At 70.6% G+C, this 57,503-nt stretch carries 53 protein-coding genes (1 of these 53 cut by a window edge); 22 read left to right on the forward strand and 31 right to left on the reverse strand.

Features of this window, described 5'->3' with window-relative positions; all coding sequences use genetic code 11:
- Position 1 precedes the first annotated feature (1 nt).
- From sufB to BM127_RS13650, 3 genes are all read right to left on the reverse strand, one after another.
- Complete coding sequence (gene sufB / locus BM127_RS13640) at positions 2-1,429, reverse strand: Fe-S cluster assembly protein SufB (RefSeq protein ID WP_091199355.1); 1,428 nt, start codon at positions 1,427-1,429, stop codon at positions 2-4.
- A complete protein-coding gene (locus BM127_RS13645) occupies positions 1,426-2,145 on the reverse strand; it encodes a helix-turn-helix transcriptional regulator (RefSeq protein ID WP_091199356.1) in 720 nt (239 codons plus the stop codon). Before BM127_RS13645 ends, sufB begins: the two co-directional genes overlap by 4 nt.
- 132 nt (positions 2,146-2,277) lie before the next feature.
- Positions 2,278-5,310 (reverse strand): S8 family serine peptidase, encoded by a 3,033-nt coding sequence (locus BM127_RS13650; protein ID WP_091199357.1) that lies wholly within the window; start codon positions 5,308-5,310, stop codon positions 2,278-2,280.
- Between the two features lie 193 nt (positions 5,311-5,503).
- Between BM127_RS13650 and BM127_RS13655 the strand changes: the two genes are divergently transcribed.
- Genes BM127_RS13655 through BM127_RS13665 form a run of 3 tightly spaced genes read left to right on the forward strand, consistent with a single transcriptional unit; the run spans position 5,504 to position 8,147 of the window.
- Positions 5,504-6,442 carry an ABC transporter ATP-binding protein gene (locus tag BM127_RS13655; RefSeq protein WP_231263385.1) on the forward strand — a complete coding sequence of 313 codons (939 nt, stop codon included), beginning with the start codon at positions 5,504-5,506 and terminating at the stop codon, positions 6,440-6,442.
- A complete protein-coding gene (locus BM127_RS13660) occupies positions 6,439-7,221 on the forward strand; it encodes an ABC transporter permease (RefSeq protein WP_101228876.1) in 783 nt (260 codons plus the stop codon). The genes BM127_RS13655 and BM127_RS13660 overlap by 4 nt, the downstream gene beginning before the upstream one ends.
- On the forward strand, positions 7,221-8,147 hold the full coding sequence (locus BM127_RS13665; protein WP_231263384.1) for a COX15/CtaA family protein: 927 nt from the start codon (positions 7,221-7,223) through the stop codon (positions 8,145-8,147). Before BM127_RS13660 ends, BM127_RS13665 begins: the two co-directional genes overlap by 1 nt.
- Positions 8,148-8,183: 36 nt before the next feature.
- Here the strand turns inward: BM127_RS13665 and BM127_RS13670 are convergent, their stop codons facing one another.
- From BM127_RS13670 to BM127_RS13685, 3 genes are all read right to left on the reverse strand, one after another.
- Positions 8,184-8,672, reverse strand: a complete 489-nt coding sequence (locus tag BM127_RS13670; RefSeq protein ID WP_139227736.1) for a class F sortase — start codon at positions 8,670-8,672, stop codon at positions 8,184-8,186.
- Positions 8,669-9,604: a hypothetical protein gene (locus tag BM127_RS22300; protein ID WP_175507404.1), complete on the reverse strand. Its 936-nt coding sequence runs from the start codon at positions 9,602-9,604 to the stop codon at positions 8,669-8,671. The genes BM127_RS13670 and BM127_RS22300 overlap by 4 nt, the downstream gene beginning before the upstream one ends.
- Positions 9,605-9,896: 292 nt before the next feature.
- The gene (locus tag BM127_RS13685) at positions 9,897-10,820 is read right to left on the reverse strand and encodes a heme o synthase (protein ID WP_175507407.1); all 924 of its coding nucleotides are present in this window, start codon (positions 10,818-10,820) and stop codon (positions 9,897-9,899) included.
- Between the two features lie 260 nt (positions 10,821-11,080).
- Here BM127_RS13685 and tkt point away from each other — a divergent pair, with 260 nt between their 5' ends.
- The 7 genes from tkt (at position 11,081) to BM127_RS13720 (ending at position 20,438) form a co-directional block, all read left to right on the forward strand.
- The gene (tkt, locus tag BM127_RS13690; RefSeq protein WP_091199363.1) at positions 11,081-13,195 is read left to right on the forward strand and encodes a transketolase; all 2,115 of its coding nucleotides are present in this window, start codon (positions 11,081-11,083) and stop codon (positions 13,193-13,195) included.
- A gap of 42 nt (positions 13,196-13,237) precedes the next feature.
- Entirely contained in the window at positions 13,238-14,353 is a 1,116-nt protein-coding gene (gene tal, locus BM127_RS13695) for a transaldolase (RefSeq protein WP_091199364.1), read from the forward strand.
- On the forward strand, positions 14,350-16,020 hold the full coding sequence (gene pgi / locus BM127_RS13700) for a glucose-6-phosphate isomerase (protein WP_091199365.1): 1,671 nt from the start codon (positions 14,350-14,352) through the stop codon (positions 16,018-16,020). Before tal ends, pgi begins: the two co-directional genes overlap by 4 nt.
- On the forward strand, positions 16,020-17,546 hold the full coding sequence (gene zwf, locus BM127_RS13705) for a glucose-6-phosphate dehydrogenase (protein ID WP_091199366.1): 1,527 nt from the start codon (positions 16,020-16,022) through the stop codon (positions 17,544-17,546). Before pgi ends, zwf begins: the two co-directional genes overlap by 1 nt.
- Before the next feature lie 73 nt (positions 17,547-17,619).
- Positions 17,620-18,531 carry a glucose-6-phosphate dehydrogenase assembly protein OpcA gene (locus BM127_RS13710; RefSeq protein ID WP_091199367.1) on the forward strand — a complete coding sequence of 304 codons (912 nt, stop codon included), beginning with the start codon at positions 17,620-17,622 and terminating at the stop codon, positions 18,529-18,531.
- Positions 18,528-19,271, forward strand: coding sequence for a 6-phosphogluconolactonase (pgl, locus tag BM127_RS13715; protein ID WP_091199368.1), 744 nt, complete (start codon positions 18,528-18,530; stop codon positions 19,269-19,271). The genes BM127_RS13710 and pgl overlap by 4 nt, the downstream gene beginning before the upstream one ends.
- A gap of 201 nt (positions 19,272-19,472) precedes the next feature.
- Positions 19,473-20,438, forward strand: coding sequence for a hypothetical protein (locus BM127_RS13720; protein WP_091199369.1), 966 nt, complete (start codon positions 19,473-19,475; stop codon positions 20,436-20,438).
- Positions 20,439-20,620: 182 nt separating this feature from the next.
- Here the strand turns inward: BM127_RS13720 and BM127_RS13725 are convergent, their stop codons facing one another.
- The 12 genes from BM127_RS13725 to uvrA all read right to left on the reverse strand — a co-directional run bounded on the left by BM127_RS13725 (position 20,621) and on the right by uvrA (position 35,431).
- Positions 20,621-20,980: an RNA polymerase-binding protein RbpA gene (locus BM127_RS13725; RefSeq protein ID WP_091199476.1), complete on the reverse strand. Its 360-nt coding sequence runs from the start codon at positions 20,978-20,980 to the stop codon at positions 20,621-20,623.
- Between the two features lie 33 nt (positions 20,981-21,013).
- Positions 21,014-21,247: a preprotein translocase subunit SecG gene (secG, locus tag BM127_RS13730; RefSeq protein WP_091199370.1), complete on the reverse strand. Its 234-nt coding sequence runs from the start codon at positions 21,245-21,247 to the stop codon at positions 21,014-21,016.
- Positions 21,248-21,290: 43 nt separating this feature from the next.
- A complete protein-coding gene (gene tpiA, locus BM127_RS13735; protein WP_091199371.1) occupies positions 21,291-22,094 on the reverse strand; it encodes a triose-phosphate isomerase in 804 nt (267 codons plus the stop codon).
- Positions 22,095-22,097: 3 nt separating this feature from the next.
- Positions 22,098-23,312 carry a phosphoglycerate kinase gene (locus tag BM127_RS13740; RefSeq protein ID WP_091199372.1) on the reverse strand — a complete coding sequence of 405 codons (1,215 nt, stop codon included), beginning with the start codon at positions 23,310-23,312 and terminating at the stop codon, positions 22,098-22,100.
- A 5-nt stretch (positions 23,313-23,317) separates the two neighbouring features.
- On the reverse strand, positions 23,318-24,313 hold the full coding sequence (gene gap / locus BM127_RS13745; RefSeq protein ID WP_091199373.1) for a type I glyceraldehyde-3-phosphate dehydrogenase: 996 nt from the start codon (positions 24,311-24,313) through the stop codon (positions 23,318-23,320).
- A gap of 287 nt (positions 24,314-24,600) precedes the next feature.
- Complete coding sequence (gene whiA / locus BM127_RS13750; RefSeq protein ID WP_091199374.1) at positions 24,601-25,587, reverse strand: DNA-binding protein WhiA; 987 nt, start codon at positions 25,585-25,587, stop codon at positions 24,601-24,603.
- A gap of 110 nt (positions 25,588-25,697) precedes the next feature.
- Positions 25,698-26,678: a gluconeogenesis factor YvcK family protein gene (locus BM127_RS13755; RefSeq protein ID WP_091199375.1), complete on the reverse strand. Its 981-nt coding sequence runs from the start codon at positions 26,676-26,678 to the stop codon at positions 25,698-25,700.
- Between the two features lies 1 nt (position 26,679).
- Positions 26,680-27,549, reverse strand: coding sequence for an RNase adapter RapZ (gene rapZ / locus BM127_RS13760; RefSeq protein WP_091199376.1), 870 nt, complete (start codon positions 27,547-27,549; stop codon positions 26,680-26,682).
- Entirely contained in the window at positions 27,550-29,544 is a 1,995-nt protein-coding gene (gene uvrC / locus BM127_RS13765; protein ID WP_091199377.1) for an excinuclease ABC subunit UvrC, read from the reverse strand.
- A 63-nt stretch (positions 29,545-29,607) separates the two neighbouring features.
- Positions 29,608-31,770, reverse strand: coding sequence for a metallopeptidase domain-containing protein (locus BM127_RS13770; protein ID WP_091199378.1), 2,163 nt, complete (start codon positions 31,768-31,770; stop codon positions 29,608-29,610).
- Between the two features lie 74 nt (positions 31,771-31,844).
- Positions 31,845-32,309: a Rieske (2Fe-2S) protein gene (locus BM127_RS13775; protein WP_091199379.1), complete on the reverse strand. Its 465-nt coding sequence runs from the start codon at positions 32,307-32,309 to the stop codon at positions 31,845-31,847.
- A gap of 50 nt (positions 32,310-32,359) precedes the next feature.
- The gene (uvrA, locus tag BM127_RS13780; protein ID WP_091199380.1) at positions 32,360-35,431 is read right to left on the reverse strand and encodes an excinuclease ABC subunit UvrA; all 3,072 of its coding nucleotides are present in this window, start codon (positions 35,429-35,431) and stop codon (positions 32,360-32,362) included.
- A gap of 161 nt (positions 35,432-35,592) precedes the next feature.
- Here uvrA and BM127_RS13785 point away from each other — a divergent pair, with 161 nt between their 5' ends.
- From BM127_RS13785 to trxA, 3 genes are read left to right on the forward strand one after another with little or no spacing between them, the layout of a single operon-like run.
- Entirely contained in the window at positions 35,593-36,297 is a 705-nt protein-coding gene (locus BM127_RS13785; RefSeq protein ID WP_157829570.1) for a maleylpyruvate isomerase family mycothiol-dependent enzyme, read from the forward strand.
- Entirely contained in the window at positions 36,291-36,989 is a 699-nt protein-coding gene (locus BM127_RS13790) for an MBL fold metallo-hydrolase (protein WP_332871332.1), read from the forward strand. Before BM127_RS13785 ends, BM127_RS13790 begins: the two co-directional genes overlap by 7 nt.
- A 45-nt stretch (positions 36,990-37,034) precedes the next feature.
- Complete coding sequence (trxA, locus tag BM127_RS23100; RefSeq protein WP_101228872.1) at positions 37,035-37,715, forward strand: thioredoxin; 681 nt, start codon at positions 37,035-37,037, stop codon at positions 37,713-37,715.
- A gap of 82 nt (positions 37,716-37,797) precedes the next feature.
- Here trxA and BM127_RS13800 read toward each other — a convergent pair whose 3' ends face one another.
- Complete coding sequence (locus BM127_RS13800; RefSeq protein ID WP_139227739.1) at positions 37,798-38,271, reverse strand: hypothetical protein; 474 nt, start codon at positions 38,269-38,271, stop codon at positions 37,798-37,800.
- 248 nt (positions 38,272-38,519) lie between these two features.
- Here BM127_RS13800 and BM127_RS13805 point away from each other — a divergent pair, with 248 nt between their 5' ends.
- Positions 38,520-39,161 carry a sulfotransferase family 2 domain-containing protein gene (locus BM127_RS13805; RefSeq protein WP_091199383.1) on the forward strand — a complete coding sequence of 214 codons (642 nt, stop codon included), beginning with the start codon at positions 38,520-38,522 and terminating at the stop codon, positions 39,159-39,161.
- Here the strand turns inward: BM127_RS13805 and BM127_RS13810 are convergent.
- Positions 39,155-39,853: a sulfotransferase family protein gene (locus BM127_RS13810; RefSeq protein ID WP_091199384.1), complete on the reverse strand. Its 699-nt coding sequence runs from the start codon at positions 39,851-39,853 to the stop codon at positions 39,155-39,157. The two genes, BM127_RS13805 and BM127_RS13810, sit on opposite strands and share 7 nt — an antisense overlap.
- Positions 39,854-39,922: 69 nt before the next feature.
- On the opposite strand from BM127_RS13810, the gene BM127_RS13815 reads away from it, so the two are divergent.
- Positions 39,923-40,567: a sulfotransferase family 2 domain-containing protein gene (locus BM127_RS13815; protein ID WP_091199385.1), complete on the forward strand. Its 645-nt coding sequence runs from the start codon at positions 39,923-39,925 to the stop codon at positions 40,565-40,567.
- A 90-nt stretch (positions 40,568-40,657) separates the two neighbouring features.
- On the opposite strand, the gene BM127_RS13820 is transcribed toward BM127_RS13815, so the two are convergent.
- A complete protein-coding gene (locus tag BM127_RS13820; RefSeq protein WP_175507405.1) occupies positions 40,658-41,611 on the reverse strand; it encodes a zinc metalloprotease in 954 nt (317 codons plus the stop codon).
- 129 nt (positions 41,612-41,740) lie between these two features.
- On the opposite strand from BM127_RS13820, the gene BM127_RS13825 reads away from it, so the two are divergent.
- The 3 genes from BM127_RS13825 to BM127_RS13835 are packed head-to-tail and all read left to right on the forward strand — an operon-like array spanning position 41,741 to position 44,512.
- Positions 41,741-42,478 (forward strand): dienelactone hydrolase family protein, encoded by a 738-nt coding sequence (locus BM127_RS13825; RefSeq protein ID WP_091199386.1) that lies wholly within the window; start codon positions 41,741-41,743, stop codon positions 42,476-42,478.
- A 54-nt stretch (positions 42,479-42,532) separates the two neighbouring features.
- On the forward strand, positions 42,533-43,846 hold the full coding sequence (locus tag BM127_RS13830; protein ID WP_091199387.1) for an alpha/beta hydrolase: 1,314 nt from the start codon (positions 42,533-42,535) through the stop codon (positions 43,844-43,846).
- Positions 43,847-44,512 carry a class I SAM-dependent methyltransferase gene (locus tag BM127_RS13835; protein ID WP_231263381.1) on the forward strand — a complete coding sequence of 222 codons (666 nt, stop codon included), beginning with the start codon at positions 43,847-43,849 and terminating at the stop codon, positions 44,510-44,512. It abuts the gene before it with no gap.
- Here the strand turns inward: BM127_RS13835 and BM127_RS13840 are convergent.
- The 7 genes from BM127_RS13840 to BM127_RS13870 form a co-directional block, all read right to left on the reverse strand.
- On the reverse strand, positions 44,471-45,610 hold the full coding sequence (locus BM127_RS13840) for a glucosidase family protein (RefSeq protein ID WP_091199388.1): 1,140 nt from the start codon (positions 45,608-45,610) through the stop codon (positions 44,471-44,473). The two genes, BM127_RS13835 and BM127_RS13840, sit on opposite strands and share 42 nt — an antisense overlap.
- The gene (locus BM127_RS13845; protein ID WP_091199389.1) at positions 45,607-46,365 is read right to left on the reverse strand and encodes a class I SAM-dependent methyltransferase; all 759 of its coding nucleotides are present in this window, start codon (positions 46,363-46,365) and stop codon (positions 45,607-45,609) included. Before BM127_RS13845 ends, BM127_RS13840 begins: the two co-directional genes overlap by 4 nt.
- A complete protein-coding gene (locus tag BM127_RS13850) occupies positions 46,352-47,629 on the reverse strand; it encodes a glycosyltransferase family 4 protein (RefSeq protein WP_091199390.1) in 1,278 nt (425 codons plus the stop codon). Before BM127_RS13850 ends, BM127_RS13845 begins: the two co-directional genes overlap by 14 nt.
- Positions 47,630-47,720: 91 nt before the next feature.
- Positions 47,721-48,134, reverse strand: coding sequence for a hypothetical protein (locus BM127_RS13855; protein WP_091199391.1), 414 nt, complete (start codon positions 48,132-48,134; stop codon positions 47,721-47,723).
- Positions 48,135-48,143: 9 nt separating this feature from the next.
- Positions 48,144-49,115, reverse strand: coding sequence for an NAD(P)/FAD-dependent oxidoreductase (locus BM127_RS13860; RefSeq protein WP_091199392.1), 972 nt, complete (start codon positions 49,113-49,115; stop codon positions 48,144-48,146).
- Between the two features lie 42 nt (positions 49,116-49,157).
- Positions 49,158-49,676 (reverse strand): hypothetical protein, encoded by a 519-nt coding sequence (locus tag BM127_RS13865; RefSeq protein ID WP_091199393.1) that lies wholly within the window; start codon positions 49,674-49,676, stop codon positions 49,158-49,160.
- A 5-nt stretch (positions 49,677-49,681) separates the two neighbouring features.
- On the reverse strand, positions 49,682-50,176 hold the full coding sequence (locus tag BM127_RS13870; RefSeq protein ID WP_175507401.1) for a hypothetical protein: 495 nt from the start codon (positions 50,174-50,176) through the stop codon (positions 49,682-49,684).
- 77 nt (positions 50,177-50,253) lie between these two features.
- On the opposite strand from BM127_RS13870, the gene BM127_RS13875 reads away from it, so the two are divergent.
- The gene (locus tag BM127_RS13875; RefSeq protein ID WP_231263380.1) at positions 50,254-50,913 is read left to right on the forward strand and encodes a potassium channel family protein; all 660 of its coding nucleotides are present in this window, start codon (positions 50,254-50,256) and stop codon (positions 50,911-50,913) included.
- Between the two features lie 39 nt (positions 50,914-50,952).
- Here the strand turns inward: BM127_RS13875 and BM127_RS13880 are convergent, their stop codons facing one another.
- Positions 50,953-51,516, reverse strand: coding sequence for a hemerythrin domain-containing protein (locus tag BM127_RS13880; protein ID WP_091199396.1), 564 nt, complete (start codon positions 51,514-51,516; stop codon positions 50,953-50,955).
- Between the two features lie 81 nt (positions 51,517-51,597).
- Here BM127_RS13880 and BM127_RS13885 point away from each other — a divergent pair, with 81 nt between their 5' ends.
- On the forward strand, positions 51,598-52,116 hold the full coding sequence (locus tag BM127_RS13885) for a DUF1707 SHOCT-like domain-containing protein (RefSeq protein ID WP_091199397.1): 519 nt from the start codon (positions 51,598-51,600) through the stop codon (positions 52,114-52,116).
- Between the two features lie 9 nt (positions 52,117-52,125).
- On the opposite strand, the gene BM127_RS13890 is transcribed toward BM127_RS13885, so the two are convergent.
- Together BM127_RS13890 and uvrB are read right to left on the reverse strand one after the other, a co-directional pair.
- Positions 52,126-53,301 (reverse strand): VOC family protein, encoded by a 1,176-nt coding sequence (locus tag BM127_RS13890; RefSeq protein ID WP_091199398.1) that lies wholly within the window; start codon positions 53,299-53,301, stop codon positions 52,126-52,128.
- A gap of 60 nt (positions 53,302-53,361) precedes the next feature.
- The gene (gene uvrB, locus BM127_RS13895) at positions 53,362-55,491 is read right to left on the reverse strand and encodes an excinuclease ABC subunit UvrB (RefSeq protein WP_091199399.1); all 2,130 of its coding nucleotides are present in this window, start codon (positions 55,489-55,491) and stop codon (positions 53,362-53,364) included.
- A gap of 181 nt (positions 55,492-55,672) precedes the next feature.
- On the opposite strand from uvrB, the gene BM127_RS13900 reads away from it, so the two are divergent.
- Positions 55,673-56,485 (forward strand): aminoglycoside phosphotransferase/kinase family protein, encoded by an 813-nt coding sequence (locus tag BM127_RS13900; protein WP_198554309.1) that lies wholly within the window; start codon positions 55,673-55,675, stop codon positions 56,483-56,485.
- 36 nt (positions 56,486-56,521) lie between these two features.
- Positions 56,522-57,503: the 5' portion of a phospholipase D-like domain-containing protein gene (locus tag BM127_RS13905; protein WP_308249290.1), read on the forward strand. The gene runs 263 nt beyond the window's last position; only the first 982 of its 1,245 coding nucleotides appear in the window; it begins with the start codon at positions 56,522-56,524; its stop codon lies beyond the right edge, outside the window.

The raw sequence follows: 57,503 nt of genomic DNA on the forward strand, positions 1-57,503 counted from the left end.
ATCAGCCGACCGCGCCCTCCATCTGCAGCTCGATGAGGCGGTTGAGCTCGAGGGCGTACTCCATCGGGAGCTCCTTGGCGATCGGCTCGACGAAGCCGCGCACGATCATCGCCATCGCCTCGTCCTGCTCCATGCCGCGCGACATGAGGTAGAAGAGCTGGTCGTCGGAGACCTTGGAGACGCTCGCCTCGTGGCCCATCGACACGTCGTCCTCGCGGATGTCGACGTACGGGTAGGTGTCGCTGCGGCTGATCTGGTCGACCAGCAGCGCGTCGCACAGCACGTTGGACTTGGAGCCGTAGGCACCCTCGTTGACCTGGATCAGGCCGCGGTAGGACGTACGACCGCCGCCGCGCGCCACCGACTTGCTCAGGATCGAGCTCGAGGTGTGCGGGGCTGCGTGCACCATCTTGGCGCCGGCGTCCTGGTGCTGGCCCTCGCCGGCGAACGCGATGGAGAGCGTCTCGCCCTTGGCGTGCTCGCCCATGAGGTAGATGGCGGGGTACTTCATCGTCACCTTGGAGCCGATGTTGCCGTCGACCCACTCCATCGTGGCGCCGGCCTCGCAGGTGGCGCGCTTGGTGACGAGGTTGTAGACGTTGTTCGACCAGTTCTGGATGGTCGTGTAGCGCACCCGGGCGCCCTTCTTGACGATGATCTCGACGACCGCGGAGTGCAGCGAGTCCGAGGAGTAGATCGGCGCGGTGCAGCCCTCGACGTAGTGCACGTAGGAGTCCTCGTCCGCGATGATCAGCGTCCGCTCGAACTGGCCCATGTTCTCGGTGTTGATCCGGAAGTAGGCCTGCAGCGGGATGTCGACGTGGACGCCCTTCGGCACGTAGATGAACGAGCCGCCGGACCACACCGAGGTGTTGAGGGCCGAGAACTTGTTGTCACCGACCGGGATGACGGTGCCGAAGTACTCCTTGAAGAGCTCCTCGTGCTCCTTCAGCGCGGTGTCGGTGTCGACGAAGATGACGCCCTGCTCCTCGAGGTCCTCGCGGATCGAGTGGTAGACGACCTCCGACTCGTACTGTGCGGCGACGCCGGAGACGAGGCGCTGCTTCTCCGCCTCGGGGATGCCGAGCTTGTCGTAGGTGTTCTTGATGTCCTCGGGCAGGTCGTCCCAGGTGGCGGCCTGCTTCTCGCTCGAGCGCACGAAGTACTTGATGTTGTCGAAGTCGATCGTGCTGAGGTCCGAGCCCCACGTGGGCATGGGCTTGCGGTGGAAGAGCTTGAGCCCCTTGAGGCGCAGGTCGAGCATCCACTGCGGCTCGCTCTTGAGCCCCGAGATGTTGCGGACGACGTCCTCGCTGAGGCCGCGCTTGGCGACGGAGCCGGCGGCGTCGGAGTCCGACCAGCCGAACTCGTAGCGGCCGATGCCCTTGAGGTCGGGGTTCCGCTCTTCGATGCTCAGGTTCTGGGTCATGACTGCTCCTTGGTGAGGTCCGTCTTGAGGTCTGTCTTCAGGTTCTGGGGAATGCAGGTGGTGCACACGCCGTCGCCGTGGGCGATGGTCGCCAGCCGCTGGACGTGAGTGCCGAGCACGGCGGCGATCGCCTCGGTCTCGGCCTCGCAGAGCTGCGGGAACTCGTGGGCGACGTGGGAGACGGGGCAGTGCTGCTGGCACAGCTGCTCCCCTGCGCTCTGGCCGTTGGCCATGGGTAGCTCGCGCACCGAGGCGGCGTACCCCTGCTGGGTGAAGACCTTCGCCAGCGCCTCCGCGGGGGTCAGCTCGGGGTCGAGCGCCACCACGGCGGCGTAGTCGCGCTCGACGAAGGCGACCCGGCGGCGGGCGAAGGCCACGACCGCCTCCTCGCCCTGCGTCTCGGCCATGAAGCGCATCGCCTGCACGGCGAGGTCGTCGTACTGCTGGTCGAAGCTGTCGCGGCCCGACTCGGTCAGCGCGAACACCTTGGCCGGTCGGCCCCGGCCGCGCGCGCCGTAGACCTTCTGCTCACGCGACTCCACCGTGCCCTCGCTGGCGAGGTGGTCGAGATGACGTCGTACGGCAGCGGGCGTGAGGTCGAGACGACCCGCCAGGTCGGCCGCGGTGGACGGCCCGTTCTCCAGGATCGTGCGCGCCACACGGTCACGCGTGGGAGCGTCCCCGTCGGGGGTCGCGGCCGTCCTGGTGAATTCCACAACGCCAGTGTGACGTTAATACCCGGGCCCGTTCAAGCAAGGGTCACCTAACTGCCTGGGCCCGGGTGCGCCCGACGGGCGTGACCCCTGGGAGGAGTCACGCCCGCCGGCGTGGTGCTGGTGGTGCTCAGGTCACGGCACGGTCACCGTGACGAACGTCGGGGCGAGCGCCCCGTCGTACTCGAACGCGCCCAGGTAGCGACCGGCACCCAGACCGGACCACACCGCCTTGAAGGTGGTGGGCTGCCCCTGCACGACCGTGACCGGGTCGGGGTCGGCCTTGAACCCGCCGAGCACCGTCGCCGGCGTGACCAGGTAGCGGTCGTAGCGGTAGGCGATCGTGCTCTCGCCGGTGGCCGTGGCGTAGCCGTCGACCTCGACGAGGTACTTGCCCGCCACCGGGTTGGTCAGCGTGACCCGCTCGTCCGCCGACCCCGTGGCCGACTGGCCGGCGAGGGCGACCGGGACGCCCGCGTCGTTGAGGCGGTAGACGTACAGGTCCAGGTCCGCCCCGTTGTTGGTGGCGTCGACGTCGAACCGGGCGAACTTGGTGCCCGCCTCGATCGTGACCGCGTCGTCGTAGACCGTGCCGACCGCCAGGTTGCCCGCGTTGGACGTCGCCAGGGCGAGCCCGCTCGGCTTGACGTCGAGCTGACCGCTGAAGCCGGCCGTGATGGCCACGTCGGCGCTACCGCCCGCACCCGAGGCCGTGACCTCGGCCGGGGCCGAGACCGACACCGGTCGCAGGGCGACCGGCAGCCGGAGCGTCGTGGGACCGGTGAGCGTGGCGAAGCCCGACGAGAACTGCCCGAGGACGGCGCTGTCGTTCTTGGTGAAGGTGAACTTCACCGTCTCGGACGCACCCTTCGCGAGCGTGATGCTCGGCTTGTCGATCACCACGTCGAACCCGGGGACGACCGCCGCGACGTCCCACGTGCCGGCCTCGAGCGCCGTGAAGGTCCGGGAGATCGCGATGCTCGCGGTCACCTGGCCCTTGGCCATCGACGGGATGTTGAGGTCCGTCGCCGCCATCGGGGCGACACCGGGCAGGGGCAGACCCTGGCCGACGATGAACCGGTCCCAGTCGGCCTTGCGGGACTCGACGACCAGGCCGGGCCGGAAGAACTTCTCCGGGTCGACGTGTCCGGCACCCTGGTTGAACGGGTTGGTGTCGGGCGTGCCGTCGGACTTCTTGAGGTCGTAGGCCGTCGTCATCATCGCCGACTTCACCGCCATCGGGCTCCAGCCGGGGTTCTCACCCAGGATGAAGGCCGCCAGGCCCGCGACGTGCGGGCTGGACATCGAGGTGCCGGAGTAGAGGTCGAAGTTGCGACCCCCACCGGACGGCGGTGCCACCGCGGCCAGCACGCTGACGCCGGGGGCCGAGATGTCCGGCTTGATGACGTCGGAGCTGTTGGCGATGGCCGGGCCGCGCGAGGAGAACCCGGCGACCTGCGGGAGCGGCGTCTCGACGCCGGTCGTGTTGGTGAGCTCGAACGAGGCGGTGGCCCCGGCCGTCGCGGCGTACGCCTTGATCGCGTCACCGGCCGCCTTGTCGACGTGGATCGTCGGCACGGAGTGGAAGTCGGCGTCGAGGCTCTGGCCCGCATCGGGGTTGGCGAGGACCATGGCGATGCCACCGGCCCGCTTGACCTCGGCGCTCTTGGCGACGCGGTCATAGGTGCCACGGGTGCAGACGACGATCTTGCCGGCGGCCTTGGCCGGGTCGAGGACGTTCGGCCCACAGCGGTCGAGAGCCGTGGCATCGGCTCCCGCGACGCCGGACGCACTGGCGTTGACGATCGTCGTGGAGGGGACCGTCTGGTCGGTGATCGACGCGCCCTTGAACTTCGCGTTCGACGGGGCGCCCAGGACCACGGTGTTCTCGTAGTTCACGTGGGTCGACGCCGCGACCGTGGTCAGCCACGGGCTGTTGTGGGCGACGGTCGAGGCGGTCGGTCCGCTGTTGCCGGCGGACGCGGCCACGAAGATGCCGGCGTCTGCGGCACCCAGGAAGGCGTACTCGACAGCGTCGACGACCGTGTCGGTCGCACCGGAGATCGAGTAGTTGATGACGTCCACGCCGTCGGCGATGGCGTCGTCGACCGCGGAGAGGGTCGAGGAGGTGTAGCAGCCACCGGTGTCGGGGTCGAGGTCGCTGAAGCAGACCTTGTAGGCCGCGATCTTGGCCGCCGGCGCCATCCCGCTGACGTTGCCGAACGTGCGGCCCTCCACCGAGGCGGGGACGCCGTAGTTGCCGGCGGCGGTGCTGGCGGTGTGGGAGCCGTGTCCGTCACCGTCGCGGGTCGAGATGAACTCGGCGCCGAACCGCTCCTGCGGCGGCACGCTGTCGAGGAAGGCGTCGGCGTAGTAGCGCGCGCCGACGATCTTGCTGTTGCAGTCGTCCACGTTCCACTTCTCACCCGGCTGGCAGACGCCGCGGAAGGTGCCGCCGTCGGCCTTCTTCATGTAGATCGTGTTGCCCTTGCGGTAGAGGCCGAACGGCCCCGTCGGGTTCCGGTCGATCTTCGAGCCCGCGAAGGAGGCGGACTCGGGCCAGATGCCGGAGTCGAGGATGCCGACGACGGTGCCCTCACCGGCGGTGGCGACGCCACCCTTGTCCGCCCACACGCCGGGCGTGTTGTTGGGTCCGACCAGGCCGAGGAACTCGGGGGACTTGTAGGTGTCGAGGCTGAAGGCCTCGTCCTTGACGACCATCAGCACGTCGCGCGACTGGGACAGATCGGTCGCCTGCTTGCTGGAGAGGCGCGAGGTGAAGGTGCTGGCGGAGAGCGTGGAGCGGCTCATCACCTCAGCACCGACGCTGCGCGCGATGCCGTTCTGCCGACCGGTCAGGTAGGCCGAGTAGTCGGCGACCTTCGCCGACTGGGCGTCGAAGCTCTTGCCGTTGGCCGCGGCCGTGGCCCTGAGGCCCTTGACACCGCCGTCGTAGCGAGCGGCGCCGGGATCGGCGAGCACGACGACGTAGCGGCCGGCACTGAGGTTGGCGGCCTTGGGCGCCGGGGCGACCGTCAGCGCCTGGTCGGACTTGCTCGGCGCGGCGTTGGCGCTCTGCACGCCGGCGGCGAGGCCGCAGACGACGGCGGCTGCCGTCAGGAGGGCGAGGCCGCGTTGCGCGCCTCGCCGGGTGAAGTGGATCGACACTGTTCCTCCAGCTTTTTCCGGGGCCGGGGAGCCCACGGCTCACCGGACACGCGAGGGCCGGGTTGCGACCCGTCGCGAGCCCCCTCACACAAAGGCATGGGCGCGGGTCCGTCAAGACTTGTGTGACGGTTGACGCTCGATCTTGACCGGCACCCCCGCCTTCGGGGTGCGAAGCCCTCCCTAGACTGGTGAGGTGTCAGCCGCCTCCCCCGCCGTAGAGATCGACGGTCTGGTGATGACGTACGGCGACAAGGTGGCCGTGGACCGCCTGTCGCTCGAGGTGGCCCGAGGCTCGATCACCGCTGTGCTCGGCCCCAACGGCGCCGGCAAGACCACCACCCTCGAGACCTGCGAGGGCTATCGCGTGCCGCAGCAGGGCACCGTCCGGGTGCTGGGCCTGGACCCGCAGCGTGAGCGCGCTGCCCTCCTCCCCCGCATCGGCGTGATGTTGCAGGCCGGCGGTGCCTGGAGCGGCGTACGGGCGCACGAGATGCTCGAGCACATGGCCGCCCTGCACGCCCACCCCCTCGACACGGCCATGCTGAGCGAGCGGCTCGGCCTGGCCGACTGCGGCAAGACGCCCTACCGGCGCCTGTCCGGCGGCCAGCAGCAGCGGCTCGGCCTCGCGATCGCCCTGGTCGGTCGCCCGGAGCTGGTCTTCGTCGACGAGCCGACCGCCGGGATGGACCCGCAGGCCCGGCGTACGACGTGGGAGCTGATGGAGGAGATCCGCGCCGACGGGGTGACCGTCGTGCTCACCACGCACCACATGGACGAGGCCGAGCACCTCGCCGACCGGATCCACATCATCGACCACGGCCGGGTGATCGCCAGCGGCACACCCGCCGAGCTCACGCGCGAGGGGCGCTCGGCCACCATCCGCCTCGTCGTCAACCGGCCCTTCCCCGACGGCGCGCCCGAGTCGTTGCGCGCCGAGCTCGGCCCGGGCACCGAGGTGCGCCAGCTCGACGAGGTCAGCATGCTCATCCACGGGCCCGCCGACGCGATGACCCTCGGTCGGGTGTCGCGCTGGTGCGAGGAGCACGACGTGCTGCCGCAGACCCTCAACCTGGGTCAGCGCAACCTCGAGGACGTCTTCATCGAGCTCACCGGACGCGAGCTGGCCTCATGAGCAGCACCTTCACACCCGCTCCCGGCGGGGCGCCCCTGTCGCGGATGGTGCTCGCCCAGTCGCGCATGGAGGCGCGGCTGATGCTGCGCAACGGTGAGCAGCTGCTGCTGGCGATCGTGATCCCCGTCATCGTGCTCGTCGGGGGCGTGGCTGCAGCCGGGCGCATCGGGATCGACCTCGACGGCCACCGGGCCGTCGACGTCCTCACCCCGGGCGTGCTCGCCCTCGCGGTGATGTCGACCGCCTTCACCTCCATCGCGATCGCGACCGGCTTCGAGCGTCGCTACGGCGTCATCAAGCTCCTCGGGTCCTCGCCCCTGCCACGTCACGGGTTGCTGCTCGGGAAGGTCCTCGCACTCCTCAACGTCGTCCTTCTCCAGCTCGTGGTCCTCGTGGTCGTGGGCCTGGTCCTCGGCTGGGAGCCGACACTGACCCACCCCCCGCGCACGCTGGTCGGGGTCCTGCTCGCGGTCGCTCTCGGGACTGCGGCCTTCGCCGCGCTCGGTCTCTTCGTCGCCGGCGTGCTCCGCGCCGAGGCGACGCTGGCCCTCGCCAACCTCGTCTACCTGCTGCTCATGGCCGGCGGCGGGGTCGTCCTGCCGACGAGCACCTACGGCGCCGCGTCGTCCTTCATCGCCTGGTTGCCGTCCGCGGCCCTGGGCGAGGCGATGCGCGCGGCACTCGTGGACGCCAGCATCGACGGCCGCTCACTCCTCGTGCTGGCGGCCTGGGCCGTCGTCGGCACAGTGCTCACGGCCCGCACCTTCAGGTGGGAATGATGAACGTCGTGCTCGACCGGCTTGCCCGGTACCTCTGGCCGCTCGCGATCGCGAACCTGGTCGCCAACATCGGCATCGTGGTGACCGGTGCGGCCGTGCGCCTGACCGGCTCGGGGCTCGGCTGCCCCACCTGGCCGCGGTGCACGGACGCGTCGTACGTCGCGCACGGGGAGCTCGGCCTGCACGGAGCCATCGAGTTCGGCAACCGGCTGCTCACCTTCGCGCTGGCCGCCGTGGCGGTGCTGTGCTTCCTCGCCGCACTCGGCGCCCGGCACCGCCGCGCGACCCGGCTGGCGCTGGTGGTGGGGCTCGGGATCCCGCTGCAGGCGGTCATCGGCGGCATCACGGTGCTGACCGACCTCAATCCCTGGATCGTCGCCGGACACTTCCTGCTGTCGATGGCGATGATCATGGTCTGCGTCGCGCTGGTCGACGAGCTGCGCAGTCCGCAGCGTGACGCCGCGCCGCCCCTGCCGCGGGGGCTGGCCTGGGCCACCCTGGCGTCGGGTTGGGTCGTGCTCTACCTCGGGACCGTCGTCACCGGTGCCGGACCGCATGCGGGTGACACTGAGTCGCCGCGCAACGGCCTCGACCCGTCCACCATCTCCCACGCGCACGCGCTCTCGGTCTACGTCCTCGTGGCGCTGACCGTCGTGCTGCTGGCGGTCGCCGTGCGCGGCGGGCACACGTGGCTGGCGAGGGTCACCGGACTGGTGCTCCTCATCGAGGTGCTGCAGGGCGTGCTCGGGTGGGTCCAGTACTGGCTGGACCTGCCGATCGCGCTGGTCGCCCTCCACATGCTCGGGGCCGCCCTCCTCGCGGCCGGGCTGGCCCGGGTCGCACTGGCCGTCCTGCCCCACGACGCGGGCCTCGAGGCACGCGCCGACGGCCACGCACAGAGCGACGCCGCGACCCGGACGCCGTAGCGTCCCGGTCGCGGCGTCGGCCGTGGTCGACCGCGGTCAGCGCCCGATCTTGCGGGCGAAGACCACGGTGCGCTTGGAGTAGTCGTCGGCCTTGCACCCGACGAGCACGATCCGGGCCGGGCCCGAGACCGAGTAGAGCGATCCCATCCGGCGCTTCGCCGGCCAGAACTCGCGCGCGGTGACCTTGAAGCGGCAGCCGGCGACCCGGACGACGTCGCCGCGGCGGAGCTGCCCCCACCTGTCGGCGACGCCGTTGCCGGCCCGCCAGGCGTGGCCGGCGTACACGGTGCTGCCGGTCGGGTCGCACGGCGGATCGCCCTGCGCCCAGGTGTAGACGGCGCCGTTGAGGCGCGACCCCACGGCCAGCGTGTCGTTGCGGGCCGGGACCTTGATGACGGCGGCGTCGGTGCCCGTCCTCGCGATCTGCAGCCGGTCAGGGGCGGCGGCATGCGCCGCACCCTGACCGACCGACATCGGCACCGACGCGCACAGCACCACGAGCGCGAGCGCGGTGCGACGCATCACGAACCGGTGCTCGGAGAGACCTCCGGCGCCTGCGCGCACGCGTTGCGGGTGAAGGTCATCTTCCAGACCTGCTTGCCCTTCAGCGCGTAGGACGCATCGACCGTCGTGGCACGGACGGTGACCGTGCGGGTCTTCGCCTTCACCCAGACGCCCTGGCGCACGACCTTGCCGTTGACCCGGTAGACGACGCCGGTCCGCTCGGCGACCTTGAACAGGTCACTGGCGCGGCCGCACTTGTCGATGTTCCTGGCCGCGGCCCTGATGACGCGGACCTGGGCCGGGAGCACCTCGGGCGGGGTGACGACGACCGGCGGAGTCACGACGGGCGGGGTCACGACGGGCGGGGTGACGACCGGCGGGGTCACCACCGGGCACGGCTGGTTGCTGTCGGTGGGGGTCGGGTAGGTGACCGAGGACTGACCGTCGGTGAACCGGTGTCCCTGGTTGGCCGTGACGGTGAGGCTGCCGTCCGCGTTGAGCACGGACGTCCACGGGCCGCTCGGCACCGTGTCGAAGCGGGCGTTGCCCGGGCCGCAGTCGTCGATGACCGGCACGGTCGGCGCAGTCACCTGGGTGACGATGCAGTCGTCCTTGAACTCGACGACCGGGATGCTGCCGGAGTTGTTCGCGGTGGTGTTGTTGCTCCACCTGGCCCCGAGCGTCAGCGTGAGAGGCGAGCCCGGCCTGGTGGTGACGGTCTCGGTGAAGGTCTTGGTCTGCCGGGCGCCCAGCTGGGTGCCGACCGCCACGACGCCGCGGTTGGAGGACGTGATCGTCTCGGTGATCTGCTCGCTGTTGACGACCGTCCACGTGACGGCCCAGCCACCGCTGGACGCGCACGCGACCTTGCCGGAGATGGTGTTGTGGTGGGCACTGGCGGCACCGGCGATGCCGACGACCGCGAAGCCCACGGCGACGACGAGCGTCAGCACCCGGCTGATCGCCCGCGGGACGCGACGGTGGCCGGCGTTCTCCCCACGCCGGCTCGAGCTTGTTCCTTGGGTGTCCGAAGGCTCGGACGGACGTGCGTGTGGTGCAGATGTCATGGTGCAGTTGCTCCCCAGGTTGCCGGGGCAGACCCTGCGTCTCCCCCGTGTCAACGATTGAACGAGACATCTGCGTCCTGAACACGGAAGGAACTCTCAAGGAGTTCTCTAGGGTTCCTCCGAGACCACAGGATTCGGCTGCGAGGCAGTACCAGCGCGTGCTAGGTCGCGAGATGGACTAGCGGCCGAGCAGCGGGTCGAGCGCCACCGCCACGAAGAGCAGCGAGAGATAGAGGTTCGAGGCGTGGAAGAGGCGCATCGGGTTGATCTCGTTGAGCGCGTCGGACCTGCGCGCGCGTGACCACATGCGGTGGGCCTCGACGAGGAAGACCGCGCCCAGGACGGCAGCAGCCACGGGGTAGACCAGGCTGGTGCCGGCGACCGGCCACAGCAGCAGCGAGGTGGCCACCATCACCCAGCTGTAGACCACGATCTGGCGACCGACCTCGGACGCGGACCTCACCACGGGCAGCATCGGCACGTCGACGTTGCGGTAGTCCTCGCGGTAGCGCAGGGCGAGCGCCCACGTGTGCGGGGGCGTCCAGAAGAAGACGACGAGGAACAGCACGACCGGCGTCCACGCCAGCTCGCCGGTGACCGCGGTCCAGCCGATCAGCGTCGGGAAGCAGCCCGCCAGCCCGCCCCAGACGATGTTCTGGGTGGTGCGCCGCTTGAGCAGCATCGTGTAGACGAAGACGTAGAACGCGTTGGCCAGCACCGACAGGCCGGCGGAGAGCCAGTTGACCCACAGCCCGAGCACCACCGTCGACAGCACGGCGAGCACGGTGGCGAACACCAGCGCCGAGACCGGGGAGACGATGTGGCGCGGCAGTGCGCGGCGACGCGTACGACGCATCTGCTCGTCGATGTCGCGGTCGTAGACGCAGTTGTAGGCAGAGGCCGACCCGGCCGACAGCGCGCCGCCGACGACGGTCGCGGCCACCAGGCCCAGTGCCGGGATGCCGCGCTCGGCGAAGAACATCACCGGGACGGTCGTGAGCAGCAGCAGCTCGATGACCCGCGGCTTGGTCAGCCCGACGTACGCACCGATGACGTCGCGCCAGCTCTTCGACTCCTCCGCCGCGGTCCCGTCCGCGCCCACGGCGTCGTCACCGGTCGGCCGGGCGGACGCATCGGCGTGCGGACCGGCCTGGGACACGATGAGGACCTCTTGGGATAGGACGCGAGCTTCTGGGAACCGAAGGATGAACAGCCTTCAAATGCGGCGTCCGGAGGGACCCTCGGGTGGGGTCGAGTCTACTCGGCCACGGCGATAGGCTCGCAGTCGAGGCCACCCGATCCGCATGTGATCCCGGCTGCACCCTGCCTGTTCAAGGTTTGCACTCCACGAGAGGAACTGCGTTGACCGAGAAGTCCGCACTGCCCGCCACCCTTGAGTGGGACGACGTCGACCAGCGTGCCGTGGACACGGCCCGGGTCCTCGCGATGGACGCTGTGCAGAAGGTCGGCAACGGCCACCCCGGCACCGCCATGAGCCTCGCACCCGTGGCGTACCTGCTGTTCCAGAAGGTGATGCGGCACGACCCCGCCGACCCGGAGTGGCTGGCCCGCGACCGCTTCGTGCTGTCGTGCGGTCACTCCAGCATCACGCTCTACAACCAGCTCTTCCTCGGTGGATGGGGCCTCGAGCTCGACGACATCAAGGCCCTGCGCACTTGGGGCTCCAAGACTCCCGGCCACCCCGAGCTCGGCCACACGGCCGGCGTCGAGGTGACGACCGGACCGCTCGGACAGGGTGTCGGCAACGCTGTCGGCATGGCCCTGTCGGGTCGCCGCGTGCACGGCATGCTGGATCCCGACACCACGCCGGGCGAGGGGCTCTTCGACCACCAGGTCTACGCCATCGCCTCCGACGGCGACCTCGAGGAGGGCGTCAGCTCCGAAGCGAGCTCCATCGCCGGCACGCAGAAGCTAGGCAACCTCACCCTCATCTACGACCGCAACCAGATCTCGATCGAGGGCGACACGGACATCGCGTTCACCGAGGACGTCGCTGCGCGCTACGTCGCCTACGGCTGGCACGTGCAGACCGTCGACTGGACCAACGGAGGCACGGAGTACGTCGAGGACGTGGCCGCCCTCTACAAGGCGGTGCGCAAGGCGCACTCGGTCACCGACCAGCCCTCGCTGATCGTGCTCGACACCGTCATCGCCTGGCCCGCCCCCAGCGCCCAGGGCACCGAGGCCGCCCACGGCAGCGCGCTCGGCGACGACGAGGTCGCCGCCACCAAGACGGTGCTCGGCTTCGACCCCGACCAGACCTTCGAGGTCCCGCCGGGCGTGCTCGACCACACCCGCCAGCTGCGTGAGCGCGGCGCAGCGTGGAAGGCGGAGTGGGACGAGAAGTTCGCCGCGTGGTCCTCGGCCCACCCCGAGTCGGCCGAGCTGCTGCACCGGCTCGAGCACCGTGAGATGCCCGCCGACCTGGGCGATGCACTGCCCACGTTCCCCGCCGACGAGAAGGGCGTCGCCACCCGGTCCGCCTCCGGCAAGGTGATCAACGCCCTGGCTCCTGTGCTTCCCGAGCTCTGGGGCGGCTCGGCCGACCTGGCCGGCTCCAACAACACCACCATCACGAGTGCCCCGTCGGTCGGTCCCGTCGTCGCCGAGGTGGGCGAGTGGAGCACCGACCCCCACGCCGGCCGGGTCCTCCACTTCGGCATCCGCGAGCACGGCATGGGCGCGATCATGAACGGCATCGCGGCCGACCGGCTCACCCGAGTGTTCGGCGGCACCTTCCTCACCTTCTCCGACTACATGCGGGGATCCGTGCGGGTGGCGGCGCTGAGCAGGCTGCCGGTCACCTACGTCTGGACCCACGACTCCATCGGCCTCGGCGAGGACGGCCCGACCCACCAGCCGATCGAGCACCTCGCGGCCCTGCGCGCCATGCCCGGCCTCGACGTCGTACGACCGGCGGACGCCAACGAGACGGTCGCCGCCTGGCAGACCATCCTGGGGCACACCGACCGGCCGGCCGCACTCGCGCTGACCCGGCAGAACGTGCCGGTCTTCCCGCGTGGCGAGGACGGCTTCGCGTCGACGGAGGGCGTCGCCCGCGGCGGCTACGTCCTGATCGACGCCGAGAAGGCGACGCCCGACGTGATCCTCATCGGCACCGGGTCGGAGGTCCAGCTCGCGGTCCAGGCGCGCACGCTCCTCGCCGCGGACGGCGTCGACGCGCGCGTCGTCTCGCTGCCGTGCCTGGAGTGGTTCGAGGAGCAGGACGAGTCCTACCGCGACACCGTGCTCCCGCCGACCGTCAAGGCCCGCGTCTCCGTCGAGGCCGGTGTCAAGCAGGGCTGGCGCGAGCTCGTCGGCGACAACGGCCGGATCATCTCCATCGACCACTACGGCGCATCGGCCGACTACGCCCGGATCTACACCGAGTTCGGCATCACCGCCCAGGCGGTCGCCGACGCGGCGCGCGACAGCATCGCCGTCGTCAACGCCTGACCCGCCACAGACCACTCCCGACGCACGACCACGGAGGCTTCCATGAACGACCGTCTCAAGGCCCTGGCTGACGCCGGGGTGTCCATCTGGCTCGACGACCTGTCGCGCGAGCGCCTGGAGACCGGCAACCTCGCCGACCTCGTGAAGACCAGCAACGTGGTCGGCGTGACCACCAACCCGGCCATCTTCCAGGCCGCGCTGGCCAAGGGCGAGCGCTACGACGCCCAGGTCCGCGAGCTCGCGGCCGCGGGTGCCGATGTCGACAAGGCCACGCAGGCCATCACGACCGACGACGTGCGGGAGGCGTGCCAGGTGATGCGCCCGGTCTTCGACGCCACCGACGGCGTCGACGGTCGCGTCTCGATCGAGGTCTCGCCCGGCTTCGCGCACAACACCGAGTCGACGGTGAGCGAGGCGGCCGAGCTGTGGAAGATCGTGGGCGAGCCCAACGTGCTCATCAAGATCCCCGGGACCCCGGAGGGCTGGCCGGCCATCACCGAGACGATCGGCGCCGGCATCTCTGTCAACGTCACGCTGATCTTCGGCCTCGACCAGTACCGCAACGTCATGGAGGCCTACGTCTCCGGCCTCGAGAAGGCCCTCGACAACGGGCACGACCTGGCCGACATCCACTCGGTCGCGTCCTTCTTCGTCTCGCGTGTCGACTCCGAGATCGACAAGCGGCTCGAGGCCACCACCGAGGGTCCCGGCACCGACCCCGCGCTCCGGGGCAAGGCCGGGGTCGCCAACGCGCGCCTGGCCTTCCAGATGTTCGAGGAGTTCTTCAGCGGTCCCCGCTGGGAGAAGCTCGAGGCCGAGGGCGCCCGCAAGCAGCGCCCCCTGTGGGCCTCGACCGGGGTCAAGAACCCCGACTACGACGACACGATGTACGTCGTCGACCTCGTCGTGGAGGACACCGTCAACACCATGCCGGAGAAGACGCTCGAGGCCGTCGCCGACCACGGCGAGGTGCGGGGCGACCGGATCCGGCCCTTCTACGACGACGCCGCCGCCCACATGCAGGCGCTGGCCGACGCCGGGATCGACTACGAAGACGTGATCGACGTGCTGATCAAGGAGGGCGTCGACAAGTTCGTCGTCGCCTGGGACGAGCTGCAGACCACGCTGGCGGCGTCGCTCGAGGCCGCACGGGCATGAGCGGGAGCGGGCCGGTGGACCCCACCAGCACCGGGGCGTGGGCCCAGCTGGCCCGCCTCGCCGACGGCTACGACCTGGACCTGCGCCGGCACCTCGCCGACGACCCGGACTGGGTGCCGCACCAGACCCTGCGGGCGGGTGACCTGTTCGTCGACCTGTCCAAGAACCTCTTCGACGACGGCGTCGACGCCACGCTGCTGCGCCTCGCCGACGAGGTGGGCGTGGCCGAGCGCCGCGACGCCATGTTCGCCGGCGAGCACATCAACGTCACCGAGGACCGCGCGGTGCTCCACACCGCGCTGCGCCTCCCGGCCGACGCGTCACTGACGGTGGACGGCCAGGACGCGGTGGCCGACGTGCACGAGGTGCTGGGCCGGGCGTACGCCTTCGCCGAGCGCGTGCGGTCGGGTGAGTGGACCGGCGTGACGGGTCGGCGCATCGAGACGGTCGTCAACATCGGCATCGGCGGCTCCGACCTGGGCCCGGTGATGGCCTACGAGGCGCTCGAGCCCTACCGCCAGGACGGGCTCTCCTGCCGGTTCATCAGCAACATCGACCCGACCGACGCCGGCCAGAAGCTGACCGGGCTCGACCCCGAGACCACGCTCTTCATCGTCTCCAGCAAGACCTTCGGGACCCTCGAGACGCTGACCAACGCCCGGCTCTGCAAGGCCTGGCTGCTCGAGCACCTGCCCGCCGGTAGCGACCCGGCTGATGCGGTCGCGCAGCACTTCGTGGCGGTCTCCACGGCACTCGACAAGGTCGCCGACTTCGGCATCGACACCGACAACGCCTTCGGCTTCTGGGACTGGGTCGGCGGTCGCTACTCGATGGACTCCGCGATCGGCCTGTCGCTCGTCATCGCCATCGGCCCCGACCACTTCGCGGACCTCCTGGCGGGCTTCCACACCATGGATGAGCACTTCCGCACGGCTCCTCCCGCGGCCAACGTGCCGCTGCGGATGGGCCTGCTCAACGTCTGGTACACCAACTTCCTCGGCGCCCACACCCACGCCGTGCTCCCCTATGCGCAGCTGCTGCACCGGTTCCCGGCCTACCTCCAGCAGCTCACCATGGAGTCCAACGGCAAGGGCGTGCGGTGGGACGGCGCGGCGGTCGGCTACGAGACCGGCGAGGTGTTCTGGGGCGAGCCGGGCACCAACGGCCAGCACGCGTTCTACCAGCTCATCCACCAGGGCACCCGGCTCGTGCCGGCCGACTTCATCGCCTTCGCGCGCCCGGCGTACGCCCTCGTCGACGACCACGACGGCGAGAGCGTTGACGTGCACGAGCTGCTGCTCGCCAACTTCTTCGCCCAGACGCAGGCGCTCGCCTTCGGCAAGACCGCCGACGAGGTGCGCGCCGAGGGGGTGCCCGAGGAGCTGGTGCCCGCGCGCACCTTCCCCGGCAACCGTCCGACCACCTCGATCATGGCGCCCGCGCTCACCCCCGCCGTACTGGGGCAGCTGGTCGCGCTCTACGAGCACATCACGTTCGTCCAGGGCGCGGTCTGGGGCATCGACAGCTTCGACCAGTGGGGCGTCGAGCTCGGCAAGCAGCTCGCGCAACAGCTGCGCCCGGCGGTGTCCGGCGACGCGGACGTGGCGTCGCAGCAGGACCGGTCCACGCAGTCCTTGATCGGCTACTACCAGGAGAACCGACACTGATGACCGCGACGAATCCGCTGCGCGACCCGCAGGACCGGCGGCTGCCGCGCATCGCCGGCCCGTGCGGGATGGTGCTCTTCGGCGTGACGGGCGACCTGTCGCGCAAGAAGATCATGCCGGCGATCTACGACCTCGCCAACCGTGGCCTGCTTCCGCCAGGCTTCAGCCTGGTGGGCTTCGCACGCCGCGACTGGGAGGACCAGGACTTCGCCCAGATCGTGCACGACGCGGTCAAGGAGCACGCGCGTACGCCGTTCCGCGAGGAGGTGTGGAAGCAGCTGGCCGAGGGCTTCCGCTTCGTGCCCGGCAACTTCGACGACGACCAGGCCTTCGAGCAGCTCCGCCGCACCGTCGAGGAGCTCGACCAGCTGCGCGGCACCGGCGGCAACATGGCCTTCTACCTCGCGATCCCGCCGGGGTTCTTCGGCACCGTCGTGGGCCAGCTCAAGGAGCACGGGCTCGCCGACCTCGAGGGCGACGACCAGTGGCGCCGCGTGGTCGTGGAGAAGCCGTTCGGCCACGACCTCGAGTCCGCGCGCGAGCTCAACGACATCCTGGCCGGCGTCTTCCCGTCGGGCTCGATCTTCCGGATCGACCACTACCTCGGCAAGGAGACGGTCCAGAACATCCTGGCGATGCGTTTCGCCAACAACATGTTCGAGCCGATCTGGAACTCCAACTACGTCGACCACGTGCAGATCACCATGGCCGAGGACATCGGCATCGGCGGCCGGGCCGGCTACTACGACGGCATCGGCGCCGCGCGCGACGTCATCCAGAACCACCTCCTCCAGCTGATGGCCCTGGTCGCCATGGAGGAGCCGATCGCCTTCGACGCCGAGAGCCTGCGGCACGAGAAGCAGAAGGTGCTGGCCTCCGCGCAGCTGCCGCCGCGACTCGACCTGACCACCGCGCGCGGGCAGTACGACGCGGGCTGGGCCGGCGGTGAGAAGGTCATCGGCTTCCTCGAGGAGGAGGGCATCAAGAAGACCTCCACCACCGAGACGTTCGCCGCGATCACCGTGCACGTCGACACCCGCCGCTGGGCAGGGGTGCCGTTCTACCTGCGCACCGGCAAGCGCCTCGGGCGTCGCGTCACCGAGGTGGCGGTCGTCTTCAAGCGGGCGCCGCACCTGCCGTTCTCGCAGACCGCGACCGAGGATCTCTCGCAGAACGCGCTCGTGATCCGCGTACAACCCGACGAGGGCATGACGATGCGCTTCGGCGCCAAGGTCCCGGGCACCGCGATGGAGATCCGCGACGTCAACATGGACTTCGCCTACGGCGGCTCGTTCACCGAGGCCAGCGCCGAGGCCTACGAACGCCTCATCCTCGACGTCCTGCTCGGCGACCCGCCGCTGTTCCCGCGGCACGAGGAGGTGGAGCTCTCGTGGAAGATCCTCGACCCCGTGATCGCGCACTGGGCCAAGAAGGGCAAGCCGGACCACTACGACTCCGGCACCTGGGGGCCGCCGTCCGCCGACGCGATGATGGCCCGCGACGGACGAGTCTGGAGGAGGCCCTGATGACCTCACCCCACGAAGCCGCGCGTTCCTCCCGCTCCGCTCCGTCCACCCACGCCTTCGAGGGGACCCCGAGATGATCGAGCTCACCGACACCAACGCGGCCAAGATCGCCGCGGAGTTCGTACGCTCCCGCACCCGGGCCGGCAGCCCGGCCATGGGCATGGTGATGACGTTGATCATCGTCGCGCCCGAGGAGGACGCGGCGGAGGCGATGCTCGCGGCCAAGCGGGCCTCGCGCGAGCACCCTTCGCGCGTCCTGGGGGTCATCCTCGGGGACGCCCGCGGCTCGGGCCACGTCAACGCCCAGGTCGGCAGCGGCGACGGCTGGGGCGGCGAGACAGCGCTCATCCGGCTCAAGGGCGAGGTGGTCAAGCACGCCGAGTCCGTCGTGCTGCCCCTGCTGCTGCCCGACTCCCCCGTCGCCATCTGGTGGCCTACCGCCGCACCCGCCGACATCGCCGCCGACCCGCTCGGCGCCCTGGCCCAGCGGCGGATCACCGACTCGGCGTCGGTCTCGCGCGGGAAGTCCACCGCGATGCTCCACCAGTGCCGCGCCTACGCACCCGGCAACACCGACCTCAGCTGGACCCGGCTCACCCCGTGGCGGGCGCTGCTGGCAGCGTCGCTCGACCAGCACCCGTTGAAGGTCACGAGCGCCAAGGTCACCGGCGAACGGATCAGCCCTAGCGCCGACCTGCTGGTGGCCTGGCTCTGCGACCGGCTCAAGGTCGAGGTCTCCCGCGGCACCTCCGACGGCCCGGGCATCACCGAGGTGAGCATGGAGACCAAGCAGGGTCCGATCCGCATCGCACGTGCCGACGGGGCGCTCGCCACCTTCACCTCCCCCCACCGGCCCGACCGACCGGTGGCGCTCAAGCGCCGCGAGGTCCCGGCCCTGCTCTCCGAGGAGCTGCGCCGCCTCGACGAGGACGATGTGTACGCCGCCACCGCGGCGCGGCTCGTCAAGCTGGCGGGTGGCAAGTGAGCGCGGCACCGGAGGTGCGCTCCTCGGCCTCACGGTCCGCGCTCGCGACCGCTGTCGCCGTCGCGCTGCTGGACCGGCTCGCGGACGCGCAGTCCCGCGGCGAGGTGCCGCAGGTCGGCCTCACCGGCGGGACCATCGCCGACGAGCTGCACCGCGAGCTCGCCCGCCTCTCCCCCGAGTCGCCCGTCGACTGGTCACGGGTCGTGCTCTGGTGGGGCGACGAACGTTGGGCGCCGGCCGGCGACGCCTACCGCAACGAGGTGCAGGCACACGAGGCCTTCATCTCGGAGGTCGGGGTCGACCCGGCCAACGTCCACGTGGTGCCTGCGAGCGACGCGGGGCTGTCCCTCGCCGAGGCCGCGCTTGCCTACTCCGAGACGATGCGCGAGCACGGGGCCGGGTCCTTCGAGGTGCTGATGCTCGGCATCGGCCCGGACGGCCATGTCGCCTCGCTCTTCCCCGGACACCCGGCCGCCCAGGTCCGCGACGCGATCGCCGTACCCGTCGAGGACTCGCCCAAGCCTCCGCCCGAACGCGTCTCCCTCACCTTCGAGGCGATGGAGCACAGCCGCGCGGTCTGGTTCGTCGCCGCCGGCGCCGACAAGGCCGAGGCCGTGGCTCGCGCCCTGTCCGGCCCCGCCGAGATCGGCTCCCCGGAGGCAGTCGAGTGCCCCGCCCGCGTGCCCCGCGGGACGGTCGAGACGATCTTCTGGCTCGACCCCGACACCACCCCGAGCTGACGCTTGCGTGCACGCAGCAACTGCCGACCTGACGCTTGCGCGCACGCAGCAGGTGCCGACCTGACGCTTGCTCGCACGCAGCAGGTGCCGACCTGACGCTTGTGCGCACGCAGCACGTGCCGACCTGACGCTTGCTCGCACGATATCCACAGGTAAGAAGCGCCCGGTTCGATCTCGCGGCCTTGCGGGAACCGTCTGGGGATGGACCTCACCCCGTGGCTGCATCTCCCGTTCCTCGACGACACCTTCCCGCTGCCGACTGGCACACCCTTCACCGCGCGGACTGCCGCGGAGAACGGTGTCGGGCCGCGTGACCTGGCCGCTCTGGTCGGAGCCGGCCTGCTGCGCCACCCGATCCGGAACTGCTACGTGCCCGCGCAGCTGCCTGACGACATCGCCACCCGGTGCGAGTGCCTACGCCTCGTGGTCCCGCCCGATGCGATCGTGGTCGATCGTCACGCGGGATGGCTGTGGGGAGCGAGCATGCTCCTGCTTCCCAACGAGCACCTCAACGTCATGCCGGTGACGATGGACCTCCCGCTGGGTCGCGGCCGGCTCCGCAACAAGCTGGTCGACGGTGGCCAGCGCGAGCTGCTTCCCCGCGACGTCACGGAGCTGCACGGGTTGAGGCTGACGACGCCCCTCAGAACCGCGCTCGACCTCGGTCGACAGCGGTGGCCGGAGCCGGCGATCACAGCACTCGACGCCCTGCACGGCTTGGACGCGTTCTCGCTCGGTGAGCTGCTCATTGAGATCGACCGCTTCAAGGGCATGCGGTGGGTGACCACGCTCCGACTCGTCGCTCCTCACACAGACGGACGTTCGCAGTCGGGCGGGGAGAGCGTGATTCGTTGGCGTTGGATCCAGCTGCCGGTCCCGCCGCCCGAGCCGCAGGTCGAGGTTCGGTCCGGACCTCGACTGGCCTTGATCGACGTCGGAGCCGCCGGAATCCGCGCAGGGGTGGAGTTCGACGGCGAGGAGTGGCACGACAACGACGTTGCCCGCGAGCACGACGCGGCACGACGATCGTGGCTGGACCGCGACGAGGACTGGGTCATCGAGCCGCTGGTCTCGGTCGATGTCTATGGTCACCATCAACGGGTCGAGGAAGCCATCTTCGCCGTCGTCGCCGAGGCCGTGCGACGTACGCGACGCCGCCCTGCGTGACCACAAGCGTCAGCTCGGCGCGCCCGCCGCGCACTCAAGCGTCAGCTCGACGCGCCCGCCGCGCACACAAGCGCCAGCTCGGCGCGCCCGCCGCGCACACAAGCGTCAGCTCGGCGCGCCCGCCGCGCACACAGGCGCCAGCTCGGCGCCTTGTGCGTGCACACAAGCGACAGGTCAGCGGGTCAGAAGATGATCTCGCCGGCCTTGCGGCGGCTGCGCAGCTGGGCGACGGCCTCGTCGAGGATGTCGGCGGCCTCGGTCTCGCTACGTCGTTCCTTCACGTAGGCGAGGTGCGTCTTGTAGGGCTCGATCTTCGGCGCCGGGGGCGGGTTCTCGCTGTCGAGGCTCGCCGGCAGGCCACACTTGGGGCAGTCCCACGAATCGGGCGCGGCGGCCTCGATCGCGAAGGTGACCACCGAGCGGTGGTCGTGACTGCAGAAGTACGTCACTGTCTGCCGAGGCGCAGCCTCGCCGCGCTCGGCCTCGCCCATGGGGCCAGCCCCGACCCGACTTCCTCGGATCGCGTTTCCACCACCAGCCACGAGCACTACTCCTTGTTCGGGGGACTCAGGTTGTTACTGGTAGGCCTTCAGAAGGCCCAGTGCCACGATGCAGGCAAACCAGATGACGCCGACACCGACCGTGAACCGGTCGAGGTTGCGCTCAGCCACCGACGATCCCCCCAAACTGCTGGACACACCTCCGCCGAACATGTCGGAGAGGCCACCGCCGCGTCCCTTGTGGAGCAGCACCAGCAGGATCATGATCGCGCTCGCAATGACGAGCAGGATGGTGAAGAGCAGAATCACGAGCGGAAGCCTACGTCACGACGGTGACGAACCGGTCGGCGGCTCACAGCACCGGCATGTCGTAGAACCGGCAGATGCCGCCGAACTCGTCGACCTGCAGGCTCGCGCCCCCGACGAGGCAGCCGTCGACGTCCGCCTTGTCCATGATCCCGCCGACGTTGGCGGCCTTCACGGACCCGCCGTAGAGGATCCGCAGGCCCTCGGCCGCCCCGTCACCGTGCACCTCGCGGATGCGCTCGCGGATGGCCGCGCACACCTCCTGGGCGTCGTCCGGGGTCGCGACCTCGCCGGTGCCGATGGCCCACACGGGCTCGTACGCGACCACGAGGCCGGCGACCTGCTCGGCCGTGAACCCGTCGAGCGACCCGTCGACCTGCGACAGCGTGAAGGGCACGTGCTCGCCCGCCTGGCGTACGTCGAGCCCCTCGCCGACGCAGACGATGGGGGTCATGCCGGCGCGCAGCGACACGTGCGCCTTGGCGTTGACCAGCTCGTCGCTCTCGTTGTGGAACATCCGGCGCTCGGAGTGCCCGACCACGACGTAGGAACAGCCGAGCTTGGCCAGCATCGCCGCCGAGATCTCGCCGGTGTAGGCACCGCTGTCGTGCACGGACACGTCCTGCGCGCCGTAGCCGATCGAGAGCCGGTCACCGTCGACCAGCGTCTGCACCGAACGGAGGTCGGTGAACGGCGGCACCACGACCACCTCGGCCTTGGCGTAGTCGTGGCGCTTGTCCGACAGCGTCCACGCGAGCTTCTGGACCAGCACCACCGCTTCCTGGTGGTTCAGGTTCATCTTCCAGTTGCCCGCCATCAGCGGGGTGCGGTCGTTCTTCGTGCGAGCCATGGCTCAGTCCCTCTCGAGTACGGCGATGCCCGGGAGCTCCTTGCCCTCCAGGAACTCCAGCGAGGCGCCACCGCCCGTGGAGATGTGACCGAACGCGCCCTCGTCGAAGCCGAGCTGGCGCACGGCCGCGGCCGAGTCGCCGCCGCCGACGACGGAGAGCCCGTCGACCTCGGTCAGTGCCTGCGCGACGGCACGGGTGCCGTCGGCGAACGCGTCGACCTCGAAGACGCCCATCGGTCCGTTCCAGAACACGGTCCTGGCATCGGCCAGCGCCGCCGCGAACGCGGTGGCGGAGTCCGGGCCGATGTCGAGACCCAGCGCGTCGGCAGGGATCTCCGAGGCAGGTACGACGCTGGGCTGGGGCTCGCGGTCGCCCGACGGGAACGCCGTGTCGACCACGACGTCCGTCGGGAGCACGATCTCGACACCGCGGTCCGCCGCCTCGCTGAGGTAGCGGGTGCAGGTGTCGAGCTGGTCGGCCTCGAGCAGGCTCTTGCCCACCTCGTGGCCCTGGGCCTTGAGGAACGTGAAGACCATGCCGCCGCCGATGAGGATCTTGTCGGCCTTGTCGATCAGGTTGTCGATGACGCCGAGCTTGTCCGACACCTTCGAACCGCCGAGCACGACCACGTAGGGGCGCTCGGGGCTCTCGGTGAGACGACGCAGCACGTCGACCTCGGCCGCGACCAGGCCGCCCATCGCGGACGGCAGCCGCAGCGCGACGTCGTAGACGCTGGCCTGCTTGCGGTGGACGACGCCGAAGCCGTCGGAGACGAAGGCGTCGGCCAGCTGCGCCAGCTGGTCGGCGAATCCGCCACGGACGGCGTCGTCCTTGCTGGTCTCTCCGTCGTTGAAGCGGACGTTCTCCAGCACGGCGATCTCGCCGTCCTGGAGGGCGGCTACCGTCTCCGAGGCGCTGGCGCCGACGGTGTCGGTCGCGAACGCCACGGGCCGACCGAGCAGCTCGGACAGACGGGCGGCCACCGGTCCCAGGGAGAACTTCGGGTCCGGTGAGCCGTCCGGGCGGCCCAGGTGGGCGGTGACGACCACCCGGGCACCCGCGTCGGAGAGCTGCTGGATGGTCGGCACGCTCGCGCGGATCCGGCCGTCGTCGGTGATCGTGGTGCCGTCGAGGGGCACGTTGAGGTCCGAGCGGACCAGGACGCGCTTGCCCGTCAGGTCACCCAGCGACTCGATGCCTGCAGTGTGGGATGCCATCGACGTCAGAGCGTCTCGCCGACGTAACCGATCAGGTCGACGAGGCGGTTGGAGTAGCCCCACTCGTTGTCGTACCAGCCGACGACCTTGACCTGGTTGCCGATCACCTTGGTGAGCGGGGCGTCGAAGATGCACGACGCCGGGTCGGTGACGATGTCGGAGGACACGATCGGGTCGGTCGAGTACCTGAGGAAACGACCGTCGGCGGCCTTCTCGATGATCGCGTTGACCTCCTCGACGGTGGTCTCGCGACCGGCCTCGAAGGTGAGGTCGGTGGCAGAGCCGGTGGGCACGGGCACGCGGAGCGCGAAGCCGTCGAGCTTGCCCTTCAGCTCGGGCAGGACCAGGCCGATGGCCTTGGCCGCACCCGTCGACGTCGGGATGATGTTGAGCGCGGCGGCGCGGGCGCGACGCAAGTCCTTGTGGATGTTGTCCTGGAGGTTCTGGTCGGCGGTGTAGGCGTGGATAGTGGTCATCAGGCCCTTGACGATGCCGAGCTCGTCGTTGAGTGCCTTCGCCATCGGGCCGAGGCAGTTGGTGGTGCACGACGCGTTGGAGATCACGTGGTGCGACGCGGCGTCGTAGTCGGTGTGATTGACGCCCATCACGATCGTGATGTCCTCGTTGGAGGCGGGCGCGGAGATGATGACCTTCTTGGCGCCGGCGTCGATGTGGGCCTTGGCCTTGGTGGCGTCGGTGAAGAAGCCGGTCGACTCGACGACGACGTCGACGTCGAGCTCGGCCCAGCCGAGGTTGGCCGGGTCGCGCTCGGCGAACGCACGGATCGTCTGGTCGCCGACCTTGATCGAGGTCTCGTCGCTCGACACGTCGGCGTCGAGGCGGCCCAGGATCGAGTCGTACTTGAGCAGGTGCGCCAGGACGGCGTTGTCAGTCAGGTCGTTGATCCCGACGATCTCGATGTCGGCGCCCGAGGCGCGCACGGCGCGGAAGAAGTTGCGGCCGATGCGGCCGAAGCCGTTGATACCTACGCGGACAGTCATGGGTGCATGTCTCCTTGGTGTGGGGCCTTCGGTGACCCCGTCGACAACTCTGGCCTTCGGTGACCAGCATCGCCGACCCTATCGGGTGCGGACAGGGCCGAAGGGCCTGGTCGTTCGCGGTACGGACAGGTAACTTTGGATCGATCCAAGAGGCGTGGCGACCTGACGGGCCGGCCGCCGCTGTTCACTATGGTTTCGACACGCCTGACGCGACTTCGCAGGCTCAGTCGCGGGCTCGCTCAACCTGGTGAACCCACGCGCCGGCCTCGTCCCTCGGCCGCCGCTGTTCACTCATCCTCGGCGAGCATCTCCGGGGTCAGTGATGCCTCGGTGTCGGGGATGCCGAGGTCCTCGGCGCGCTTGTCGGCCATCGCGAGCAGCCGGCGGATCCGACCGGCGATCGCGTCCTTGGTGAGGACCGGGTCGTGCAGCTGGCCGAGCTCCTCGAGCGAGGCCTGCTTGTGCTCGAGCCGGAGGTGTCCGGCCTGGCGCAGGTGGTCGGGGATCTCCTCGCCGAGGATCTCCAGGGCGCGGTCGACCCGGGCCCCCGCAGCCACGGCCGCGCGGGCCGAGCGTCGCAGGTTGGCATCGTCGAAGTTGGCCAGCCGGTTGGCGGTGGCCCGCACCTCGCGGCGCATCCGACGCTCCTCCCAGGCCATCAGCGACTCGTGGGCGCCGAGACGGGTGAGCAGCGCACCGATGGCGTCGCCGTCGCGGATCACGACCCGGTCGACCCCGCGCACCTCGCGCGCCTTGGCGGAGATGCCGAGCCGGCGGGCCACGCCCACGATCGCGAGGGCGGCCTCGGGACCGGGGCAGGTGATCTCCAGCGAGGAGGAGCGACCGGGCTCGGTCAGCGAGCCGTGAGCCAGGAAGGCACCGCGCCACGCGGCCACGGCGTCACAGCCGCCTCCGCTGACGACGGCGGGCGGCAGGCCGCGTACGGGGCGCCCGCGCTGGTCGAGCAGGCCGGTCTGGCGCGCCAGCGCCTCACCGTCCTTGGTCACGCGCACGATGTAGCGGCTGCCCTTGCGGATGCCGTTGCCCTGCACCATCACCACGTCGGAGGGATGCCCGTAGACCTCGGAGATGTCCTTGCGCAGCCGTCGCGCGGCCGCACCCGTGTCGAGCTCGGCCTCGACCACGATCTTGCCGCTCACGATGTGGAGCCCGCCTGCGAAGCGGAGCATCGAGGCCACCTCGGCCTTGCGGCAGCAGGTCTTGGTGATCTGGGTGGAGGCGAGCTCGGCCTTCACCTGTGCCGTCATTGCCATGGGCGGAATCCTGCCATGCTGGTCAACTACCGAAATCGGCACTCCCTCGAATCGAGGCGGGGCTGGTCAACTACCGAAACCGGCCCTCCCCGCGATCGACTGAGGGCTGGTCAACGACCCTCGACCGCTTCCTCGACGATCCGCGCGAAGGCGGCCGCGAGACGGTCGGGATCGTGGCGCGGCTCACCGGGCACGGCGATGTCCTCCACGACCAGGCGCGCCCCCCGATCGGCCACGGACTTCTCGAGGCGGTCGCGGTCATCGGCCAGGGACGAGGCGTCGACGAGCACGGCGTGGACGGTCAGGTCCGGCGCGTGCTCGAACAGCGCGGCGAGGTGGTCGGCAGGCCCGAAGCCGGTGGTCTCCCCCAGCTGCGCCTCCAGGTTGAGCACCACGACCAGCCGGCCCCGGGTCTCGGCCAGCGCCGTCCGCAGCCCGGGAACCATGAGGTGCGGGATGACGGAGGTGAACCACGACCCGGGCCCCAGCACGACCCATTCGGCGGTGCGGATCGCCTCGACGGCCTCGTCGCAGGCCTGCGGGTCCTCGGGCACGAGAGCGACGGACTCGATCTGCCCGACGGTGGTCGCGACCTCGACCTGGCCGCGTACGACGCTCACGCCGTCCGGGTCCGCAGGATCGGCCCCCCGCACCCGCGCGGTGATGTCCATGGGCGTGGTGGCCATCGGCAGCACCCGCCCGTGGGCGCCGAGCAGGCGTCCCACCCAGTCGAGCGCGCGGACGGGGTCGCCCATGAGCTCCCAGAGCGACACGATCAGCAGGTTGCCGACGACGTGGCCCTGCATCTCACCGTGCCCGGCGAAGCGGTGCTGGACGACGTCGGCCCACGTGCGGCCCCACTCGTCGTCGCCGCAGAGGGCGGCGAGCGCCATCCGCAGGTCGCCGGGAGGAAGTACGCCGAACTCGCCGCGCAGCCGGCCGGAGGACCCGCCGTTGTCGGCGACCGTCACGACCGCGGTCAGGTCGTCGATGGTGAGGTCGTCCTTGAGGCGGCGCAACGCCGACAGCGTGGCGGCGAGCCCGTGCCCGCCGCCGAGGGCGACGGCGGCCTGCGCGGTGTCGCGGGCCACGTCACTCCCTGCCGAGGTCGCGGTGGGCGGTGCTCACGTCGTAGCCCGCCTCACGCAGCCGGCCCGCGATCGCCTCGGTCATCGCGACGCTGCGGTGCTTGCCCCCGGTGCAGCCGACCGCCACCTGCATGAAGCGCTTGCCCTCGCCGAGGTAGCCCTGCGCCACGGTCTCCAGCACGGGCAGGTACTGCTCGAGGAGCGTGCCCGCACCCGGCTGGGAGAGGACGTAGGCGGCGACGTCGGGATCGCGGCCGTTCTGCGGACGCAGCTCGGGGATCCAGTGCGGGTTGGGCAGGAACCGCATGTCGGCGACCCAGTCGGCGTCCACCGGGATGCCGTACTTGAAGCCGAAGCTGATCACCGTCACCTGCAGGCGCGTGGTGGCGGCCGTGCCGAACAGCTCGGCGATCCGGTCCTGGAGCTGGTGGACGTTGAAGTTGGACGTGTCGAGGAGGACGTCGGAGTCGCCGCGGATGTCGGCCATCACGTCGCGCTCGCGCTGCAGGCCGTGGAGCAGCCGCCCGCTCCCCTGCAGCGGGTGCGGTCGCCGGGCCGCCTCCTGACGGCGTACGAGGACGTCGTCGGTGGCCTCGAGGAAGAGCAGCGTCGTGGGTCGACCGGTGACCTGCTGGTGACGGTTGGCCTGCAGGGTGTCGAAGAACGACCCGGACCGGACGTCGACCACGACGGCGATCGGCTGCTGGATGCCCCGGCTGTCGTCGACGAGGCGTACGACGTCGCGCACCAGCGTGGGCGGGAGGTTGTCGACCACGAAGAAGCCGAGGTCCTCGAGCTCCTTGGCCGCCGTGCTCCGACCGGCGCCGGTCATGCCGGTGACGATGACCAGCTCGCCGGGTGTGGGCTCAGACATTCAGTCCTCCTCGATGAGCTCGCCGGTGGCCGTGTTGACCGCCGGGGACGTGGCGTGAGTCTTGCGGGTCGCGTCGGCCTTCGCGACCGCGTCCTTGATGGCGGTGGCGGTCCGGGGGCCGATCCCGGGCACCAGCGCGATGGCGTCGGCATCGGCCTCACGGAGCTTCTTGAGCGACCCGAAGTGCTTGAGCAGCGTCTTGCGCCGCACCTCGCCGAGACCAGGCACGTCGTCGAGCATGCTCTCGACCATCGACTTGGAACGCCGGCTGCGGTGATGGTTGATCGCGAACCGGTGGGCCTCGTCGCGGATCCGCTGGAGGAGGTAGAGGCCCTCGCTGGTGCGGGCCATGATCACCGGGTCCTCCTCCCCCGGCAGCCACACCTCCTCGAGCCGCTTGGCCAGGCCGCACACCGGGATGTCGGTGACCCCGAGCTCGGCGAGCGCCTCCTGGGCCGCGGCCACCTGGGGCGGTCCGCCGTCGACGACGACCAGGCCCGGTGCGTAGGCGAACTTCCTCGGCCGTCCTGTCTCGGGGTCGACCAGCATCGGACCGGAGTCGGTCGACACGGTCTCGCTCCGCGCCTGCTCGTCGAGCAGCCGCTTGAAGCGCCTGGTGATCACCTCGTGCATCGACGCGACGTCGTTCTGCCCGTCGACGCCGCGGATCACGAAGCGGCGGTACTCGGACTTGCGGGACAGGCCGTCCTCGAAGACGACCATCGAGGCGACCACCTCGGTGCCCTGGAGGTTGGACACGTCGTAGCACTCGATGCGCAGCGGCACCTCGTCGAGCGCGAGCGCCTTCTGGATCTCCTCGAGCGCCCGGTTGCGGGTGGTCAGGTCGCTGGCGCGCTTGGTCTTGTGGAGCATGAGCGCCTGCGAGGCGTTGTTGGCGACGGTCTGCTGCAGGTCGCGCTTGTCGCCGCGCTGCGGCACCCGGATGGAGACCTTGCTGCCGCGTCGCTCGCCCAGGAGCACCTCGAGCACGTCGGCGTCGGGCGGCAGCGCCGGCACCAGCACCTCGCGCGGGATGGTCTCTCCCCCGTCGTCGACGCCGACGCCGCCGTAGAGCTGGAGCAGGAAGTCCTGCACGAGCTCGGGGGTGCCGCCCTCGTCGGTGCGGTCGGCCACCCACCCGCGCTGGCCGCGGATCCGGCCGCCGCGGACGTAGAAGATCTGGACGGCGACCTCGAGCGGGTCCTCGGCGAGGGCGATCACGTCGGCGTCGGTGCCGTCGCCCAGCACCACCGCCTGCTTCTCCAGCGCCTTCGTCAGCGCGCCGAGGTCGTCACGCAACCGGGCGGCCTTCTCGAAGTCGAGCGCCTCGGAGGCGGCGTACATCTGGCGCTCGATGCGCTTGGTGAACGCGGTGGTGTTGCCGCCCATGAAGTCGCAGAAGTCGTCGACGATCTCGCGGTGCTCGTCGGGCGAGACGTTGCCGACGCAGGGCGCCGCGCACTTGTCGATGTAGCCCAGCAGGCACGGCCGCCCGATCTGCGCCGAGCGCTTGAAGACGCCGTTGCTGCACGAGCGCATCGGGAAGACCCGCAGCAGCAGGTCGACGGTCTCGCGGATCGCCCACGCGTGGCTGTAGGGGCCGAAGTATCGGGTGCCCTTGCGCTTGGCGCCGCGCCCGACCATCACCCGCGGGAACTCGTCGCCGACGGTGACCGCGAGCCAGGGGTAGGACTTGTCGTCGCGGTACTTGACGTTGAAGCGCGGGTCGAACTCCTTGATCCAGCTGTACTCCAGCTGCAGCGCCTCGACCTCGGTGTCGACGACGGTCCACTCGACGCTCGCGCCGGTCGTGACCATGCTCGCCGTGCGCGGGTGGAGGTTGCCGATGTCCTGGAAGTAGGACGACAGGCGCGGGCGCAGGCTCTTGGCCTTGCCGACATAGATGACGCGACCCTTGGCGTCGCGGAACCGGTAGACCCCCGGCTTGGTCGGGATCGACCCCTGAGCGGGTCGATAGGAGCTCGGCGTGGCCACCCGCCAACCCTACGGGCGGCCCCCGACAGCGGGGACCGCCCGGTCAGTGATGACGCGGTGCGTTCAGCGCACCTTCTCGGAGCGCGACTTCGCGCTCGCGGACCTGAACCCCTTCTTCCGGCCGGTCACCTTCACCGCAATCCTCTTGCCCTTCATCGCACGCGAGATCCGCAGCTTCTTGCCGGTCGCGCCGCGGATGGCCTTCTTGCCGGCGAACCACTGGTAGCGGAACTTCGTGCCACGGGTCCAGCCCAACGTTTGCGCCACCACGCGCTTGCCGACCCTGGCCTTGCCGCCGATCTTCGGTCGCGGGCTCATCAGCTTGCCGGTGCGGACCCTGCGGGTGGTGTCGGACCTCGCGAAGTCGGAGGTGACGAAGCCCCCGGCACGCGGGAACTCCGAGACCTGGATCCGCTTGCCGCGGTCCTTCACGGTGAGCCGGTAGGTGCTCGACGTCGCGCCCTTGATGGCCCTGCCGTTGCGGGTCCACCTGTAGACCGGCGCGAAGTCGGCCGGCCGCTCGCCGTAGTAGTTGACCCAGTCGAGGCCGAGCGCGGTGAGCTTGACGCCCACCCGCGCCTTCCCGGAGATCTCGGGATAGCGACGCGTGCCGTTGGCGTACCACTCCGCCCGTCCGATCGTCTGCGCCGCCGTCGTCCGGGACACCGGGTTGTGGCCGGGTGCGTACGCCGTCACGACGACGGCGAGCTGCCCGCCGGCCATGCCTGCGGTGGGACGGATGGTGTCGTCCTCGGCGCCGGGGATCGGCTGGCCGTTGAACGTCCACTGGTAGCGGTAGCCCGCGGGCGCGGGCGCGAAGCCGGAGGCGGACGCGGTGACGTCGCGGAGCGCCGTCGGAGCGGACATGTACGCCGTACCGCCGGCGACCGTGTTGGCCGTGGGCACGCGGGTGACTGCCACACCGGCACCGTTGCCGGTGACCGTCAACGTGCCGCTCGAGTTGGACCACACCTCGCCCGACTGCAGCGCTCCGTCGTTGCCGGCAGCAGGCAGGAGGTAGGCACCGCTCGCCTCGTTCTCGCGCTCCACCGTGATGCCGGGCCGGTAGGTCTGGCCGTAGTAGGCGGGGGCTCCGGCGCTGTAGAAGGTCCCTGCCTCACCGGCCCGGTAGTCGACGAAGTGGCGACGCCCGTTGTCCGGGTCGATGAAGACGACGCTGCGCAGCCCGCTGGCCGACGCACGCGGAGCCAGGGTCCAGGCGCCGCCCGCGGTGCCGTCGACGACCTCGCCGGCAGCGATGACGCCCTGCTCCCAGCGGTAGACCGTGCCGAGCACGGGGCTCACCTTGTCGTCAGGTCCGGCGCCCATCACCTCGTAGTTGTCGCCGTACTCGTCATTGATGCTGCTCGCGTGCTGGAGCCCGAGGTTGTGGCCGAGCTCGTGGTCGATCGTGGGCTGCGGCTGCTGCCGCGCGTCGATGATCACCGGGCCGCCGCTGGCGAAGGACGATCCGACACGGGCCCGCCCAGTGGCCTCCGTGCCGCCGCAGTTCTCCGGGACGACGACGATGAGGTGGTTCGGCGACGCGCCCGAGAAGTCGACGCCGGGGAACGCCTGGCCGCCCACGCTCGCGGTGATGGCCGCGAAGTCCGCACCGCCGCCACCCAGGCCGCAGGTGGTGGGCGACCCGGCGGTCGAGGCGACGGCCGCGACGCCGGTGGCCCGCGTCCACGCGGGGATCTGCCCACCGGACTCACGGACCCAGTAGGCCTGGGAGGCGTCGATGTTGGCGAGGATCTGCGCGTCGGTCAGGCCGATCGGACCGAAGTTGGTCACCCTGGCGACGTACGTCGTGTGGTGGGTCGGGCCGGGTGACGGCGCCGGCTCGGCCACGCGGGCGCTGACCACCTCGAGCCGTGCACCGGAGACGGCCACCCGCCGCAGGGTGCTGGCTCGCGACGATCCGGCCAACGTGCGACCGCTGCCCGCACCGGGCACGGCGACCTTCCCGGTGAAGCGTGACAGCGGCTCGGCCGTGAAGCCCTCCGCCAGCTCGAGCGTGCGGCCGGACGGCAGGAGCAGCGAGTAGCGGTCGGCCTCGCCGTCCTCCCCCGCCAGCACCTGGACCGTGCCGGTGACGTCGAGCGTGTCGCTCGCCGACCGGGCCGGTGCAACGGCGCTGCCCTGCGTCGGTGCCAGCAGGGCGGCCGTGAGGCCGATTGCCGTGGCGAGCGTGACGCGTGCTCGTAGTGCCCGAAAAGACATGTGGTGCTCCCCCTGCGCATGCCCCCTGTCAGGGCAACTCGGGAGCATTGTGTCCCACGCCGGGCGTCCTCGAGCTACGCGAGGGAGATCGCGTCCCCGTCCACCGCGATCTCGACGGCCGCGAGGGGGCTGGATGCCGGTCCCGACAGCGGTGATCCGTCCTCGAGCGAGAACGTGCTGCCGTGGCAGGGGCACGGGATGTCGCCGTCGGAGCTGGACTCGACGACGCAGCCCTGGTGCGTGCAGACCGCGGTGAAGGCCTTGAAGTCGCCCTCGGTCGGCTGGGTCACCACGATCTTGGAGGCGGCCACGACGAAGCAACCACCCACGGGTACGTCGGCGGCGCTGGCGAGTGCCTCTCCGCCGCCCGAGGCGGCACCGTCCTCGCTCGGCGAGGCGGACCCCTCCTCGGGGCTGGTCGAGGTGGCCGGGTCGGTGGCCGTGGTGTCCGAGTCGCCACCGCAGGCGGCGAGCAGGGGCACGCCGACGGCGACGGCCGCAGTTCCGGACAGGGCACGACGTCTGTTGATGGCGGTCATGCTCCGGGAGCCTAACCAGAGCACCTGTGAGCCACCTGAGACCACGCGGTCTACTTCCTGGCGGACGCCTTCTTGGCGGCTGCTCGCTTCGCCGGTGCCTTCTTGGCAGCAGCCTTCTTGGCGACCGCCTTCTTGGCAGGAGCGTTGGCAGCCGCTGTTTTCCTCGCCGCCCGCTCCGCCGCCGCCACCTTCTTGGCGGCAGCCTTGGTGACCGGTCGGACGACCTCGACGGGCTTGACCATGCCCCGGGGCTGCTTGGCCCCGCGGCCTTCGAGGATCGGCTTGAGGAACGTGCCGGTGTGGCTCGCCTCGACCCCGGCGACGTGCTCGGGCGTGCCCTCCGCGACGACGTAACCACCGCGCGAACCGCCCTCCGGGCCCATGTCGATGAGCCAGTCGGCGGTCTTGATGACGTCGAGGTTGTGCTCGATCACCAGGACGGTGTTGCCCTTGTCGACCAGTCCGGACAGGACGTGGAGCAGCTTGCGGATGTCCTCGAAGTGCAGGCCGGTGGTGGGCTCGTCAAGGACGTAGACGGTGCGCCCGGTCGAGCGCTTCTGCAGCTCGGTCGCCAGCTTGACGCGCTGCGCCTCGCCGCCGGACAGCGTGGTGGCGGGCTGTCCGAGCCGGACGTAGCCGAGGCCGACCTCGCAGAGCGTGCTCATGTGCCGCGAGATCGCGGGCACCGCGGCGAAGAAGTCGGCCGCCTCCTCGATCGGCATGTCGAGGACCTCGGCGATGGTCTTGCCCTTGTAGTGGACCTCGAGCGTCTCGCGGTTGTAGCGAGCCCCGTGGCAGACCTCGCACGGGACGTAGACGTCGGGCAGGAAGTTCATCTCGATCTTGAGCGTGCCGTCACCGGAGCAGGCCTCGCAGCGGCCGCCCTTGACGTTGAAGGAGAACCGGCCCTGGAGGTAGCCGCGCATCTTTGCCTCCGGGGTGGAGGCGAAGAGCCTGCGGACGTGGTCGAAGACGCCGGTGTAGGTCGCGGGGTTGGACCGCGGGGTGCGACCGATCGGCGACTGGTCGACGTGGATCACCTTGTCGACGTGCTCGAGCCCGCTGATCTTGGTGTGCCGGCCGGGGACCGTACGGGCGTTGTAGATCTGCTTGGCGAGCGAGGTGTAGAGGATGTCGTTGACCAGCGTCGACTTGCCGGAGCCGGAGACGCCGGTGACAGCGGTGAAGACGCCGAGCGGGAAGCTGACGTCGACGTCCTGCAGGTTGTGCTCGCGGGCGCCGTGGACGGTCAGCTCGCGACCCACGGTGCGGGGACGGCGTACGGCGGGGATCGGGATCTCGCGGCGACCACTGAGGTACTGGCCGGTCATCGAGTCGGGGTGGGTCAGCAGGTCCTCGACCGAGCCGGAGTGGACGACCTGGCCGCCGTGCTCGCCGGCACCCGGACCGATGTCGACCACCCAGTCGGCGACGCGGACCGTCTCCTCGTCGTGCTCGACCACGATGAGGGTGTTGCCGAGCTCCTTGAGCCGGATCAGCGTCTCGATGAGCCGCTGGTTGTCGCGCTGGTGGAGACCGATCGACGGCTCGTCGAGGACGTAGAGGACGCCGACGAGGCCGGCGCCGATCTGCGTGGCCAGCCGGATCCGCTGCGCCTCGCCGCCCGACAGCGACCCGCTGGGCCGGTCGAGGGAGAGGTAGTCGAGACCGACGTCGAGCAGGAACTGCAGGCGCTCCTGGATCTCCTTGAGGACCCGCTCACCGATCTGGCGCTCACGCACCGACAGGTCGACGGTGCGGAGGTAGTGGGCGGCCTCGTTGATCGGCAGCGCGCAGACCTCGGCGATGTTCTTGCCGCCCTCGTCCTTGGCGCCGAGGGTCACCGAGACGGACACCGGCTTGAGCCGGGTGCCCTGGCACGCGGGGCACGGCACCTCGCGCATGAAGCCCTCGAAGCGCTCCCGGCTGGTGTCGGACTCGGCCTCCTTGTGGCGGCGCTCGACATAGGGGCGGACACCCTCGAAGGCGGCGTAGTAGGCGCGCTCGCGGCCGTAGCGGTTGCGGGTGACGACGTGGACCTTGGTCTTGTGTCCCTCGAGCAGCGAGGTGCGCGCGTGGGGGGTGAGCTGGTCCCACGGCGTGTTGAGGTCGAAGCCGAGCTCCTCGCCGAGGGCGTTGACCAGGCGGAGGAAGTAGTCGGCGACGTGGGCGCCGCTCCACGGGGAGATCGCGCCCTCGCCGAGCGTGGCTCCCGGGTCGGGGATGACCAGCTCGGGGTCGACCTCCATCTTGGTGCCCAGGCCCGAGCACACCGTGCAGGCGCCGAAGGGCGAGTTGAAGGAGAACGAGCGCGGCTCGAGGTCGTCGGTGTCGATGGTGTGGTCGTTGGGGCACGCCATCTTCTCCGAGAACTTCATCTCGCGGCCCGGGTCCTTGGCGTCGAGGTCGACGAAGTCGAACACGACCAGCCCGCCCGCGAGGCCCAGCGCGGTCTCGACCGAGTCGGTCAGGCGACGCTTGGACGTCTCCTTCACCGCGAGGCGGTCGACGACGACCTCGATCGTGTGCTTGAGCTTCTTGTCGAGCGCCGGCGGCTCGTCGAGCGTGTGGGCCTGGCCGTCGACGCGGGCGCGGCTGAACCCCTGCTGCTGCAGCTGGCGGAAGAGCTCGACGTACTCGCCCTTGCGGCCACGGATGACGGGCGCCAGCACCTGGAAGCGGCGGCCCTCCTCGAGGGAGAGGATGCGGTCGACGATCTGCTGCGGCGTCTGGCGCTCGATCGGCGCCCCACAGGTCGGGCAGTGCGCGCGGCCGGCGCGGGCATAGAGGAGACGGAGGTAGTCGTAGACCTCGGTGATGGTGCCGACGGTGGATCGCGGGTTCTTGGACGTCGACTTCTGGTCGATGCTGACCGCGGGGCTGAGGCCCTCGATGAAGTCGACGTCGGGCTTGTCCATCTGACCGAGGAACTGGCGCGCGTAGGCCGACAACGACTCGACGTAGCGGCGCTGGCCCTCGGCGAAGATCGTGTCGAAGGCGAGGCTCGACTTCCCCGAGCCGGACAGCCCCGTGAACACGATGAGCGCGTCGCGCGGAAGGTCGAGCGAGACGTCCTTGAGGTTGTGCTCGCGGGCGCCCCGGATGATGAGCTGGTCGGCCACTGTGGTCCTCGTTCTGGCAGATCGATGGAGTCGAACACATGTTCGTCTCGGTCGCGCACGCGGTCAAGCCGACGCACCGTTCCACCTTCTCACGCAGCACCGACAGCGGGCCCATCGTCCACCCGGGCGGGTGGCCCGCAGGGAGGTGGCACGATGGGGATGTGACCGACCTGACGCGCCCCTCGCCCGACCAGATCGCCCGCGCCGACCAGTCCCTCGTACGCACCGTGGACGGGCTCCCCGACGCGGACTACGCCGGTGGCTCGCTGCTGCCGGACTGGACCCGCGGCCACGTGATCGCCCACCTCACGCTCAACGCCGAGGGCCTGGCCGGCGTCCTGCACGGGGCGCACCTCGGCCAGCCGCAGGCGATGTACGCCTCCCCCGAGGGACGCGACGCCGACATCGCCGAGCTCGCCACCGCCGACCCCGCGACGCTCCGGGAGCGCTTCCTCGCCTCCACGACGCAGTTCGCCGACGCCCTGGGCGCGATGCACGAGGACGACTGGGCGGGCCGCTTCGAGCGCACGCCGGGCGGACCGGAGTTCGCCCTCGTCAACGTCGCCCTGATGAGGGTGCGGGAGCTGGAGATCCACCACGCCGACCTCGACGCGGGCTACTCCCCCGCCGACTGGCCCGAGGACTTCCGGCTGCTCCTGCTCGAGTCCATGACCAAGCGCCCCTACCCCGCGCCGTTCACCGTCCGGCCGACCGACCTCGACCGCTCGTGGCACTACGGCGAGGGTGAGGGCGGTCCCGTCGTCAGCGGTACGTCGTACGAGCTGGGCTGGTGGCTCACCGGCCGCGGTGCCGGCGAGGGGCTCACGACCGACGCAGGAACCCTCCCGGAGGTGGAGTCGTGGTGACCGACGACAACGAGAGCTACACCGGGGACGTGTCGCCCGGCGGCCCGCCCGACACCAGGACCCTCGGCTGCCTGACAATGACCAAGGTCGCCGTCGACCCCGAGATGTCCAACAACTGCTACCTGCTCCACTGCAGCGAGACCGACGAGCTGGTGCTCGTCGACGCCGCAGCGGAGCCCGGGCGCCTGCTCGAGCTGATCGGTGACCGCTCCCTCACGTCGATCGTCACCACCCACCAGCACTGGGACCACCACCGCGGCCTGGCCGCGGTGAAGGCGGCGCACCCGGGGGCGGTCGTGGTCGCCGGGGAACCGGACGCGGACGCCATCACCGAGCAGACCGGCGTCGCCGTGGACCGTCGGGTCGGCGCGGGCGACAAGGTGGCCGTCGGCACGTGCGACCTCCACGTGATCCCGATCGCCGGGCACACGCCCGGCTCGATCGTCCTGCTGATCGACGACTCCTCGGTCTCGGCCACTCCCCACCTCTTCACCGGCGACTCGCTCTTCCCCGGCGGAGTGGGCGCCACGCGCGGCGACGCCGACCTGTTCGCCCAGCTCATCGACGAGGTGGAGACGAAGATCTTCGGGCGGCTCCCCGACGAGACGTGGTTCTACCCCGGTCACGGCGGCGACGGCGTGCTCGGCAACGAGCGGCCCCACCTGGCGGAGTGGCGCGCGCGGGGCTGGTGAGTCCGTCGATGTGGGTCGGCAGACCCTCCGTGGCAGGCTTGGCGCATGAGCACGCGTGAGCTGACCCTGGCCGACTTCGAGCAGACCGTGAGCGGCGAGGGCATCGTCCTCGTCGACTTCTGGGCCGCCTGGTGCGGCCCGTGCCGGCAGTTCGCCCCCGTCTACGAGAAGGCCGCCGAGGACAACCCCGACATCGTCTTCGGCAAGGTCGACACCGAGGCCGAGCAGCAGCTCGCCCAGATGGCGGCGATCTCCTCGATCCCGACGCTGATGCTCTTCCGCGACGGCGTCCTCCTCTTCAACCAGGCCGGCGCGCTGCCGCCCCAGGCGCTGGCCGGCGTGATCTCCCAGGCCCGCGAGCTCGACATGGACGCCGTGCGCCAGGAGGCGCAGGCCGCCCAGGAGGCCGCCGCCAACGGCCCGCAGGACGAGGTCGACCTCGACGACTTCGCCGCCGCGCACAGCCAGGGCGCGTACGTCGTGGACGTCCGTGAGGCCGACGAGGTGGCCGGCGGGCGCGTGCCCGGCGCGGTCCACATCCCGATGAACGACATCCCCGGGCGGATCGCCGAGCTGCCGCGCGACACCCCGTTCTTCGTCATCTGCGCGGTCGGCGGTCGCAGCCGACAGGTCGTCGACCACCTGCGCGCCGAGGGCCTGCCCGCGATCAACGTGGCCGGCGGGACCGGCGGCTGGGCCCAGCGCGGCTGGCCGCTCGAGGGCTGACCCAGCCTCCGGCCGAGCCTCCGGTCAGGCACCGGACAGCGGTTGTCGGCATCCGGGGATGCTGGCGAGGACGCGCGGCGGGCTAGCAGACGGGAATGGACCCGCCGGCGTACACGGCCTGCGGGAAGGACTGCACCACGGCGGTCGACTCGTTCGAGCCGACCCGCCAGGCCGAGTAGCTGATGTTCAGCGTGAGTCCGCTGGGGCTCGACGCCGAGCAGAACCACAGGTTCATGGCCTGGCTCGTCGGGCTGACGACGTACGGGAAGGCCGTCGGCAGGTTGATCGACTCGGTGACACCCGCGCTGCTGGTGATCTGAGCGGTGGTGATGCGGATGTTCCAGCTCGTCGTGCCCTGCACGTTGAAGTTGACGACCAGGCGATAGCCCTGGCAGTTGCCACCGCCCTGCCCATTCGTCCTGCAGTCCATGACCAGCGACCCGGGCGACGGCGCGTCGTGCGACGCGGCGAAGGCCGGCGCGTTCACGGCGACCGCGATGACTGGAATGCTCCACGCTGCTCCACGTACCAACGTGCGACGGCTGTACTGCGACATGTGTGACCCCCACGGTCTTGTCCTTCGAATGCCATCCCCACGATGACTTGGCTGACGCTAGGGGTGATCTTCGGGATCTCGCGGTCGAATTGCTCGCACTTGACCTTTCATACGACCTTTCTTTACAAACGCCCACGGGTGGTCTGGACCAGTAGGGCCAGCGGCTCAATCTCGCCTGACCGCGGCTCGCGACGTCGGCGCCCGGACGGCGTTCATCCGCTGACCGGTCGCTGGGATAGCCTCGGCGCGTGCTGATTTCCGACTCCCGGCAGGTCCTCTTCGTGCACGTCCCCAAGACCGGCGGGGTGTCGGTCGAGGAGACGGTCAAGGAGGCCTGCCCCGACGCTCGCAAGGCGCGTCCCGCGCTCGGCCGGCATGCGACGCTCGGCAAGATCCTCAAGCACGAGCCGCAGGTCACCGACTACTGGATGTTCGGCTTCGTCCGGAACCCGTGGGCCCGGATGGTCTCGTGGTACTCGATGATCGCCGCCTGGGACCGCCGCCACGGACCGTCCAGCGGCAAGCCCCAGGACGTCAAGCACAACTCCATGCGCGACGGCAACGCGATGTGGCGCACCGCTGCCACCTACTCCGGCTTCGACGAGTTCGTGATGCGCGGCACCGAGGAGCTCCCCCGGGTCGGCACCCCCCAGATCACCTACCTGCGCGCGCCCAAGTTCGGCAGGGAGGTCGACTTCGTCGGCCGCACCGAGAACTTCGTCGCGGACCTCCAGCGGGTGCAGGTCCAGCTCGGCCTCGAGCCGACCGTGCCCCCGCACAAGAACAAGTCCAAGCACGGGACCTACCACGACTACTTCAACGACGAGACGCGCCAGCGGATCGCCGAGGTCTACGCCGAGGACATCGAGCTCTTCGGCTACACCTACTGAACCTGATCCTGATCCTGAGCCGGGCCCGGACCGGCCAGGTCCGGCAGGAGGGTGCCGCGCGCACCCGCCCACTCACCCGTGTCGACGACCCGGCGCCACACGTCGTACTCGGGCGCGAAGTGGGCCGTCAGCGCTGCGCGGGTGGCGGCTGAGAGCTCGCCCCGCTCGGCCGCGGAGGTGTTGCGGCGCTCGAACTCGAGTGGCGCCCCGACCCGCTCGCTGAACCACGCCGCCCACACGTCGGGGCGATCGACACTGAAGAGGCGATCGACCGCGACGGCTCCCTGGGCGTGGATGAACTTCGCCGGGCGGCCCTTCGGGACGGGCGCGTCACCGTCGCCGGCGAGGTAGTGCCGGGCGAACTGCTCGAAGGTCATGTCGGCCGTCGACCGGCGGCTGTCGTCGCGGGCGCGGTAGCGCCACCACGACTCCAGCCACGCGATCGGCTCGCGGAACATGGTGACCAGCTCGTAGGACTCGCGCGGGTGGCCCGCCGCATCGAGGTCGTGGGCGACGGTGTGGACGAAACCCCGCGCAGGCAGGTGCTTGCGGTGCGGCGGCGCGCTGACCACCTCCGTGGCGTACGGCGTCAGCGTCCGCTCCAGCGACGTGCTCGCGGTCTTCGGCAGCGCGAGGAGCACGAAGTCGCGGCCGGGACCGCGTCCGAGGAACGTCATCACGCGGCCGATCATGCCGCACCGGCTCGCCGGCGCCACGCTGCCGGTCCCGCCTGCCACCTGTGCGTGGGTTAGCCTCTCGCCGTGCTGATCTCCGACGCCAGGCGCGCGCTGTTCGTGCACGTGCCCAAGACGGGCGGGGTCTCGGTCGGAGTGGCGTTCGAGCGCTGCTGTCCGGACGCACGGAGCAAGACCCCCGGCGTGAAGCCACCACTGGGTCGGCACGCGCCCTACGAGCGGATCCTGCGTGCGGAGCCGCAGACGGTCGACTACTGGTCCTTCGCCTTCGTCCGCAACCCGTGGGCCCGGATGGTCTCGTGGTGGTCGATGATCCAGGACTGGGACCGTGAGTGGGGACCGTCCAGCGGGAAGCCGCAGGGCGAGGACGCCGTCAAGATGCGCGGCAACGACATGTGGCGCGCTGCGTCGGCGTACGCGGGGTTCGAGGAGTTCGTGCTGCGTGGCACCGAGGAGCTGCCCCGCGTGGGACGGCCCCAGGTCGACTACCTCCGCGCTCCGGGCCGCGAGGTCGACTTCGTCGGCCGCACCGAGTCCTTCGCCGAGGACCTCGAGGAGGTCGAGCGCCGGCTCGGCGGCGAGCCGACGCGGGTCCCCCACCGCAACAGGTCCCCGCACGGCAGCTACCGCGACTACTACTCCGACACGACGCGCGACAAGGTCGCCGACGTGTACGCCGCCGACCTCGAGGCGTTCGGCTACACGTTCTGAGCCGCAGTCCGGCCCCCCTGTACGGGGAGTCAGAACACCGGGCCAGGCGGCTGCCTGACCCGGTGTCCGGGTGTTCTGGTGGTGCTGGGATCAGCTGGCGCGGTACTGGGTCCAGGCGTCGCTCATCCGAGCGGCCTGACCGGGGGTGAACTGGTACATGCAGTCGTCCTCGGTGTAGTCCATGTAGTTGTGGATCGGGTCGAGCCCCGGTGCAGCACAGGTGTCGGCCCCGGTCGGGCAGCCGAACTGCGGTGCGGCCTCGGCCGGGGTGTCGGAGACCCGGTCGCCCTGGCCGTTACAACCGCCCTGGAACGTGTGGTAAAGCGCCAGCCAGTGGCCGACCTCGTGGGTCAGCGTGTCGCCGCCGTCGTACGGGACGGCCGTGCCACCGGGCATCGACTCGTCCAGGATGACCACGCCGTCGTTGGAGCTGAGCCTCTTGGTCGGGAAGGTCGCCCAGCCGAGGAGGCCGTCACCGATGTTGGCGGTCCAGACGTTGAGGGTCTCCTTGCCGCCCACACGTGTGGCGGCCTTCATCTCGGACTCGACCGGGCCGGGCGTCACCGTCGACCACGCGTCGTTGTAGGAGAAGTCGACGCCCGCCAGCGTGTACTGGAAGGGCGTGGTGGCGGACGTCCGCTTCTTGGTGCGGCCGGCGAAGGCCTCGTTGAGTACTGCGACCTGCCGGTCGACCAGCGTCCTGAGCCGGTCCTCGGCGGCGCTGCCGTTGGCCTCCTCCGCCTCGGGGAGCACGACGTGGAAGTAGGTCGGGATGGTCACGGAGCCGCCTGCAAGCGTGGCCGAGTCGGCGAGCACGGCGTACTCCTCGCCCGTGCCGGCGAACGCGGCCGGCTCGAGCTTCTTGGAGCCCTTGCGCACGCGGGCCTCGGCCGCGTGGTCGGAGTGTCCGTCCTCGCAGGCAGCCGCCTGGGGCGAGGCGCCCGACGCGGTGGCAGGGACGGCAGCGGTCGCGGACAGCGTCGTGGCGGCGAGCGCCATCGAGCCGGCCACCACGAGAGACCGCAGGGAACGTGAGTGTCGCATCCGGGGGATCACCTGTTCTGTGGGAATTGGGTAGCTCAGCAACCTAACCGCCCGGTCAGGAATCCGTTAGACCCTCAGCGGCAGGCGTCTTCGCGAGGGATCCCGGGACCCGTGCGCCACACTGCGCACATGACTTTCCCCGACGGATGGGTCCGCGACTCCCACACGTACGACGGCGTGAGCCACCCGACGTACCGACGGGGCACCGGTCCCGGGGTCGTCGTCATCCACGAGATCCCCGGCATCACGCCGGAGGTCGCGACGTTCGGCCAGGAGCTGGTGGACGCCGGTTACACCGTGGTGATGCCGAGCCTCTTCGGCACCGACGGCGCGCCGATGACAGCGGGATCGACCGCAAGGACGTTGCGCCAGGTGTGCGTCAGCAAGGAGTTCACCAAGCTCCGCACGGGCGAGACCACACCCGTCGCAGGCTGGCTGCGCTCGCTGTCCCGCACCCTCCACGCGGAGCTCGGCGGACCGGGCGTGGGCGCCCTCGGGATGTGCTTCACCGGTGGGTTCGCGCTGGCGATGATGGTCGACGACTCCGTCGCTGCGCCGGTGCTCTGCCAGCCGAGCGCCCCCTTCCCCGTGACGCCCTCCCGCTCGCGCGACGTCAACCTCTCCCCCGGCGACCTCGACATCGTCAAGGGCCGGTGCGCCGCCGGTCAGCAGGTGCTCGGGATCCGCTACCGGTCCGACCCGGCCGTCGGGAAGCGCTTCGACACGCTGACCACCCAGCTCGGCGACGCGTTCATCCGGGTCGAGCTCGAGGGCAAAGGACACTCCACCGTCACCGCCCACCGCCAGCAGGTCGCCGTCGACGCGGTGCTCGACTTCCTCGCCGCCCACCTCCGTCCAACGGGCTGAGGTCACAGTCCGGACCGTGTTGGGACGGAACGTACTGACGAGTAGGTTGGCCGGGTGAGCTTCCTGAGTCGCCAGAGTGTCATCGCCGCCCTGACCGTCAACGCCGTACGCCCCTCGCGCGGGCAGCGCAGCGGCGTCGGCTCGTTCGCGGCGGGCTTCGTCTTCAACGAGACCGCGCCGCAGCTGCTCGCGCTGACCGCGCTCGACGCAGCCGCACACCTGACCAAGGGCCGGCGTCAGGGGTTCCGGGCCAAGGCAGGGCTCGCGCTCGCCGGGGCGAGTGCGCTCGGCCTCGCGCGGATGGTGCACCAGAGCCGCCGGGCGGGTGCCGGCTTCGAGGAGGCCCTGGTCGAGGGCCTGGGCGTCGACTACGTCGAGCAGCTCGACCAGGCGCCCACGCCCGCCGACCTGGCCACGCCGTGGCGGCGTCTGGCCCGGCCGTTCCACTTCGCCGACGACGGCGTGCGGGTGATCCGCAACCTCTCCTACTCCGAGGCGGGCAAGCGCGGGCGGCTCGACATCTACCTCCCGGCCGGCAAGGACGCGATCAAGGACGCTCCGGTCCTGCTGCAGGTCCACGGCGGTGCCTGGTCGGTGGGCGAGAAGGAGCACCAGGGGCGCCCGCTGATGAACCAGATGGCCGCCAAGGGCTGGGTCTGCGTGGCGATCAACTACCGCCTCTCCCCGCGCGATGCCTGGCCCGCGCACATCGTCGACGTCAAGCGCGCCATCGCCTGGATCAAGGACAACATCGCTGACTACGGCGGTGATCCGGACTACCTCGCGATCACCGGTGGCTCGGCCGGCGGCCACCTGACCGCCCTGGCTGCACTGACCCCGGGCGACCCCGCGTTCCAGCCCGGCTTCGAGGACGCCGACACCCGCGTGCAGGCGGCCGTGCCGTTCTACGGCGTCTACGACTTCGCCGGCTCGACCGGGCTCACCAACGCGATCGGCATGCGCGACGCCTTCCTCGGCCCCAAGGTCATGAAGACGACGTGGGCCGACGCCCCCGACACCTATGAGGCCGCGTCCCCGATCCTGCGGATCACCCCCGACGCACCCGACTTCTTCGTGATCCACGGCGAGCTCGACAGCCTGGTGGCGGTCGACCAGGCCCGGATGTTCGTCGCCGAGCTCCGGCGTACGTCACGGAAGTCCGTGGTCTACGCCGAGCTGCCGGGCGCCCAGCACGCCTTCGACGTCTTCCACTCCATCCGCAGCGCGCACGCGGTCCGCGCCGTCGACCGCTACCTCACCTGGCACTGGAACACCTGGCGCCACGGCCTCGAGGCCGACAGCGGGGTCGAGCCCGGTGAGATGTCGGCCGACCTGGACGACGACGCCCGCGCGGACCGGGGCGCCTAGGTGACGCTGCACCGGTCGCTCCCGGCCGACCTGCTCGACCACGCCCGCGCCGCCAAGGGCTTCATGCCCGAGGACGAGGGCGCCCTGCTCCACCACTGGGCGCGCGAACGGCTCGTCCACGGACCGGCCCTCGAGGTCGGGACCTACTGCGGCAAGTCCGCGATCTGGCTCGGCGGCGCGGCCCGCGAGGTCGGCGGGACCGTCTTCACCGTCGACCACCACCGCGGGTCCGAGGAGAACCAGGCCGGCTGGGAGCACCACGACGACAGCCTGGTCGATGACGACCTCGGGGTGATGGACACACTGCCGACCTTCCGGCGCACCATCGCCGACGCCGGACTCGAGGAGCAGGTCGTCGCGGTCGTCGGACGGTCGGAGACCGTGAGCCGCTGGTGGCACACTCCCCTGTCGCTGCTCTTCATCGACGGCGGCCACGGCGTGGAGCCTGCGCGCACCGACTTCCGCGGCTGGCCGCACTGGGTGATGGCGGGCGGCGTCCTCGTCATCCACGACGTGTTCCCCGACCCGGCCGACGGTGGTCGACCGCCCCACGACGACATCTACCTGCCGGCCCTGGCCAGCGGCGCCTTCACCGAGGTCGAGGTGGTCGGCTCGATGCGGGTGCTACGCCGTACGTCGGGCGAGGCCGGCGACCCGCTCGCCTGATCCCTCGCCCGCGACGCACCCGCACCCGAGACCGATCTCTGCGACGTCCGACGGCAGCGTGGTGCCGCGCATGATGTCGGCGCCCGGCGTGCGGTCGGAGAGCGCGTCGACGGCCAGGACGACCGCGGCGGCCGTGTAGGTGGTCTGCTCGACGGGCCAGTTGACGCCCTGCTCATCCGGGCTCGAGGGGAAAACGTAGCCGGTCCAGTAGGACCCCTCGTCGGTGCGCAGGTGCTGCATGTCGGCGAGCAGGCGCAGCGCCCGCTCCCGGTCGCCGATCGCCTCGAGCGCCAGCACCAGCTCGCACGTCTCGGCGCCGGTGAACCACGGGTTGGTGGAGACGCACCGGATGCCGAGCCCGGACTCGACGAAGGTGTCCCACCGCGTCGCGAGCAGCGCGTACGCCGCCTCACCGCGCACCGCCCCGCCGAGGACGGGGTAGTACCAGTCCATCGAGAACTCGGACTTGTCGAGGAAGAGGTCGCGGTGCTCGCGCAGGGCGTGGCCCAGGCGTCCGGCGGCCAGCTCCCACTCGGGCTGCGTCTCCCTCACCAGGTCTGCCAGCGCGATGCCGGCACGCAGGCTGTGGTGAATGCTGGACGACCCGGCGAGGAGGGCGCCCTCGTTGACCGCGGCCGGGCTGCCGTCGTACCACTCCTGCGACCAGGCGACGCCGCCGAAGGGCAGCTGCAGCGACACGACGAAGTCGAGCGCGCGCCGCACCGTCGGCCACATGAGGCGGACGAACGCCTCGTCCTGGGCGACCAGCCAGTGGTGCCACACCGCGACAGCGACGTAGGCCGACATGTTGGACTCGCCGGAGTGGTCCTCGACCTCACCTGTGACGATCTTCATCGGCCAGGAGCCGTCGGCGCGCTGGGTCTCGCGGACCCAGGCGAACGCACGTCCGGCCGCCTCGCGCTGGTCGCCGACCATCAGCGCCATCGCGGACTCGAGGTGGTTCCAGACGTCGGTGTGCTCGCCGGCGCTCCACGGGATCGCGCCGGACGGCTCCTGCACGGCCGCGATGGTGGCTGCCGTCTGCTCGACCTGCGACCAGGTGAGGATCTCGTCGATCGCGCGGGGCGCCTGGCTCATGTGAGGGGGAGGGCGTCGGGCTTGGTGAAGTAGAGCACCATGCTCTTGCCGATCAGCGGGTCCAGCACCTTGCCGGCCACCTGCAGCGACCGGGGGTTCTTCATGATCTCCCACACCAGGAGCCGGTGGTAGGCCTTGGCGAGCGGGTGCTCGTCGTGGGTGACGCCGACGGCGCACTTGATCCACCAGTAGGGCGTGTGCAGCCCGTGGGCGTAGTCCTTGCCCGTGAAGACCATCGCGTCTCCCGGCGTGCCGTCGTTGGAGCGGCCCGCCTTGGTGACCTTGTCGACGAGCTCCTCGGCCGTGTAGATCCGGATGTGGCCGCCCTCGGCGTTGTGGTAGTCGTCGGAGAGCTTCCAGTTGATGATCTCGGGCAACCAGCGCGGCACCGAGATGGCGAGCGTGCCGCCCGGGCGGAGCACGCGGACGAGCTCCTTGATGGCGTCGACGTCGGCGTGGATGTGCTCGAGCACCTCGGCCGCGACGATGCGGTCGAACTCGCCGTCGGCGAAGGGCAGGGCGAGGGCGTCGCCCTCCTTCACGTCGGCCTCGGCGCCGACCGGCACCTCACCGGCGTCGCGCATCGCGGCGAACCACTCGCGCACGGTCGCCAGCTCGTCGGCGTCCATGTCGAAGGCGATCACGTCGGCGCCACGCTTGTACATCTCGAACGCGTGGCGCCCGGCGCCGCAGCCCATGTCGAGGACGCGATCGCCCGGGCGCAGCCCGAGCCGGTCGAAGTCAACGGTCAGCACGGTGGTGCTCCTCCTGCTCGCGCGCGCCCTGCTCCAACCGGAAGGCGGCGATGGTCTCCTCGTAGGCGGCGGCGGTGGCCTCGGCCACGGCACGCCAGCTGAACAGCTCCTGGACGCGGGCGCGACCGGCGGCACCCATCGTCGTACGACGTTCGGGGTCGTCGAGCAGCGCCGCGATCGCGGACGTCAGCTCGCCGACGTCGCCGGGGGTGACCAGGTCGGCGCACTCGCCGTCGGGGCCGACCACCTCCGGGATGGCTCCGGCGCGCGACACGACCAGCGGCGTGGCGCAGGCCATCAGCTCGGCGGTCGGCAACGAGAACCCCTCGTAGAGCGACGGCACGCACGCCACCTCGGCCGAGCCCATCACCTCCACCAGCTCCGCGTCGCTCACCCCGCTGACGAAGCTCACCTTGTCGGCGATGCCGAGCTGGTCGATCAGCTGCTCCGTGCGACCACCCGGTTCGGGACGGGTGACCAGGACCAGCGAGATCTCGCGCTCCACGGCCAGCTTGGCGAAGGCCTCGAGGAGGGTCGCGATGCCCTTCATCGGGGCATCGGCGCTGGCCATCGCCAGGATCCGGCCCGGCACGCGCGGCGCGGTCGGCGGCGCGAAGATGTCGTCGACGCCGAGCAGGATGGTCTCGATCCGCGCAGGGTCGACGCCGAAGTCGCGGGCGATGTCGCGGGCCGACGACTCCGACGGCACCAGCACCTTGCGCAGCTGCTTGGCGACCTTGGTCTGCATCCGCAGGAAGCCGTACCACCGGCGCAGCGTGAGCCGCTTGCGTCGATTCGGAGCCGTCTGCAGGTCGATCCGGCGGTCCATCGTGATCGGGTGGTGGATCGTGGCGACGACGGGGAGCCCGTAGGACTCCAGCTCCATGACCCCCGGTGCGAGCACCTGGTTGTCGTGGGCGATGTCGAAGTCGCCGGCCCGCTCCTTCATCAGCCGCGCGATGCGCGAGCCGAAGGTCTTCGGCTCGGGGAACCCGGCCGTGCACATGGTGAGGAACTCCTCGACGTCGATCCGGTCGCGGAACTCACGCAGCTTCGGCACCCGGAACGGGTCGGGCTCGCGGTAGAGGTCGAGGCTCGGCACCTTGGTCAGGCGGACGCCCTCGTCGAGGTCGGGGTAGGGCTGCCCGGAGAAGACCTCGACGTCGTGCCCGAGTCGTACGAGCTCCCGGCTCAGGTGCCGGATGTAGACGCCCTGACCGCCGCAGTGCGGCTTGCTCCGGTAGGACAGCATGGCGATGCGCACGTGTTCTGCCTTTCGGTCCTGCTCCGGGGTGGCGCTCGGTGAGCCACCCATTATGCCTACTGGCGGGTAGGGGCTGCGCCGGGAGCAGGGTTCACGAACCGGCGACCAGCCGGTACTCGTGATCGAGGACCGCGCCGGCAGAATCGTACGGCCGCACCTCGGCGCTCAGCACACGGCCGGCGACGCCCGCGCCGACCGGCGCGAACGCGAGGCCCTGCTCCACCGCCTCCACGATGCGCGCACGTCCCACGAGCAGCTCGTCGGACGGCATGTCAGCACCCAGCTGGCGCAGCACCAGCACGCAGACCGCGTGGACCGACCTCTCGTCGCCGGGGTCGTAGCCCAGGGCGTCGGCCTCGTCGTCGCGTGGCGGACGCACGGCGAGGCGCACGGTGAGGTCGACCAGGACGAGCATGTCGTCGCGTGCCACCACCGGACAGCCGGTGAGCACGTAGTCGCGGTCACGCATGTCGACACCCGTGGCGGGACGTGAGAACAACCCCATGCCGACGCCTCAGGCCTCGCTCGAGTGACCGGGGAAGACGTGGGCCGACGGGTCGAGGGTGACGGCGGCGTTGTTGACCGCGGTCGCGGCCTCACCGAACCCGACCGCGATCAGCCGCACCTTGCCGGGGTAGTCGGTGATGTCGCCGGCCGCGAACACGCGCGGCAGGTTGGTCCGCATGGCCGAGTCGACGACCACGTGGCGCTTCTCCGTCACCAGGCCCCACCGCTGGATCGCACCGAGGTCGGCGATGAAGCCGAGCGCCGCCACCAGCGCCTGCGCGGGCCGCACCTGCGGCTCCTCGCCGTCGACACTGATCTCGACCTCCTCGAGGTGCGCCTCCCCGCGGAGCGCAGTCACCTGGGCGTTGGTGATGATCTCGACGCTGGAGGCCTTGACCTCGGTGACCGTCCGCTCGTGCGCGCGGAACGCGTCGCGGCGGTGCACGAGCGTCACCGAGGCGGCGACGGGCTCGAGGTGCTGGGCCCAGTCGAAGGCGCTGTCGCCGCCGCCGACGATGACCACGTCCTTGCCGGCGTACGGCGCGAAGCTGGGTACGAAGAACTCCATGCCGCGACCCACCCAGCCGTCGCCGGCGGGCAGCGGCCGCGGGCTGAACTTGCCGATGCCGGACGTGATGAGCACGGCGCCGGCCACGATGCGCGTGTCGTCGTCGAGGGTGACGACCACGTCGTCGTCGCGGTGCTCGAGAGTGGTGGCCGTGCGGTCCAGCAGGTACGTCGGGTGCGCGGTGGCAGCCTGCTCGACGAGGCCCTCGACCAGGTCGCGACCCTTGACGCTGGGGAAGCCGGCGACGTCGAGGATCGCCTTCTCGGGGTACATCGCGGTGATCTGCCCGCCGAGCTCGGGCAGCGAGTCCACGACGGCGACGCTCAGGCCGCGGAAGCCGGCGTAGTAGGCGGAGTAGAGCCCTGTCGGGCCCGCGCCGATGATCAGCAGGTCGGTCGTCACGTCATCCACGCCGCGATCCTCCCGTCCGGGAGGCAGCCTCACAAGGCTTTCTCACAGGGCATCGAGCTCGCTGACCTTCCACGCGTCGTCGGTGCGCACGAGCGTGATCAGCACCCGGTCGAGGTCGAGGGTCGGCTTCGCGAGGTCGTCACCGGTGGTGCGCTGGTTGACGAACACCAGCACCCGGGCGTACGACGTCGTCGCCGTCACGAGCGAGGTGCCGACGACCTCGGCGGAGACGACGGTGCGGTCGCGACGGCTCGACGTGGCGACCCCGGCCATCGTGCGGTCGTACTGGCTGAGCATGTCGCCGGTGAGGAGCTCGCGGGCGGCGGCCTTGTCGTCGGCCAGCGTCTCCCAGCCATAGCTGTAGACACGGGTGGCCGCCTCCGCGGCGACGTCGAGCACGTCGTCCTTGACCGCAGCGGACGCCACGACGGCCCGGTCGGACTCGGCGGTCGAGACCCCCTCCGGTTGCCGCTCGCCCGCCTGCACCAGCCAGAGCAGGACGATGGCCGCCGCGAGCACCAGCACCGCCAGCACCCACGCGATGCGCTTCTGCGTCGTCATGGCCGTCACCTCACGAACTGCACGTTGCTCGTGAGCCACCGGTCGTCCTCGCGGACCAGGTCGAGCCGCAGCCGGTAGTAGCGGACCTGACCCTCGCTGCCGGTGCTCGTGTTGGTGACGGTGCTGTTGGCCGCGATCAGCACGGTGGCCGTCTCGTCGTCGAGGTCGCCGACGCCGAGGGCGACCACCTCGCCGGCCGACGTGGCCTCGGTGCGGACCGCCTCGCTGGCCAGCATCTCGCGCTGGGACTCGTACTGCTCCTTGAACTCACCCGTGGCACCTGCCAGGACGGCGTCGATGAGCGGGTCCATGTCGGTGTGGTCGACGGTGAGGAAGGCCAGCGCCTCGGTGCGGGCGGCCTCGGCGACCTCGCGCTGGGACGCGGTCAGGTCGTCGTCGACCGATGCCCGTGAGGTCAGGAGCACCCCGATGGCCACCATCAGTCCGACCAGCGCCACCGCCAGGCCGCCGACCACCCAGGTCCCACCGCGTGCTCCCACGACGCGAACCTAGCCCAGCCGGGCGTCCCCGCGTCGCTCATCCCCCCGTCGGGTCGCGCTGCCTAGACTCTGTCGACGTGACCCGGCCGATCCAGCACCTGACCGCGCACCCGTCCGCCATGCTGCTGGGCGCGCAGCTGCTGCAGGTGCTGGCCTGGCCGTTCCTGGGCGGCTCGACGATCGGCGGCGCGTTCCTCGGCGTGATCGGGATGCTCGCGGTCGGCTCGGCCGTCCTCGCGGTGCGGCGTACGCCCCACGTGAGCCGCGTCGTCCTCTTCCTGGGCGCCCCGACCATCGTCTTCACCCTGCTCGAGGCCGTCTTCTCCGACAACGACGCGATCGTGCTGGTGTCCGGCCTGCTGCACGCGCCGTTCTACTTCTACGTCTCCTACGCGATGCTGCGCTACCTGTTCCACGACGACGAGATCACCACCGACGAGTACTACGCGACCGGGGCGGCCTTCACCGTGGTCGCGTGGGCGTTCGCCTACCTCTTCGCCGTCGTCCAGGTCGTGTGGCCGAACTCGTTCACCAACGCCGGCGGCTTCGACCACTCGTGGTTCGAGCTGCTCTACCTGTCGTTCTCGACGCTGACCAGCGTCGGCCTCTCCGACATCGTCGCCGTCGGCGAGGAGGCGCGGGCCGTGCTGATGGTCGAGATGATGGTCGGCGTGTTCTACATCGCGATGGTGGTGGCGCGCATGGTCGGCCTCACCATGATGCGCCACCGCCGCTGACCGGCTCGTCGTCGCGGGCCGCGTCTATGCGCCCATCCCTCAGTCGTCGGACTCCTCGTCCTCGTCGTCGAGGAGGCCTTCCTTCTCGGCGACCTTCACGATGCGGCGGACGTTGTCGATGGAACCGCAGTCGGCGTCCAGCTGCGCGTTGCGCTCGGTGGCGAAGGCCTTGCCGAGGTCGGCGCGCACGTGCTCACCGACCTCTTCCCTGGCCGGGTTGAGGATGGTGAGCTCCTCCTCGGTCAGGTGGTGGTTGAGGGCGGTGGCGAGCTCCTCGACGGCGTCGTCGAAGGCCTGCGTGTCGGTGCCCTTGAGCTCGAGCACCTTGAGCATCGCCTCGTGGCCCTCGGCGTGCTCCTCCTCGCCGTGCTCGGCCTCGTGGTCGGTGATCGCGTCCTTGCGCCGGAGCGTGGGATAGACGTGCTTCTCCTCCGCCTCGGCGTGGGCGACGTGCAGCGCGGCCAGGGCCTGTCGTACGGCGTCGCGGTCCGAGGTGCTGTCGCGCAGGTCGCGCATCAGGGCCTCGAAGCGGCGGTGGTCCTCGAGGATGAGGTCGATGACGTCGCCGGAGATCGGGCGACCGAGGTCGATGGAAGTGCTCATGGCGGTGACGCTAGTCCTCCCGCCGCGGCATCGGCACTCCACCCACCTCCGCAGGGGTGGGGCCCGACCTATGCTGGCGGCATGTCGTCCGACATCGAGGTGTGGAGCCAGTTCGACCACGACCCCCGCAAACCCGCCAACGTGGGCATGCGCGCGTCGGACCGCGACCGCGCCGTCATCGAGAGCGTGCTCGCCGACGCCTTCGCCGAGGGACGCATCACCCGCGCCGAGTACGACGAGCGCACGGAGGCGGCGTTCGCGAGCCGCACCCTCGGCGACCTGATGCCGCTCGTCGACGACCTACCGGTCACCCGTGCGAAGCGCTCCACCGAGGACGACAGGCGCAGCCAGGCCGTCCGGCGATGGGAGAGTGATCGTCGCGAGGCACTGTTGGGGCTGATCGGCCTCTCCACCCTGCTGTGGACCATCTGGGCCGCCACGATGTGGGGTGGCTTTCCGTGGCCGCTCTTCCCCATGGGCTTCGCCCTGATGAATCTCGTGCGCGTCGTCGCGCGGAAGCAGGACATCATCGACGAGCACGTCCGCGAGCTCGAGAAGAAGGAGCTCAAGGAGCTGCGTCGGCGCGAGGAGCTCGGCTGAGCAGCCGGCTCAGTCCCCACTCACGACGACGATCTCGTTGCCCTCGGGATCGGCGATCCGCCACCGCCCGCCCGACTCGTCCAGGACCCGACCACCGGCGGCGACGGCCTCGTCGACGCGTGTCCGCGCCAGGTCCGAGGGGACGGCGAGCTCGACGTGGATGCGGTTGCGTTGGCGGCGCCGCACCGTCTCCGACACGTCGATGTCCTGGAAGACCAGCACCGGGTCGAGCCGTCGCGGGTCGTGGATGTCACTGACACCGTCGCGACGGTCGGGGACGTAGCCGAGGGCGGCGAGCCAGAAGGCGCGGACCGCGTCGACGTCGGCCGCGTCGACGAAGAGCTGGACGAGGCGCGGGAGTCCCGGGTCCGCCGCGGCGCCGAGGTCCCGGGCGGCACTCTGGATGCCGGCAGCGAGGTCGGCGAAGACGAGATCCAGGCCGTGGGCGTCGGGGTCGGACTGGTCCTTGCCCGTGTCGATGACCACGAGGCCCGGGCGCAGGTCGACCAGCAGGGGGAAGCCCGCCTCGTCGGCCAGCACCGCTGCGGCGACCGCCAGGCCGTGCTGCTGGGTCTGCGAGGTGGTGCGGTAGCACGCCATCGCGCCCCACACGCCCTCCCAGTCGGAGGTGCCGGGGCCGTCGCCGACCGGGTCTCCCGGCACGAGGTCCACCTCGTTGCCGTCGGGGTCGGCGTGGCAGAGGCCCCACGGTCCGGCTCCCTCGCCGAGACCGAGCGCCTCGACCGACGCGGCCGGTCGCACCAGGTCGAGGTGAATGCGGTTGCGGAGAGGACGCGACTCGGTGGACTGCCGGATCCGGAAGGCCGGGTCGCGACCCACGGCATCTGCCAGACCGCCGTCCTCGCCGGGCCCGTAGTCGAGCACGCGCTGCCAGAAGTCCCTCACCTGCGTCGGGTCGACGGACTCGATCACCACGCTCACCTGCTGCAGCGCCGCGGGATCGGCCGCCAGCCCGACGTCGCGAGCGAGCGCGGAGACCGCCTCGGCGTGCGCGGCCGAGTCGAGGCGCACCCGCACGCCCGACGGACGTACGTCGACCGCGGCGTCGGGCGACAGGTCCACGATCCGTCCTGCCAGCGCGGCGCCCTCGACGAGCGACGGCGCGTCGAACCATGCCGCCGCCACGCCGTCGAGCCACCGCCAGGCAGCCCCGGGACCTGTCATGCCAAGCACTGTAGGACGCGACCCGGACGATCCCCTGCCGGATCCCTCAGCCTTCCCGCGTCACTTCGTCGCCTCCATCATCTGACGGAGCTCCTTCTTGAGGTCCGAGATCTCGTCGCGCAGACGGGCGGCCACCTCGAAGTGCAGCTCGGCGGCGGCGGTCTTCATCTGGTCGGTCAGCCCCTGGATGAGCTCGGCCAGGTCGCTGCTGGGGATGCCGGCGGTGTCCGGGATCTCCTTGTGGATCCGCGAGAGGGCCGGGGTGGGCGACTTGCCTGCCTTGACGCCACCGGCGCGGCCCTTCTGGCCGACGTCGGCCCAGGTGCGCAGCAGCTCCTCGGTGTTCTCGTCCTCGCGCGCGAGCATCTCGGTGATGTCGGCGATCTTCTTGCGCAGCGGCTGGGGGTCGAGGCCGCGCTCCTTGTTGTACGCGACCTGGATCGCCCGGCGACGGTTGGTCTCGCCGATCGCGTTCTCCATCGACGGCGTGATCTTGTCGGCGTACATGTGGACCTGGCCGGACACGTTGCGCGCCGCGCGACCGATGGTCTGGATGAGCGACTTGTCGGAGCGCAGGAAGCCCTCCTTGTCGGCGTCGAGGATCGCGACCAGCGACACCTCGGGCAGGTCGAGGCCCTCGCGGAGGAGGTTGATGCCGACCAGGACGTCGTACTCCCCCATCCGCAGCTCGCGCAGCAGCTCGATGCGACGCAGCGTGTCGACCTCGGAGTGGAGGTAGCGGGTGCGGATGCCGGCGTCGAGGAGGTAGTCGGTGAGGTCCTCGGACATCTTCTTGGTCAGCGTGGTCACCAGGACGCGCTCGTTCTTGTCGGCGCGCGTGCGGATCTCGTGGATCAGGTCGTCGATCTGGCCCTTGGTCGGCTTGACCACGACCTCCGGGTCGACCAGGCCGGTCGGGCGGATGATCTGCTGGACCGTCTCGTCGACACCGCCGACCTTGTCGAGCTCGTAGTTGCCCGGGGTGGCGGAGAGGTAGATCGTCTGGCCGATCCGGTCGAGGAACTCCTCGAACTTGAGCGGCCGGTTGTCCATCGCGCTCGGCAGCCGGAAGCCGTGGTCGACGAGGTTGCGCTTGCGCGACATGTCGCCCTCGTACATCCCACCGATCTGCGGCACGGCGACGTGCGACTCGTCGACGACCAGGACGAAGTCCTCGGGGAAGTAGTCGAGCAGCGTGTTGGGCGCGCTGCCGCGGGTGCGGCCGTCCATGTGCATCGAGTAGTTCTCGATGCCGGAGCAGGAGCCGACCTGCCGCATCATCTCGACGTCGTACGTCGTGCGCATCCGCAGCCGCTGGGCCTCGAGCAGCTTGCCCTGCTTCTCGAAGGTGGCGAGCTGGTCGTCGAGCTCGAGCTCGATGCCCTTGATCGCCCGCTCCATCCGCTCGGGACCGGCGACGTAGTGGGTGGCGGGGAAGACGTGGAGCTCGGTGTCGTCGGAGATCACCTCGCCGCTGATCGGGTGTAGCGTCATCAGCCGCTCGATCTCGTCTCCGAAGAACTCCACGCGGACGGCGAGCTCCTCGTAGACGGGGAAGATCTCGAGGGTGTCGCCGCGGACCCGGAAGGTGCCGCGGGTGAAGGACATGTCGTTGCGGGTGTACTGGATCTCGACGAGCCGGCGGAGCACCGAGTCGCGGTCGTGCTCCTCGCCGACCTTGAGCCGCAGCATCCGGTCGACGTACTCCTGGGGGGTGCCGAGGCCGTAGATGCAGGACACCGTCGAGACCACGATCGTGTCGCGGCGGGTGAGCAGGCTGTTGGTCGCGCTGTGGCGCAGCCGCTCGACCTCCTCGTTGATGGAGGAGTCCTTCTCGATGTAGGTGTCGGTCTGGGGGACGTAGGCCTCGGGCTGGTAGTAGTCGTAGTAGGAGACGAAGTACTCGACCGCGTTGTCCGGGAAGAGCTGGCGCAGCTCGTTGGCGAACTGGGCGGCGAGGGTCTTGTTGGGCTGGAGCACCAGCACCGGACGCTGCATCTGCTCCGCCACCCACGCGACGGTGGCGGTCTTGCCGGTGCCGGTCGCGCCGAGGAGCACGATGTCCTCCACGCCGCCCTTCAGACGCTCGACGATCTCCTCGATCGCGGCCGGCTGGTCGCCTGCAGGTTGGTAGTCGGAGACGACCTTGAAGGGCGCCACACGACGCTCGAGATCGGTGATCGGACGCATGGGTCGAGCGTACGGGCCGCCACCGACACTGGCTCTCTCGAGGACCGGTCACCGGGGGCCGGGGCGGCGGGGCGTACGCGTCGGACAGGAGGAAGTCCGGGTCCGGGTGTCGGCCCACGCTCAGCGGCGGTCCGCCCGACGACTTTGTCCTGTCCGACACACACCCCCTACGTTCATGGCCATGCCCTCGGACGCCGCCCTGCCACCGGCACACGTGCTGGACCTGTTTGTCGCGGACGGGCCGCTCGAGCCCCTCGCGGGTGGCCGGGGCACGAGCGTGCGGGCCGGGGACCTCGTGCTCTCCCCCGGTCACGACGTGACGCAGCTCGCCTGGCTGGCGTTCGCCCAGGCCCGGCTCGCGGTCCGTCTCGACGAGGAGGTGCCCCGCTCGATCCGGCTCTGCCTGCCCGTCCCGGCCCGTGACGGAAGCCTGGTCGTCGACGGCTGGGCCGCGACCCGCTTCGAGCCGGGTACGACGCCCTGCCGCGACCTCGCGGCGCTGCGAGCCACCGCCCACCTCCTCCACGCCCGCCTGGCCAGCGCCGTCCCGGCGCGACCCGACGCCCTGGACCTGCGCACCGACCAGTGGGCGGTGGCCGAGCGCCTGGCGTACGACGGCGACGCGGCCCTCCGCGCGGCGGCCGAGCGACCCGAGCCGGGACTCGGCGCGCTCGTCACCGCGCTGGTCGCCGGGCTCGACGACACCGACCTCGGCCGCGACCAGCTCGTCCACGCCGACCTCGCCGGCAACGTGCTGCTGGACGCGGACGGGATCCCGTTCGTCATCGACCTCTCCCTCGCCTGGCGCTCACCGCTGTGGGCCGAGGCGATCTGCGTGCTCGACGCGGTGCTGTGGCACGGCGCCGCGCGGGCCGCCCTCGACGACTGGCGCAGCGGTGTCGAGCGGCAGGCGATGCTGCGGGCCGCGCTCTTCCGGATCTTCTCCGACCAGCCGTGCGACGTGGCGCGCTACGCCGCCCTCGGGCTGGCCTGAGCCACGACGCTGGCTGATGCTCGCTAGATTGTGCGCGTGACGACCGCCCGCCTGCTGACCGCCGTACGACGGGGGCTGCTCGGGCTGTTCGCGCTCCAGTTCGGACTCGCGATCGCGCTCTCGCTCGTCGACTCCTACCGACGCCGCGGCAAGAAGCCCAAGCCGTTCCCGGTCACCAGCCCGGAGACCGTCGCGGTGGGCGGCGGCGAGATCACGACGTACACCTTCGGGCGCGACCTCTACGACGACATGCTCGCCGCGATCGACGGCGCCAAGAAGCAGATCCTCTTCGAGACCTACATCTGGAAGGGCGACGAGATCGGGTGGAAGTTCAAGACCGCCCTGACCGCCGCGGCCGACCGCGGCGTCGACGTGCACTGCACCTACGACGGCTTCGCCAACCTCGTCGTGTCCCCGGCCTTCAAGCGCTTCTCGCCCTCGATGAAGGTGCTGCGCTACCCGGTGTGGACGGCCGGTCTCCGTGTCTGGGACCTGCGCCGCTACGGCCGTGACCACCGCAAGATGCTGGTCGTCGACGAGGAGGTCGCCTTCCTGGGCGGCTACAACATCGGCTCGGCGTACGCCACCGAGTGGCGTGACACGCACGTGCGGATCACCGGCCCGGGCGTGTGGGACCTCAAGCGGGCGTTCGCGGACTTCTGGAACCTCAACCGCCGCCACCGGCTGCGCCGCAGCGAGCGGCCGCTCCTGCTCGAGACCGCGTCCGACTGGGACCCGCAGATCCGGATCCACCGCAACGTCCCGAGGCAGTGGAACTTCCCGATCCGCAGCATGTACCTCGAGGCGATCAACCGGGCCAGCCGCAACATCTGGCTGACCACTGCCTACTTCCTCCCCGACCAGGACTTCGTCGACGCGCTCACCGACGCGGCGCGCCGCGGGGTCGACGTACGGATCCTGCTGCCGCTGAAGTCCAACCACATCGTGGCCGACTGGATCTCGCGCGGCTACTACGGGCAGCTGCTCGCGTCGGGGGTGCGGATCCTGCGCTTCAAGG

Source organism: Nocardioides alpinus (genome assembly GCF_900112035.1).
In the GTDB taxonomy this organism is placed as follows: Bacteria; Actinomycetota; Actinomycetes; order Propionibacteriales; family Nocardioidaceae; genus Nocardioides; species Nocardioides alpinus.

What these genes read in the sequence shown, in the direction of transcription:
- rapZ (WP_091199376.1), bottom strand. Translation starts at nt 27,549, where the DNA reads ATGTCTGAGCCCACACCCGGCGAGCTGGTCATCGTCACCGGCATGACC.
- tal (WP_091199364.1), top strand. Translation starts at nt 13,238, where the DNA reads ATGAACGACCGTCTCAAGGCCCTGGCTGACGCCGGGGTGTCCATCTGG.
- uvrB (WP_091199399.1), bottom strand. Translation starts at nt 55,491, where the DNA reads ATGCGTCCGATCACCGATCTCGAGCGTCGTGTGGCGCCCTTCAAGGTC.
- trxA (WP_101228872.1), top strand. Translation starts at nt 37,035, where the DNA reads ATGAGCACGCGTGAGCTGACCCTGGCCGACTTCGAGCAGACCGTGAGC.
- tpiA (WP_091199371.1), bottom strand. Translation starts at nt 22,094, where the DNA reads ATGGCTCGCACGAAGAACGACCGCACCCCGCTGATGGCGGGCAACTGG.
- BM127_RS13720 (WP_091199369.1), top strand. Translation starts at nt 19,473, where the DNA reads ATGGACCTCACCCCGTGGCTGCATCTCCCGTTCCTCGACGACACCTTC.
- sufB (WP_091199355.1), bottom strand. Translation starts at nt 1,429, where the DNA reads ATGACCCAGAACCTGAGCATCGAAGAGCGGAACCCCGACCTCAAGGGC.
- zwf (WP_091199366.1), top strand. Translation starts at nt 16,020, where the DNA reads ATGACCGCGACGAATCCGCTGCGCGACCCGCAGGACCGGCGGCTGCCG.
- BM127_RS13740 (WP_091199372.1), bottom strand. Translation starts at nt 23,312, where the DNA reads ATGGCATCCCACACTGCAGGCATCGAGTCGCTGGGTGACCTGACGGGC.
- BM127_RS13820 (WP_175507405.1), bottom strand. Translation starts at nt 41,611, where the DNA reads ATGCGACACTCACGTTCCCTGCGGTCTCTCGTGGTGGCCGGCTCGATG.
- BM127_RS13900 (WP_198554309.1), top strand. Translation starts at nt 55,673, where the DNA reads ATGCCCTCGGACGCCGCCCTGCCACCGGCACACGTGCTGGACCTGTTT.
- BM127_RS13825 (WP_091199386.1), top strand. Translation starts at nt 41,741, where the DNA reads ATGACTTTCCCCGACGGATGGGTCCGCGACTCCCACACGTACGACGGC.
- BM127_RS13770 (WP_091199378.1), bottom strand. Translation starts at nt 31,770, where the DNA reads ATGTCTTTTCGGGCACTACGAGCACGCGTCACGCTCGCCACGGCAATC.
- BM127_RS13840 (WP_091199388.1), bottom strand. Translation starts at nt 45,610, where the DNA reads ATGAGCCAGGCGCCCCGCGCGATCGACGAGATCCTCACCTGGTCGCAG.
- BM127_RS13880 (WP_091199396.1), bottom strand. Translation starts at nt 51,516, where the DNA reads ATGAGCACTTCCATCGACCTCGGTCGCCCGATCTCCGGCGACGTCATC.
- BM127_RS13800 (WP_139227739.1), bottom strand. Translation starts at nt 38,271, where the DNA reads ATGTCGCAGTACAGCCGTCGCACGTTGGTACGTGGAGCAGCGTGGAGC.
- BM127_RS13775 (WP_091199379.1), bottom strand. Translation starts at nt 32,309, where the DNA reads ATGACCGCCATCAACAGACGTCGTGCCCTGTCCGGAACTGCGGCCGTC.
- BM127_RS13710 (WP_091199367.1), top strand. Translation starts at nt 17,620, where the DNA reads ATGATCGAGCTCACCGACACCAACGCGGCCAAGATCGCCGCGGAGTTC.
- BM127_RS13810 (WP_091199384.1), bottom strand. Translation starts at nt 39,853, where the DNA reads ATGATCGGCCGCGTGATGACGTTCCTCGGACGCGGTCCCGGCCGCGAC.
- whiA (WP_091199374.1), bottom strand. Translation starts at nt 25,587, where the DNA reads ATGGCAATGACGGCACAGGTGAAGGCCGAGCTCGCCTCCACCCAGATC.
- gap (WP_091199373.1), bottom strand. Translation starts at nt 24,313, where the DNA reads ATGACTGTCCGCGTAGGTATCAACGGCTTCGGCCGCATCGGCCGCAAC.
- BM127_RS13855 (WP_091199391.1), bottom strand. Translation starts at nt 48,134, where the DNA reads ATGGGGTTGTTCTCACGTCCCGCCACGGGTGTCGACATGCGTGACCGC.
- BM127_RS13665 (WP_231263384.1), top strand. Translation starts at nt 7,221, where the DNA reads ATGAACGTCGTGCTCGACCGGCTTGCCCGGTACCTCTGGCCGCTCGCG.
- BM127_RS13865 (WP_091199393.1), bottom strand. Translation starts at nt 49,676, where the DNA reads ATGACGACGCAGAAGCGCATCGCGTGGGTGCTGGCGGTGCTGGTGCTC.
- BM127_RS13885 (WP_091199397.1), top strand. Translation starts at nt 51,598, where the DNA reads ATGTCGTCCGACATCGAGGTGTGGAGCCAGTTCGACCACGACCCCCGC.
- BM127_RS13890 (WP_091199398.1), bottom strand. Translation starts at nt 53,301, where the DNA reads ATGACAGGTCCCGGGGCTGCCTGGCGGTGGCTCGACGGCGTGGCGGCG.
- pgi (WP_091199365.1), top strand. Translation starts at nt 14,350, where the DNA reads ATGAGCGGGAGCGGGCCGGTGGACCCCACCAGCACCGGGGCGTGGGCC.
- BM127_RS13660 (WP_101228876.1), top strand. Translation starts at nt 6,439, where the DNA reads ATGAGCAGCACCTTCACACCCGCTCCCGGCGGGGCGCCCCTGTCGCGG.